Source organism: Methylobacterium sp. Leaf88 (assembly GCF_001422795.1).
Lineage (GTDB): Bacteria > Pseudomonadota > Alphaproteobacteria > Rhizobiales > Beijerinckiaceae > Methylobacterium.
In genome coordinates this window covers 1,081-57,613 of the sequence record NZ_LMMK01000012.1, presented here as the reverse complement: position 1 = coordinate 57,613, position 56,533 = coordinate 1,081, and the positions used below count along the sequence as shown (strand labels likewise).

General features: G+C 69.0%; 49 protein-coding genes and 3 pseudogenes (1 of these 52 cut by a window edge). 26 read left to right on the top strand and 26 right to left on the bottom strand.

The features are described 5' to 3' along the window. The 3 genes from ASF20_RS06610 to ASF20_RS06600 all read left to right on the top strand — a co-directional run. Window positions 1–95, top strand: the final stretch of a protein-coding gene (locus ASF20_RS06610; protein ID WP_056272280.1) for an alpha-hydroxy acid oxidase. It extends 1,201 nt beyond the left edge of the window; 95 of the gene's 1,296 nt are visible here — the last part of the coding sequence; its start codon lies beyond the left edge, outside the window; it ends in the stop codon at window positions 93–95. A gap of 441 nt (window positions 96–536) precedes the next feature. Then, window positions 537–1,721: a hypothetical protein gene (locus ASF20_RS06605; protein ID WP_056272277.1), complete on the top strand. Its 1,185-nt coding sequence runs from the start codon at window positions 537–539 to the stop codon at window positions 1,719–1,721. Between the two features lie 37 nt (window positions 1,722–1,758). Beyond that, window positions 1,759–2,298, top strand: a complete 540-nt coding sequence (locus ASF20_RS06600) for a hypothetical protein (RefSeq protein WP_056272274.1) — start codon at window positions 1,759–1,761, stop codon at window positions 2,296–2,298. Between the two features lie 4 nt (window positions 2,299–2,302). Here ASF20_RS06600 and ASF20_RS06595 read toward each other — a convergent pair whose 3' ends face one another. The 3 genes from ASF20_RS06595 to ASF20_RS06585 all read right to left on the bottom strand — a co-directional run bounded on the left by ASF20_RS06595 (window position 2,303) and on the right by ASF20_RS06585 (window position 5,975). Then, entirely contained in the window at window positions 2,303–2,725 is a 423-nt protein-coding gene (locus tag ASF20_RS06595; RefSeq protein WP_056272271.1) for a DUF779 domain-containing protein, read from the bottom strand. Between the two features lie 113 nt (window positions 2,726–2,838). Continuing rightward, window positions 2,839–4,359: an aldehyde dehydrogenase gene (gene adh / locus ASF20_RS06590; RefSeq protein ID WP_056212788.1), complete on the bottom strand. Its 1,521-nt coding sequence runs from the start codon at window positions 4,357–4,359 to the stop codon at window positions 2,839–2,841. 185 nt (window positions 4,360–4,544) lie between these two features. After that, complete coding sequence (locus ASF20_RS06585) at window positions 4,545–5,975, bottom strand: serine hydrolase (RefSeq protein ID WP_082501266.1); 1,431 nt, start codon at window positions 5,973–5,975, stop codon at window positions 4,545–4,547. A gap of 352 nt (window positions 5,976–6,327) precedes the next feature. Between ASF20_RS06585 and ASF20_RS06580 the strand changes: the two genes are divergently transcribed. Further along, window positions 6,328–7,497, top strand: coding sequence for a multidrug effflux MFS transporter (locus tag ASF20_RS06580; RefSeq protein WP_082501265.1), 1,170 nt, complete (start codon window positions 6,328–6,330; stop codon window positions 7,495–7,497). A 79-nt stretch (window positions 7,498–7,576) separates the two neighbouring features. Then, complete coding sequence (locus ASF20_RS06575; protein WP_056272267.1) at window positions 7,577–8,110, top strand: DoxX family protein; 534 nt, start codon at window positions 7,577–7,579, stop codon at window positions 8,108–8,110. 36 nt (window positions 8,111–8,146) lie between these two features. Here ASF20_RS06575 and ASF20_RS06570 read toward each other — a convergent pair whose 3' ends face one another. Further along, on the bottom strand, window positions 8,147–9,562 hold the full coding sequence (locus ASF20_RS06570; protein ID WP_056272263.1) for an MFS transporter: 1,416 nt from the start codon (window positions 9,560–9,562) through the stop codon (window positions 8,147–8,149). 306 nt (window positions 9,563–9,868) lie between these two features. Here ASF20_RS06570 and ASF20_RS06565 point away from each other — a divergent pair, with 306 nt between their 5' ends. From ASF20_RS06565 to panE, 4 genes are all read left to right on the top strand, one after another. Further along, a complete protein-coding gene (locus ASF20_RS06565) occupies window positions 9,869–10,771 on the top strand; it encodes a DUF3313 domain-containing protein (RefSeq protein ID WP_056212782.1) in 903 nt (300 codons plus the stop codon). A 164-nt stretch (window positions 10,772–10,935) separates the two neighbouring features. Continuing rightward, on the top strand, window positions 10,936–12,429 hold the full coding sequence (gene guaB / locus ASF20_RS06560; RefSeq protein WP_056272260.1) for an IMP dehydrogenase: 1,494 nt from the start codon (window positions 10,936–10,938) through the stop codon (window positions 12,427–12,429). A gap of 61 nt (window positions 12,430–12,490) precedes the next feature. Continuing rightward, complete coding sequence (locus tag ASF20_RS06555; protein WP_056212774.1) at window positions 12,491–12,922, top strand: MAPEG family protein; 432 nt, start codon at window positions 12,491–12,493, stop codon at window positions 12,920–12,922. Window positions 12,923–12,999: 77 nt separating this feature from the next. Beyond that, window positions 13,000–13,956, top strand: coding sequence for a 2-dehydropantoate 2-reductase (panE, locus tag ASF20_RS06550; protein ID WP_056273609.1), 957 nt, complete (start codon window positions 13,000–13,002; stop codon window positions 13,954–13,956). Here panE and ASF20_RS24565 read toward each other — a convergent pair. After that, window positions 13,950–14,123: a hypothetical protein gene (locus tag ASF20_RS24565; protein WP_200927196.1), complete on the bottom strand. Its 174-nt coding sequence runs from the start codon at window positions 14,121–14,123 to the stop codon at window positions 13,950–13,952. The two genes, panE and ASF20_RS24565, sit on opposite strands and share 7 nt — an antisense overlap. 164 nt (window positions 14,124–14,287) lie before the next feature. On the opposite strand from ASF20_RS24565, the gene ASF20_RS06545 reads away from it, so the two are divergent. Beyond that, the gene (locus ASF20_RS06545; protein ID WP_056273607.1) at window positions 14,288–15,589 is read left to right on the top strand and encodes an RsmB/NOP family class I SAM-dependent RNA methyltransferase; all 1,302 of its coding nucleotides are present in this window, start codon (window positions 14,288–14,290) and stop codon (window positions 15,587–15,589) included. 61 nt (window positions 15,590–15,650) lie between these two features. Here ASF20_RS06545 and ASF20_RS06540 read toward each other — a convergent pair whose 3' ends face one another. Continuing rightward, window positions 15,651–15,878 (bottom strand): hypothetical protein, encoded by a 228-nt coding sequence (locus tag ASF20_RS06540; protein ID WP_056212771.1) that lies wholly within the window; start codon window positions 15,876–15,878, stop codon window positions 15,651–15,653. A gap of 165 nt (window positions 15,879–16,043) precedes the next feature. Between ASF20_RS06540 and guaA the strand changes: the two genes are divergently transcribed. From guaA to ASF20_RS06525, 3 genes are all read left to right on the top strand, one after another. Next, window positions 16,044–17,600, top strand: coding sequence for a glutamine-hydrolyzing GMP synthase (gene guaA / locus ASF20_RS06535; RefSeq protein ID WP_056272257.1), 1,557 nt, complete (start codon window positions 16,044–16,046; stop codon window positions 17,598–17,600). Between the two features lie 350 nt (window positions 17,601–17,950). Next, window positions 17,951–19,288, top strand: a complete 1,338-nt coding sequence (locus ASF20_RS06530) for an efflux RND transporter periplasmic adaptor subunit (RefSeq protein WP_244476346.1) — start codon at window positions 17,951–17,953, stop codon at window positions 19,286–19,288. A 32-nt stretch (window positions 19,289–19,320) separates the two neighbouring features. Beyond that, complete coding sequence (locus ASF20_RS06525) at window positions 19,321–22,497, top strand: CusA/CzcA family heavy metal efflux RND transporter (protein ID WP_056272254.1); 3,177 nt, start codon at window positions 19,321–19,323, stop codon at window positions 22,495–22,497. 249 nt (window positions 22,498–22,746) lie between these two features. On the opposite strand, the gene ASF20_RS06520 is transcribed toward ASF20_RS06525, so the two are convergent. Both ASF20_RS06520 and ASF20_RS06515 read right to left on the bottom strand, forming a co-directional pair. Next, complete coding sequence (locus tag ASF20_RS06520) at window positions 22,747–23,079, bottom strand: hypothetical protein (protein WP_056272251.1); 333 nt, start codon at window positions 23,077–23,079, stop codon at window positions 22,747–22,749. 276 nt (window positions 23,080–23,355) lie between these two features. Then, window positions 23,356–24,978, bottom strand: coding sequence for an ABC-F family ATP-binding cassette domain-containing protein (locus ASF20_RS06515; RefSeq protein WP_056272246.1), 1,623 nt, complete (start codon window positions 24,976–24,978; stop codon window positions 23,356–23,358). Between the two features lie 171 nt (window positions 24,979–25,149). Here ASF20_RS06515 and ASF20_RS06510 point away from each other — a divergent pair. The 3 genes and pseudogenes from ASF20_RS06510 to ASF20_RS06500 form a co-directional block, all read left to right on the top strand. Continuing rightward, window positions 25,150–27,039 (top strand): annotated as a pseudogene (locus ASF20_RS06510) (MHYT domain-containing protein); the annotation flags it as partial. A gap of 34 nt (window positions 27,040–27,073) precedes the next feature. Continuing rightward, window positions 27,074–27,487 carry a response regulator gene (locus ASF20_RS06505; RefSeq protein ID WP_056212883.1) on the top strand — a complete coding sequence of 138 codons (414 nt, stop codon included), beginning with the start codon at window positions 27,074–27,076 and terminating at the stop codon, window positions 27,485–27,487. A 13-nt stretch (window positions 27,488–27,500) separates the two neighbouring features. Then, window positions 27,501–28,550, top strand: a complete 1,050-nt coding sequence (locus ASF20_RS06500) for a response regulator (protein WP_056272240.1) — start codon at window positions 27,501–27,503, stop codon at window positions 28,548–28,550. Window positions 28,551–28,557: 7 nt separating this feature from the next. On the opposite strand, the gene ASF20_RS06495 is transcribed toward ASF20_RS06500, so the two are convergent. Next, window positions 28,558–29,982 carry an FAD-binding oxidoreductase gene (locus ASF20_RS06495; protein ID WP_056272236.1) on the bottom strand — a complete coding sequence of 475 codons (1,425 nt, stop codon included), beginning with the start codon at window positions 29,980–29,982 and terminating at the stop codon, window positions 28,558–28,560. 134 nt (window positions 29,983–30,116) lie between these two features. Then, on the bottom strand, window positions 30,117–31,127 hold the full coding sequence (locus ASF20_RS06490) for a 1-aminocyclopropane-1-carboxylate deaminase (RefSeq protein WP_056212762.1): 1,011 nt from the start codon (window positions 31,125–31,127) through the stop codon (window positions 30,117–30,119). A 154-nt stretch (window positions 31,128–31,281) separates the two neighbouring features. Here ASF20_RS06490 and ASF20_RS06485 point away from each other — a divergent pair, with 154 nt between their 5' ends. After that, window positions 31,282–31,746, top strand: coding sequence for an Lrp/AsnC family transcriptional regulator (locus ASF20_RS06485; protein ID WP_056272225.1), 465 nt, complete (start codon window positions 31,282–31,284; stop codon window positions 31,744–31,746). A gap of 240 nt (window positions 31,747–31,986) precedes the next feature. Beyond that, window positions 31,987–33,249 carry a D-serine ammonia-lyase gene (locus tag ASF20_RS06480; RefSeq protein WP_056272222.1) on the top strand — a complete coding sequence of 421 codons (1,263 nt, stop codon included), beginning with the start codon at window positions 31,987–31,989 and terminating at the stop codon, window positions 33,247–33,249. A gap of 203 nt (window positions 33,250–33,452) precedes the next feature. Here the strand turns inward: ASF20_RS06480 and ASF20_RS06475 are convergent, their stop codons facing one another. After that, window positions 33,453–33,818, bottom strand: a complete 366-nt coding sequence (locus tag ASF20_RS06475; protein WP_056272218.1) for a helix-turn-helix domain-containing protein — start codon at window positions 33,816–33,818, stop codon at window positions 33,453–33,455. Window positions 33,819–33,925: 107 nt separating this feature from the next. Here ASF20_RS06475 and ASF20_RS06470 point away from each other — a divergent pair, with 107 nt between their 5' ends. Then, a complete protein-coding gene (locus tag ASF20_RS06470) occupies window positions 33,926–34,672 on the top strand; it encodes a glucose 1-dehydrogenase (protein ID WP_056272214.1) in 747 nt (248 codons plus the stop codon). 48 nt (window positions 34,673–34,720) lie between these two features. On the opposite strand, the gene ASF20_RS06465 is transcribed toward ASF20_RS06470, so the two are convergent. The 4 genes from ASF20_RS06465 to ASF20_RS06450 are packed head-to-tail and all read right to left on the bottom strand — an operon-like array spanning window position 34,721 to window position 38,318. After that, window positions 34,721–35,689, bottom strand: a complete 969-nt coding sequence (locus ASF20_RS06465; protein WP_056272211.1) for an aliphatic sulfonate ABC transporter substrate-binding protein — start codon at window positions 35,687–35,689, stop codon at window positions 34,721–34,723. A gap of 15 nt (window positions 35,690–35,704) precedes the next feature. Continuing rightward, window positions 35,705–36,244 (bottom strand): cupin domain-containing protein, encoded by a 540-nt coding sequence (locus ASF20_RS06460; RefSeq protein ID WP_056272209.1) that lies wholly within the window; start codon window positions 36,242–36,244, stop codon window positions 35,705–35,707. 29 nt (window positions 36,245–36,273) lie between these two features. Next, window positions 36,274–37,215 (bottom strand): ABC transporter substrate-binding protein, encoded by a 942-nt coding sequence (locus tag ASF20_RS06455; RefSeq protein ID WP_056272205.1) that lies wholly within the window; start codon window positions 37,213–37,215, stop codon window positions 36,274–36,276. After that, entirely contained in the window at window positions 37,215–38,318 is a 1,104-nt protein-coding gene (locus ASF20_RS06450) for an LLM class flavin-dependent oxidoreductase (RefSeq protein WP_056272202.1), read from the bottom strand. Before ASF20_RS06450 ends, ASF20_RS06455 begins: the two co-directional genes overlap by 1 nt. A gap of 312 nt (window positions 38,319–38,630) precedes the next feature. Here ASF20_RS06450 and ASF20_RS06445 point away from each other — a divergent pair, with 312 nt between their 5' ends. Both ASF20_RS06445 and ASF20_RS06440 read left to right on the top strand, forming a co-directional pair. Continuing rightward, on the top strand, window positions 38,631–40,016 hold the full coding sequence (locus ASF20_RS06445; protein WP_056272197.1) for an FAD/NAD(P)-binding protein: 1,386 nt from the start codon (window positions 38,631–38,633) through the stop codon (window positions 40,014–40,016). 249 nt (window positions 40,017–40,265) lie between these two features. Then, window positions 40,266–40,535, top strand: coding sequence for a hypothetical protein (locus ASF20_RS06440; protein WP_056273604.1), 270 nt, complete (start codon window positions 40,266–40,268; stop codon window positions 40,533–40,535). A gap of 34 nt (window positions 40,536–40,569) precedes the next feature. Here the strand turns inward: ASF20_RS06440 and ASF20_RS06435 are convergent, their stop codons facing one another. Beyond that, the gene (locus tag ASF20_RS06435; protein ID WP_056272193.1) at window positions 40,570–43,227 is read right to left on the bottom strand and encodes a glucosidase; all 2,658 of its coding nucleotides are present in this window, start codon (window positions 43,225–43,227) and stop codon (window positions 40,570–40,572) included. Between the two features lie 242 nt (window positions 43,228–43,469). Next, window positions 43,470–44,090 carry a pyridoxamine 5'-phosphate oxidase family protein gene (locus ASF20_RS06430; RefSeq protein ID WP_056272190.1) on the bottom strand — a complete coding sequence of 207 codons (621 nt, stop codon included), beginning with the start codon at window positions 44,088–44,090 and terminating at the stop codon, window positions 43,470–43,472. 183 nt (window positions 44,091–44,273) lie between these two features. On the opposite strand from ASF20_RS06430, the gene ASF20_RS06425 reads away from it, so the two are divergent. Beyond that, window positions 44,274–44,684 (top strand): DUF1236 domain-containing protein, encoded by a 411-nt coding sequence (locus tag ASF20_RS06425; protein WP_056272187.1) that lies wholly within the window; start codon window positions 44,274–44,276, stop codon window positions 44,682–44,684. A 72-nt stretch (window positions 44,685–44,756) separates the two neighbouring features. Here ASF20_RS06425 and ASF20_RS24560 read toward each other — a convergent pair whose 3' ends face one another. The 6 genes from ASF20_RS24560 to ASF20_RS06405 all read right to left on the bottom strand — a co-directional run bounded on the left by ASF20_RS24560 (window position 44,757) and on the right by ASF20_RS06405 (window position 47,243). Continuing rightward, window positions 44,757–44,915, bottom strand: a complete 159-nt coding sequence (locus tag ASF20_RS24560; RefSeq protein WP_200927195.1) for a hypothetical protein — start codon at window positions 44,913–44,915, stop codon at window positions 44,757–44,759. 18 nt (window positions 44,916–44,933) lie between these two features. Further along, the gene (locus ASF20_RS24555) at window positions 44,934–45,122 is read right to left on the bottom strand and encodes a hypothetical protein (RefSeq protein WP_200927194.1); all 189 of its coding nucleotides are present in this window, start codon (window positions 45,120–45,122) and stop codon (window positions 44,934–44,936) included. Window positions 45,123–45,140: 18 nt separating this feature from the next. Continuing rightward, a complete protein-coding gene (locus ASF20_RS06420; protein WP_056272184.1) occupies window positions 45,141–45,515 on the bottom strand; it encodes a hypothetical protein in 375 nt (124 codons plus the stop codon). A gap of 15 nt (window positions 45,516–45,530) precedes the next feature. After that, the gene (locus ASF20_RS06415) at window positions 45,531–45,899 is read right to left on the bottom strand and encodes a hypothetical protein (protein ID WP_244476345.1); all 369 of its coding nucleotides are present in this window, start codon (window positions 45,897–45,899) and stop codon (window positions 45,531–45,533) included. Between the two features lie 125 nt (window positions 45,900–46,024). Then, the gene (locus ASF20_RS06410) at window positions 46,025–46,546 is read right to left on the bottom strand and encodes an Hsp20/alpha crystallin family protein (RefSeq protein WP_056272181.1); all 522 of its coding nucleotides are present in this window, start codon (window positions 46,544–46,546) and stop codon (window positions 46,025–46,027) included. A 133-nt stretch (window positions 46,547–46,679) separates the two neighbouring features. Beyond that, entirely contained in the window at window positions 46,680–47,243 is a 564-nt protein-coding gene (locus tag ASF20_RS06405; protein ID WP_056272176.1) for an Hsp20 family protein, read from the bottom strand. A 466-nt stretch (window positions 47,244–47,709) separates the two neighbouring features. On the opposite strand from ASF20_RS06405, the gene ASF20_RS06400 reads away from it, so the two are divergent. Beyond that, complete coding sequence (locus ASF20_RS06400; protein WP_056272173.1) at window positions 47,710–48,615, top strand: ketopantoate reductase family protein; 906 nt, start codon at window positions 47,710–47,712, stop codon at window positions 48,613–48,615. Between the two features lie 53 nt (window positions 48,616–48,668). On the opposite strand, the gene ASF20_RS24410 is transcribed toward ASF20_RS06400, so the two are convergent. Then, window positions 48,669–48,821, bottom strand: a complete 153-nt coding sequence (locus tag ASF20_RS24410; RefSeq protein ID WP_162242614.1) for a hypothetical protein — start codon at window positions 48,819–48,821, stop codon at window positions 48,669–48,671. 105 nt (window positions 48,822–48,926) lie between these two features. Further along, window positions 48,927–49,249 (bottom strand): annotated as a pseudogene (locus ASF20_RS23170) (transposase); the annotation flags it as partial. 333 nt (window positions 49,250–49,582) lie between these two features. Between ASF20_RS23170 and ASF20_RS06395 the strand changes: the two are divergent. From ASF20_RS06395 to gmd, 3 genes are all read left to right on the top strand, one after another. Continuing rightward, window positions 49,583–53,200, top strand: a complete 3,618-nt coding sequence (locus ASF20_RS06395; protein WP_082501213.1) for a rhamnan synthesis F family protein — start codon at window positions 49,583–49,585, stop codon at window positions 53,198–53,200. Between the two features lie 190 nt (window positions 53,201–53,390). Then, entirely contained in the window at window positions 53,391–54,338 is a 948-nt protein-coding gene (locus ASF20_RS06390; protein ID WP_056272165.1) for a GDP-L-fucose synthase, read from the top strand. Window positions 54,339–54,430: 92 nt separating this feature from the next. Continuing rightward, window positions 54,431–55,489, top strand: coding sequence for a GDP-mannose 4,6-dehydratase (gmd, locus tag ASF20_RS06385; RefSeq protein WP_056272162.1), 1,059 nt, complete (start codon window positions 54,431–54,433; stop codon window positions 55,487–55,489). 492 nt (window positions 55,490–55,981) lie between these two features. On the opposite strand, the pseudogene ASF20_RS06380 reads toward gmd, so the two are convergent. Beyond that, window positions 55,982–56,435: pseudogene (locus tag ASF20_RS06380) on the bottom strand (transposase); the annotation flags it as partial. Window positions 56,436–56,533: the final 98 nt, after the last annotated feature.

The following is a 56,533-nucleotide window of genomic DNA, read 5'->3' as shown; positions in this document are numbered from 1 at the left end:
TGGCGATCATGCAGCGCGAGTTCGAGACGATCATGCGCCAGGTCGGCGCGACGAAGCTCGCCGAGATCACGCCTGCCAGCGTCAGCCGCGCCTGAGATCATCGACACGGCGGCGAAACCCGTGCGCCGCCCCCTCCGGATCGCTTCTCGGGCAGAACCGCCCGGGGAGCGATCCGCGTTCCAGGGCTCGGTTGGCGAACCGGCGGGATAGGTCGGGTAAGACTACGGCATCCATCGCGGTGCCCCGTTCGGCTCGCAGCATTGCGCCGAACGCTCAGGACGCCTTCGATCTTCAATCCCGGCCGACGCGGCGCTTCGTGAATCGAAGGATCGATGCGCAGCGCTCTCGCGCGGTTTCTTTGCGGAGCAGCAATTTTCCGATCTGCAGGGCCGGATCATTACGTTTTCATTAGCCCTGATCGCCACGATCACTCAGCGATGTCGCGGACTTCAACACATCCTCCATGTTCCGCAGTCCAGATTGCCGAACGCGATCCGGGCGCCTGCCCCGGACGGGCAGGCGGTGTGGAGTTGTCGATGGTCTTCCGGTGTCTGGTCTCCCTGTTCGCGGCCGGGATCGGCTTCGCCGCGACGGCGGCGACGGCCAAGGACGTCCCCTTCGCGAAGGTGGCGGATTGGGACATCAGCCGCAGCGGCGACGGCGCCAAGGCCAAGTGCATGATGGTGCGCGGCTACCAGGATGCGGACGACGAGAACGCCAGCGCGGTAGCGATCGGGACCTATCCGGGATTCCTGATCATCTCCCTGGGCTATCAGGGCTGGTCGCACGACAAGGGCGACCGCACCGTCGTTCTCCTGGCTGGCGGCAAGGTCGTCCTTCCGCGCTCCAAGTGGAAGGCCGACGATACCCAGTTGACCGGGGAGTTCCCGGACACACTTCTGCCGCACCTCCTGGGCGCCGACGCCATCGTCCTGCGCTTCAAGGATGGCGACGCCGACTTCAAGATCCCGGCCTTCGCCGAAGCCTTCGAGGCCCTGAAGCGCTGCAGCGGACCGCCGGACGAAGTCGCGACGGAGCTTCCGTCGCAGGGCCGTATCGCCAACTACGCGAGCGGGCTCTTCTTCCAGAAGGCGCTGAAGGATTGCGACGTCGCGAGCACGGGCAAGCAGCGCGCCGACCTCGAGGCCAAACTGGCGGCGATGCGTCCGGAGATGAGCCCGATCCAGGCGCTGATCGACATCGAACTCGGCAAGCGCTTCACGGACCCGAAGGCGCCGTTCTGCCCCAAGCCGGACGATGCGGCGGCTTTCGGCACAGCCCTGGGCCAGTACCTCGTCATGACTCCGGAAGCCTTCGCGGCCGAGACGGAGCGGCGCCAGAGTGAGAAGAAGGCGGCGGCGCGGCCGCCGGAGACCCGGATCAAGGTCTACGGGATGGGCCTGATCTTCCAGAAGGTCCTCGCGAGTTGCGAGATTCCCACCACGGCGCGGCAGCGGGCCGACTTCGATGCCAAGCTCGCGGCCCTGGCGCCCGAGATGGCCCCGGTCATGGAGGAGATCCAGGCAAAGCTGCAGCCGACCTTCGCGAAGCCGGCGACGGAGCTCTGCGCGGCGTTCCGCGACCTGTCGGACGACCCCCAGCCCATCGTCGCCTTCTCGACCCAGACGCCCGAGGACTTCGCCACCTTCATGGATGCCCGAGGGGCCGCCAAGGCGCCCCCCAATCCGGCGGAGACGCCGGTGCCCGGCGCCAAGCTCTGAGCCGCGACCGTCCACATTCCCACCGGAGAATCCCGTCATGAAGCGCCCGTCGCCCGCTCGGTCCTGCCTGTTCGGCCTCGTCGCCGGTCTGGTTTCCCTCGCGCCTGCGGAGGCCCAGGAAAGCCCTGTCCCGGAGCGCCCCCTGTTCGAGAGCCTGAACGGCTGGCAGGTCGAGCGTGCCACCAGCGTCACGGGCAGTCCGTCCTGCGTGATCGTGCGATCCTATGTCGACGAGGACGATGACGACGCCGACAATTCCATCACCTTCGCGCTGGAGAACAAGGCCCTCGTCGTGGTGCTGACCTACGGCAAGTGGCAGCACGACCGGGACGAAAAGATCACGGCCGCCACCGAACTCGGCGGCAAGACCGTGAACGCCAAATCGACCTGGACCGGCAACGGCACCCGGCTCGTCGGCACCCTGCCGGGCAACCTTGCCGAGAAGGCCGCGGAGTCCGAAGAGATCCTGATCAAGGGCAAGGGCTGGAAGGCGGCCTTCGACCTGACCGGCGCCGCCGACGCCTTCGCGGCGATGAAGCGCTGCAATGCCGGCGGGGCGCCGAAGCCGCGCTCCTGACGCCTCAGAGCCGGCAGGCGCCCTCCAGCGCCGTGTTCTCGGCCTCGGTGAAGACCCGGGACCGGATGAGGAAGCGCTTGTCGCGCCCGTTCTCCAGGGAGAACATGCCGCCGCGGCCGCGCACCACGTCGAGGATGAGGTGCGTGTGCTTCCAGACCGCAAATTGCGGCCGGCTGATCCAGAAATCGGCGCCCGCCACGGTACCGAGATGGACGTCGCTGTCGCCGGTGAGGAAGTCGCCCACCGGATAGCACATCGGCGACGAGCCGTCGCAGCAGCCGCCGGACTGATGGAACATCACCGGACCGTGCTCGGCCCGCAGTTCCGCGATGAGGTCGATGGCGGCGGGGGTCGCGGTGACGCGCAGGGGCGTCCCGTCGGCGCCGGCCTGGTCGGCGGTGGTCGGGTCGAGGGCGGTCTCGCTCATGGGGCGGTCTCCGGGAAAGGCCTTTCGGGAGAAATAGGGCGGAAAACGAAAAAGCCCCGGCCGTCATCCGGCCGGGGCAAGTCTCACGCGGGTCTGCGTGGCCTGAACGGGTCCTAGAAGAAGCCGAGCTTCTTGGCCGAGTAGCTCACCAGCATGTTCTTCGTCTGCTGGTAGTGGTCGAGCATCATCTTGTGGTTCTCACGGCCGATGCCGGACTGCTTGTAACCGCCGAAGGCCGCGTGGGCCGGGTAGGCGTGGTAGCAGTTGGTCCAGACGCGGCCGGCCTGGATGGCGCGGCCGAAGCGGTAGGCGCGGGTCCCGTCGCGAGTCCAGACGCCGGCACCGAGGCCGTAGAGGGTGTCGTTGGCGATGCTGAGAGCATCGGCATCGTCCTTGAAGGTCGTGACCGAGAGGACGGGGCCGAAGATCTCCTCCTGGAAGATGCGCATCTTGTTGTGGCCGCGGAACACGGTCGGCTTCATGTAATAGCCTTCCGCGAACTCGCCCTCCTTCACGTTGCGCTCGCCGCCGGTGAGGCACTGGGCGCCTTCCTGCTTGCCGATGTCGACGTAGCTGAGGATCTTCTCCAGCTGCTCCGAGGAGGCCTGGGCGCCGATCATCGTGGCGGGATCGAGGGGCGAGCCCTGGGTGATCGCCTCGACGCGCTTGATCGCCCGCTCCATGAAGCGGTCGTAGATCGACTCGTGCACCAGGGCGCGGCTCGGACAGGTGCAGACCTCGCCCTGGTTGAGGGCGAACATCGTGAACCCCTCCAGCGCCTTGTCGAAGAAGTCGTCATCCTCGTTGGCGACGTCGGAGAAGAAGATGTTCGGCGACTTGCCGCCGAGCTCCAGCGTCACCGGGATCAGGTTCTGCGAAGCGTACTGCATGATCAGCCGGCCCGTCGTCGTCTCACCCGTGAAGGCGATCTTGGCGATGCGGGGCGAGGAGGCGAGCGGCTTGCCGCATTCGAGGCCGAAGCCGTTGACGATGTTGAGCACGCCCGCCGGCAGCAGGTCGGCGATGAGCTCGGCCACCACGAGGATCGAGGCCGGGGTCTGCTCGGCGGGCTTGAGCACGACGCAGTTGCCGGCCGCCAGCGCCGGGGCGAGCTTCCACACCGCCATCAGGATGGGGAAGTTCCACGGGATGATCTGGCCGACGACGCCCAGCGGCTCGTGGAAGTGGTAGGCCACGGTGTCGTGGTCGATCTCGGAGATCGAGCCTTCCTGCGCGCGGACGCAGCCGGCGAAGTAGCGGAAATGGTCGATGGCGAGCGGGATGTCGGCGTGGGTCGTCTCGCGGATCGGCTTGCCGTTGTCCCAGGTCTCGGCCAGCGCGATCAGGTCGAGGTTCTCCTCCATCCGGTCGGCGATCTTGTTCAGGATGCGGGCGCGCTCGCCCGGCGCGGTGCGGCCCCAGGCCTCCTTCGCGGCGTGGGCGGCGTCGAGCGCCTTGTCGACGTCGGCGGCGTCCGAGCGGGCGACTTCGCAGATCACCCGGCCGGTGATCGGGGACGTGTTCTCGAAGTAGCGGCCGGCCACGGGCGCGACCCACTGGCCGCCGATGAAGTTGTCGTAGCGCGCCGAGAACGGCGCCTTCGTACCCTGGTCGAGAAATTCCGGCTTGTTCATCGCGTATCCTCCTGATTGTTCTTATGGGCAGCAGCCAAAGCCAGACGCAGCGTCAAATCAAGATGGACTTTTGGCCAACAGTCGGTCGCGCGAGCGCGCGGCTCGGATGATCGGCGCGCCCGATGGCGTCGTGGCGCGGGGGCGATGTTAGACCCGTTCGGGCGGGTTGGCGACCCGGGCGGCGCTCAGCGCGGCCCGAGGCGCGCCAGACGGCGGCTGCCGATCCGCCGGGCCGTCTGCGCGTCGATCCGGGGACCCGCGCGCGCGCCGCCGGGCAGGTCGAGGAGGAGGCCCGTCGCCCGGCCGTCCGGCTCGATGTCGAGGGCGAGGCGGGTGCCGTCCTCGGCCACGAAGACGCGGTCGCTCTCCGGTGTCAGGGCAAGGCGCGCGGGACCGGCCCCGCGAGCGACGAGGCGGTCGCCCTCCCGGGCGAGGGCGACCACGGCGCGCGGCCCCGTCCGGTAGAACCCGACATAGCGGTCGAGCACGGCGGCCGGCACCGCGATCTCGTTGACCTCCGGCTGCCCGAGGGCGAGGGCGCCGAGGCGGCGGGACAAGGTCTGGGCCGGCGTGGTCTCGGTGTTGCCGAGGACCACGACCGTCAGGCCGAGATCCGGGTAGCTGTCCTTGATCGCCGAGAACCCGGCGAGGAAGCCCCCATGGGACAGGAGCCGCTCGCCGTAGGCGCGGCCGACATAGAGGCCGAGCCCGTAGCCGTGGCCGCCGTCGCGGACCATCTCGGCCAGGGAGGCCGGTCGCAGGACCCGGCCGGAGAACAGCGCGGCGTCCCAGGCCACGAGGTCGTCGAGCGTCGAGACGAGGCCGCCGGCCCCGAGGACGGCCGCCGGAACCTCGGGGGGCGCGTTGTGCCACTGCCCGGCGACCCGGTGGTAGCCGGCGGCCCGCTGCGGGATCACCGCCGCCGGATCGGCGTCCCCGGTCTCGGCGAGGCCGGCGGGGGCGAGGACCAAGCGGTGCAGCGCGGCCGCGAAGGGCGCGCCGGTGATCCCCTCCACGATCGCCGCCAGGAGGATGTAGCCGGTGTTGCTGTATTCCTGCGCCGAGCCCGCCGGGAACAGCAGCGCCTCGCGATAGAGTCGGCCCACCACGTCCATGGGCGTCCGGGCGGTCCGGGCGAGGAGGGTCGGGTAATCGGGCAGGGCCGTCACGTTGGGCAGGCCCGCGGTGTGGTCGAGGAGCATCCGCAGGGTGATCGGCGCCCAGGTCGCCGGCAGGCCGGGCATGTACCGCGCGGCCGGGTCGTCGAGCCGGAGCCGCCCGGCCTCCTGCAGCTTCAGGATCGCGGCGGCGGTGAACTGCTTCGTCAGGGAGGCGATCCGGAAGCGGGTCTCGTGCGTGTTGGGCACCGACCATTCGCGCTGGGCAACGCCGTAGGCCTGACAGAACAGCACCGCGCCGTCGCGGGCCACGATGACGGCGCCGGAGAAGATCCCGGCCCGGGCGTAGGGCCGCACCAGGGCGTCGGCCCGGGCGGCGAAGTCGGGCGGGGTGATCTCGGGCGAGGCGATCGAATCGGCGCCGGCCCGGGCCGGACGGCCCGGCAGGAGGGCCCCGAGGAGCCCGAACTGAACGATGCGGCGACGCGTCTCCTGCATGCTGCCGCCGTTCCGCTCCCCGACCCGCCGCGATCCCGGCATCCGGTCACGGTTCTCCGAAATTGTGGCGCGAGCGCGCCGAGGACCCCGCGCGGCTGCCATGCAGCGCCCCCGATGGCCCCGCCGCGCCGAAGGCACCAAGAGCCGGACGAAACGTTCTGGCTCGACTGATGATCCGCCGCGCCGCCCCAGCCCCCGAGGACCGTCCCAGGTGAGCACCACCCCGGCCAAAATCGCGCAGGCCCCCGCCGCGCACGCCCCGGCCGCCCCCATCCCCGTCACCGTCTCCGAACCGGCCGCCCGGCCGTGGACAGGCCCGGGCTTCGGCGAGTTCGTCGGCATCGTCGCGCTGATGATGGCCGTCACGGCGATCTCGATCGACAACCTGCTGCCTGCGTTTCCGGCGATCCAGGCCCGCTTCGGCGTGGTCGATCCGAACAGCCTGCAGCTCCTCATCTACGTCTACATGATCGGCTTCGGCACGGCGCAGATCGTCTACGGGCCGCTCTCGGACACCTACGGGCGGCGCTCGGTGCTGCTGGCGGGCCTGGCGATCTACGTCGTCGGCACCGGCCTCGCCATGGTGGCCCCGTCCTTCGGCTGGCTCCTGGCGGCGCGCATCATCCAGGGCATCGGCGCCGCCAGCGGGCGCGTCCTCTCGACGGCGATCGTGCGCGACCGCTTCGCGGGGCGCGAGATGGCGAGCGTGATGTCGCTCATCATGATGGTGTTCCTGATCGTGCCGATGATCGCGCCGGCCATCGGCGGCGCGATGCTGCTGTTCGGCTCCTGGGTCTACGTCTTCGTCTCCATGCTGGTGCTCGCCGGCATCCTGGTGATCTGGTTCGCCTGGCGGATGCCCGAGACGCTGCATCCGGAATACCGGCGCCCCTTCTCCCTCGCGGCGGTGGCCCAGGCGGTGGCCATCACCTTCCGCAACCGCGTGGCGGTGGGGTACGCCACGGCGCTCGGCCTGCTCACCGGCTGCATCATGGGCTATGTCGGCTCGGCCCAGCAGGTCTTCGACACGGGGCTCTACCATCTCGGGGGCCTGTTCCCCCTGGCCTTCGGCCTCGTCGCCGGCGCCATGGGAGCCGCCACCCTGGTGAACGCCCGCCTCGTCCGGCGCCTCGGCATGCGCCCGCTGTCCCATGCGGGTCTGAGCCTGTTCGTCGTCGTGGCGGTGGGGCAGGTGGTGGCGGGGCTCGCCTATCACGGCCACCCGCCCCTGGGGCTGTTTCTCGCGATCCTGGCCGCCAACCAGTTCCTGATCAGCTTCGCCATGCCGAACTTCAACGCCCTGGCGCTGCAGCCCCTGGGCGAGATCGCCGGCACGGCCTCGTCCTTCCTTGGCTTCTACACCACGATCCTGGGCGCGTTTTGCGGCTTCCTGATCGGGCATGCCTTCGACGGCTCGGTGCTGCCCATCGGCATCGGCTACGCCCTCCTCGGGGGCCTGGCCCTCGCGGTGGTGGCCTGGACGGAGCGGGGCCGCCTCTTCCGCGGCGGCGTCTCCGGTTGAGGACACCGCAGCCTTAACGCCGTCTTCAGGCGGTCGCGACAAAGCTCGGTCTCCCAGGATCCCTGACGGAGCCCCAGACGTGACCGGCCGTGCCCAAGACGGACTGCTCTTCCTCGCCCGGCTGCTGCTCGCCGCCGCGCTGCTGCCCACGGGGGTCGCCCGGGCCCTGAACGTCTCCGGCTTCGCCGTCACCCTCGCGGCCACAGGCCTGCCGTCCCCGAACGCCCTCGCCACCGCGGCCGTGATCGTCCAGGTGTTCGGCCCCGTCGCGCTGATCCTCGGCGTGCTGCCGCGCCTCAGCGGCTTGGCGCTCGCCGTCTTCGTCGGCGTGATGGCCGTGCTCCTGCACCCGTTCTGGCAGTTCTCCGGGCCGAGCGCGGTGGCCGAGCGCACCCTAATGCTGGCCGATTTCGGCCTCGCCGGCGGCTTCCTCATCTACGCGATGACCGGCCCCGGCCGCTGGAGCTGGCAGGGCTGGCGCCAGGGCGCACGCGCGTCGGCGGGCGCGGGCAAGGCATCGGCCAAGGCACCGGCCACTTCCTCGGCCGCCGCGCGGGGCGGATCGAAGCCCAAGCGCGCCCCCGGGCGGAATCCGGCCCGGGCCGCCGCCTGAGGTCCCGGACGCCCCCGCGTTCGACGGCATCGCGTCCTACGGCATCGCGTTGCGCGGGGCGGCGGCGGCGAGCCGGTGCCCCGAGACCTCGGCGCCGGCCTCCGGGTTGAGCCGCCGGAAGGAGAAGAAGGACATCACCGAGATCAGCGCCACCGCCAGGAAGGCCGGGGCGAAATCCTGCGCCACGATCTCGGTGCGGCCGTGGAACGCCGCGGCGCCCTCCAGGGCCAGCGCCCCGAAAGACACTCCGAGGCTGAGCGAAAGCTGCTGGGCCACGCTCGCGAGGCTCGTGGCCGCGCTCATCTCCCGGGTCTCCAACTCGGCATACGCGATGGCGTTGACGCAGGTGAATTGCAGGGAGCGCACGCAGCCGCCGATCAGCAGGACGCAGATGATGATCGCGTGCGGGGTCTCGGCGGTGAACAGGCCGTTCACCGCGAGGAAGGCCGAGGCGACCAGGGCGTTGACGAGCATCACCCGCCGGAAGCCGTAGGCGCGCAGGATGCGGGGGCCGACGAGCTTGATCAGGAGCGCGCCCGCCGCCGCCGCGAAGGTGATGAGGCCCGAGCGCAGGGGATCGAGGCCGAAGCCGATCTGGAGCATCAGCGGCAGCAGGAAGGGGATCGCCCCGGTGCCGATCCGGAACAGGCTGCCGCCGGTCACCGCCGCGCGGAAGGTCGGGTAGCGCAGCAGGTCGAGGCGGATCACCGGGTTGGCCAAGCCGCGCGAATGCCGGAAATACAGCCCCAGGAGGATCGCTCCGGCGGCGAGGCAGCCCCAGGAGACGCCCTCCGGGAGGAGGGGGCGGCCGGTGGATGCGAGGCCGAGCATCAGCGTGGCGAGCCCCAGCCCGGAGAGCAGGAAGCCGAGGACGTCGAGGGGTGGGCGCTCGGATTCGCGGATGTTCTCGAAGTAGAGCGTCGACAGCACGATGCCGGCGATCCCGATCGGGATGTTGATGAAGAAGATCCAGCGCCAGTCGAGATAGGTCGTGATGAAGCCGCCCAGCGGCGGACCGAAGATCGGCCCGATCAGGGCGGGAATGGTCAGGTAGGCCAGGGCGCTGACGAGTTCGCTCTTGGGCACGCTGCGTAGGATCACGAGGCGCCCCACCGGCACCATCATGGCGCCGCCGAGCCCCTGGAAGAACCGTGCGGCAACGAAGCCCGCCAGGGAATTCGAGGCGGCGCAGGCCAGCGAACCGGCCATGAACACCCCGAGGGCGACCCGGAACACCGTGCGGGCCCCGAACCGGTCCGCCATCCAGCCGCTGATCGGAATGAAGATCGCCAGGCTGACGAGGTAGGCGGTGAGGGCGAGCTTGAGGGCGATCGGGTCCTCATTCAGGCTCTGGGCGATGGCCGGGAGCGCGGTGGCGATCACGGTGGAATCGGTGTTCTCCATGAACAGCGCGGTGGCGACGACGAGGGGGACGATCTGGGACGTGCGCATCGGCGAGACATCGGTCCGGTCGGGCGTTTCGGATGCCTCATACCGACAAAAAGCGATGCCGCGGCAAGCGCGTATGCAATGACGAATGTCTCGGGATGAAAGGGACATGCCGCACGTGCAGGGCCCGGGCCTTCCGACGGCGTGGCCCTGCGGCCACATCGGCCCAGCATCGAACCGGCAGCGGCCTCGCTCACCTTTCCACAATGTTGCTGGAGCCGCTAAGCTCGACGGCATGATCGGGTGCCGCTCGACTCCGCTTCGGAGCCGTGCCGGGCGCTCCCCACCATGTCCCCAAGAAAGTCACCGATGCTTCCGAGGTTCGAACATCGACGCAGGCTGGCGGGCTTCGTCTCCTGCCTCGCCCTGGCGGCTGCCGTCGCCGGCTGCGGGACCGTGGTGCTCACGGAATCCGGCGCCCTGACCCGGTACGACCGCCTCGCCGGCAGCGACGAGACGGCCAGCTCTTCGCGGATCTTCGTCGATCCGGCGGCGCTGGCGGCCACCCGGACCGTGCGGATCGTCCCCACCGCCTTCTCGGAGGTCGTGGCCCCGGGCCTGACGCCGGCCGAGCGAAAGCTCGTGGCCAATGCGGCCGACCGGGCGCTCTGCTACGAACTCTCCCTGCGCTACGACGTGGTCTCAGGCCGGAAGGCGGACCTCACGGTGCGCTCGGCCGTGACCCGGATCGATCTCACCAACGTGCCGGCGGCCGGCGCCACGGTGGCGACCTCGGCGGGCATCACCATCGCGTCCCAGCTCGGCGCCGGCTTCGCGACGGCCGTCGGCCGCGTCCCGATCCCCCGCATCCCGATCGGTCTCGGCAGCCTGACCGTCGAGGCCGAGGCTCTCGACAGCCGCAACGTGCAGCGCGCCGCCATGGTCTGGGGCGGGGCCAGCAACGCCTTCACCAACCAGGCCCGGTTCTCCCCGGCCAGCGACGCCTACGACCTCGCCGGCGAGTTCGGCCAGGATTTCGGCTTCTACCTCGCCACCGGCCAGGACCCGTTCAAGGCGCCGCTCACGCTGCCGACCTATGACCGCGTCCGCATCACGACCCTCGGCGAAGCGCCCCTCGACCCCGATTGCGAGGCGTTCGGCCGTGCCCCGGGCCTCGACGGCATCCTCGGCGATTACGTCGGCGCGCCGCCGGAATGGACCGACAGGGGGCCGGCCGAGGGCCTGCCGGGCGCGCCCCGAGGCGTGCGCTAGGCGCAACCCCCACCGGAGAACGGCGTCCCGGGCGCATTTTCCTGTCGGACGCGCGCACCGGCGGCTTTGCGCCGGTTCCCCGTGCATGATACTGGCCCGTGCCAACCCAGTGACGTCGGAACGCCCGCGAGCGCCCGACGCAGCACCCGTTCCGGAGTTGGTTCATGGCCCGCATCACCGCTGATTCCATCATCGAGGGCCTGACCTTCGACGACGTCCTGCTGCGCCCCGCGGCCTCCTCGGTGATGCCCAGCGACGTCAAGATCGCGAGCCGGCTCACCCGCTCGATCCACCTGAACCTGCCGATCCTGGCTTCGGCCATGGACACCGTCACCGAGGCCCCGATGGCCATCGCCATGGCGCAGAACGGCGGCATGGGCGTCATCCACCGCAACCTCGAGCCGGCCGAGCAGGCCGAGCAGGTCCGCCTCGTCAAGAAGTACGAGTCGGGCATGGTGCTGAACCCCATCACCATCCACCCGGACGAGACCCTGGCGGATGCGTTCTCGTTGATGAAGCAGAACCGCATCTCCGGCATCCCGGTGGTGGAGCGAGGCCCCAACGGCTCCCGCGGCAAGCTCGTCGGCATCCTCACCAACCGCGACGTCCGGTTCGCCACCAACTCGTCCGAGACCGTCGCCGACCTGATGACCCGCGATCGGCTCATCACCGTGCGCGAGGGCGTGAGCCAGGACGAGGCCAAGCGCCTGTTGCACCAGTTCCGCATCGAGAAGCTGCTCGTCGTCGACGACCACTATCGCTGCATCGGCCTCATCACGGTCAAGGACATCGAGAAGCAGGTCGCCTATCCGGGGGCGGTCAAGGACGAGCAGGGCCGCCTGCGGGTCGCGGCCGCCACCACCACGGGCGACAGCGGCTTCGAGCGGGCCGAGCGCCTCATCGATGCCGGCTGCGACGTCATCGTGGTCGACACGGCCCACGGCCACTCGATCAAGGTGCTCGACGCCGTGCGCCGCGTGAAGCAGCTCTCGAACACCGTGCAGATCGTCGCCGGCAACGTCGCGACCCGCGACGGCGCCCAGGCGCTGATCGATGCCGGCGCGGACGCGATCAAGGTCGGCATCGGCCCGGGCTCCATCTGCACCACCCGCATCGTCGCCGGCGTCGGCGTGCCGCAGCTCACCGCCCTGATGGAGGCCGTCGAGGCGGCACAGAGCGCCGACGTGCCGGTCATCGCCGACGGCGGCATCAAGTACTCGGGCGACCTCGCCAAGGCGATCGCGGCCGGCGCCTCCGTGGCCATGCTCGGCTCGCTCCTCGCCGGCACCGACGAGGCCCCCGGAGAGGTGTTCCTGCACCAGGGCCGCTCCTACAAGAGCTACCGGGGCATGGGCTCGGTGGGCGCCATGGCCCGCGGCTCCGCCGACCGCTACTTCCAGGCCGAGGTCAGCGACACCCACAAGCTCGTGCCCGAGGGCATCGAGGGGCAGGTGCCCTACAAGGGCCCGGTGGCGGCGGTGCTCCACCAGCTCGCCGGCGGCCTGCGGGCCGCCATGGGCTATGTCGGCGCCCCGACGATCCCCGAGTTCCAGGAGAAGGCGCAGTTCATCCGCATCACCAATGCGGGCCTGCGCGAGAGCCACGTCCACGACGTGACCATCACCCGCGAGAGCCCGAACTACCCCGGCCGCGCCTGACCCGCGCTGCGCGCGCCCGTGTCGGACGTCCGGCACGGGTCGCCGCCCGATAGGAATCGCCGTGACCGTCCAAGCCATCCTGGCGCCCGTCTTCGCCCAGGTCCTCCTCACCTTCGCGCTGCTGTTCTGGACCGGGCGGATGCGCCTCTCGGCGGTGCGCGGCGGCGCCGTGAAGGACCGCGCGTTGACACTGGGCCAGCGCGACTGGCCGGCCCCGGCCCAGCAGGCCGCCAACACCTTCTCGAACCAGTTCGAGATCCCGGTGCTGTTCTACGTCCTCGTCGGGTTCGCCCTGGCCACCCGCAAGGCCGACCTCCTGTTCGTGATCCTGGCCTGGGTCTTCGTGGCCACGCGCGTCGTCCATGCCGGCGTCTATCTCACCACGAACCACATCCCGCACCGCTTCCGCGCCTATGCCGTCGGCACGCTGGTGCTGCTGGTGATGTGGATCCTCTTCGCGTTCCGGATCTTCCTGGCGCCGATCGGCGTCTGACCCGGGACGATGACGCGGCCTGACGGATGGGTGGCCGCATCGGGCCGCGATCCGCGAACGACGAAAGGGATCAGACCATGCGCGTGCTCGTTGTCGGCGCCGGAGCCACCGGCGGATACTTTGGCGCACGCCTCGCCGAGGCCGGCCGCGACGTCACCTTCCTGGTCCGTCCGGCCCGCGCGGCAAAGCTCGCCGCGGCCGGGCTGAGGGTCGAGAGTCCCGCCGGCAACCTGCACATTCCGGCGCCACAGACCGTCACCGCCGCCGACCTCGCCGCCGGCAAGGGCGGCGCCTTCGACCTCGTGCTGTTCTCGTGCAAGGCCTACGATCTCGACAGCGCCATCGCCGACGTCGCGCCGGCCGTCGGACCCGACACCGCGATCCTGCCCCTGCTCAACGGGATGCGCCACCTCGACGCGTTCGACGTGGTATACGGTGCGGACCGTGTGCTCGGCGGCTCCTGCGCCATCGTGGCGACTCTCGGCCCCGCGGGCGAGATCCGCCAGATGAACCCGCTCCACACCCTGACCTACGGGGAGCGCGCCGGCGGCCGCTCCGCCCGCGTCGAGGCCATCGAGGCCCTGATGCAGGGCGTGAATTTCCAGCCCCGCCTCAGCGAGAATATGCTACTGGAAATGTGGGAGAAATGGAGTTTCCTGGCGACCCTGGCCGGGGCCACCTGCCTGATGCGCGCCACCATCGGCGACATCATGGCCGCTCCGGGCGGGCTCGCCTTCATCACGGCGCTGATGGAGGAGTGCCGCGCCATCGCCGAAGCCGCTGGCTACCCACCGCGGTCGACCGTGATGGACAACACGCGCAGGACGCTCACCGCCGAGGGCTCGGCCTTCACCGCCTCTATGCTGCGCGACATCGAGGGCGGTGCCCGGATCGAGGCCGACCACATCATCGGCGACCTGATCGCGCGGGCCCCCGATGCGGCCGGGCATCCGATGCTCGACCGGGTCTACACGCACCTGAAGGCCTACGAGAACCGCCGCGCCCGCGAGTCGGCGGCTGCGAACCCTCAGTAGCGCGGGCCGGGCGGCGGGGGCGGGGGCGCGCCGTATTCGAGCTGGGTCTTGGCATCGAGCCGGCGCGGGGGCGGCGCCGACAGGTCGGGGGCGTCCGGCGCCGTGGAACAGGCGGCGACCGCCAGCATGACGAGGCCGGCGAGGCTGAGATGGATGACGGGAGACATGGGGTTCTCTAAAGCTCCAGGCGTCCGCTCCGCGCGGCACCGTGGCGCAAGCTGAGCCGTAAACGCGCCGGAAGCTCGACTGTATTGTGTCCGGCCGCAGTCCGAAGCGTGGCCGTATCGCGGCGCCCGCCGAAAGCGACTGCCCGGAACCCGAGGATCTTGCCCTGACGCCCCCCGCCCGCCTCTCCGCCGCCATCGAGGTTCTCGCCGATATCGCCGCGCGCCGCCGCCCCGCCGCCGATGCCCTGAAGGATTGGGGCCTCGCCCATCGCTTCGCCGGATCGGGCGACCGGGCCGCCATCGCCAGCCTCGTCTACGACACCCTGCGCCGGCGCGCCTCCGCCGCCTGGATCATGGCCGACGAGAGCCCGCGCAGCCTCGTCATCGGCATGCTGCGGCTCCAATACGGTCTCGCTGCCCCGACCATCGCGGAGATGTTCAGCGGCGAACGCTTCGCCCCGGAGCCACTGACCGCAGACGAACGGACGCGCTTGACGGACGGCACCCTGGTCGACGCCCCGCTCCATGTCGCCGGCGATGTTCCCGAATGGGTGCTCCCCTCCCTCGAGGCGACCTTCGGATCCGCTATCCTCGACGAACTACGGGCCCTCGGCCGACGCGCGCCCCTCGACATCCGTGTCAACACCCTCAAGCGCAGCCGCGCAGAGGCCCTGGCGGGCCTCGCCCACCTCACACCGGAACCGACCTCGCACGCGCCCAATGGCCTGCGCATCCCCATCGGCGACGACGGACGCGGCCCGGCCCTCCATGTCGAGCCGGAGTTCATCGACGGCTGGTACGAGATTCAGGACGAGGGCTCGCAGCTCGCAAGCCTTCTCAGCGGCGCACGGCCCGGCGAAACCGTCATCGATCTCTGCGCCGGCGGCGGGGGAAAGACCCTGAGCCTGGCCGCGATGATGGAGAACTCCGGCCGTTTGATCGCCAGTGACGACGATCCGCGCCGGCTCGCCCCGATGCACGAGCGCCTACGGCGCGCCGGCGCCGTCGCGGAGATCCGCACGCCCCGTGCCGGTAAGGCCCGCACCGACGTCCTCGCAGACCTCGATGGCCGCGCGGACCGCGTTCTCGTCGATGCCCCCTGCACCGGCTCCGGCACGTGGCGGCGTAATCCCGATGCCAAGTGGCGGATGCGCCCGAATGCCCTGAGCACACGCGTCGCCGACCAGGCCACGGTACTCGACCGGGCCGCAAGGCTGGTGCGCCCCGGCGGTCGCATCACCTACATCACCTGCTCGCTGCTCCCCGAGGAGAACGACGCGGCCGTCGCCGACCTCCTCGCGCGTCGGTCGGACGACTTTGCGGTGGTCTCAGCCTCCGAGATTCTCGCCGAGCACGCCCCCTATCTCGGCTCTGTCGTCCGCTTGACCCGGCACGGCCTCCAGATGAGTCCCGCCCGGACCGGCACCGATGGCTTCTACGTCGCCACTCTGGAGCGGCTGGCCTGAAACGAGGAATGGCCCCACATGGGGGCCATTCCAGACATCTGCTCAGGAGGAGCGGCGCAATTTAGAAGCAGCGGCGCTTCCGCACCACGACCATCCGGCCCATCGGCCCACGGCGCTTGGTGACGACGGTCTTGCAACGGGGGCCGCGGATCACCGTGCGCTCGACGACGCGGACCTGCTGGATCCCGCTGGTGGGTGCGATGCCGGCCGGAACGGGCAAGGCGGAGGCCGAGGTGGCTCCGAAGCCGGCGAGGGCGAGGGTGGCGATCCCGAAGATGGTGGCTCTCATGGCTGAGGCTCCTGTTCGTTGCTGGGGGCGCACGGTGTCGACGCCCGGCGGTGAACACCGGGTTAACGGTCCTTTGCGCCGCATCCCCAGCCCGATGCCGGCCGCGGGGCGGCTCTGCGGGGTGATCCGTTGCACCGGACCGAGGCCTCGTCTAACTCCGGTTCCATGACTACAGAGCACGATAAGATCCTCATCGTCGATTTCGGCAGCCAGGTGACGCAGCTCATCGCGCGCCGCGTTCGCGAGGAGGGCGTCTACTGTGAGATCGTCCCCTTCACCAAGGCGGCCGAAGCCTTCGCCGAAACCAAGCCCAAGGGCGTGATCCTCTCGGGCGGTCCCGAATCGGTGACGACCGACGCCTCGCCCCGGACCCCGCAGATCGTGTTCGATTCCGGCGTGCCGGTCTTCGGCATCTGCTACGGTCAGCAGACCATGGCGGCCCAGCTCGGCGGCGAGGTCGAGGGCGGGCACCACGCGGAGTTCGGTCGGGCCGAGATCGAGATCCTGTCGGATTGCCCCCTGTTCAAGGGCGTCTGGCACGTGGGCGAGCACTACCCCGTCTGGATGAGCCACGGCGACCGCGTCACGAAGCTGCCGGACGGTTTCACGACCGTCGCCATGTCGAAGAACGCCCCCTTCGCGGCGGTCGCGGACGAAGCGCGCAAGTACTACGCGGTGCAGTTCCATCCGGAGGTGGCGCACACGCCGCATGGCGCCCTCCTGATCCGCAACTTCGTGCGCGACATCGCCGGCTGTTCCGGCGACTGGACCATGGGCGCCTACCGCGAGGAGGCGATCGAGAAGATCCGAGCGCAGGTCGGCAAGGAGCGGGTGATCTGCGGCCTGTCCGGCGGCGTCGACTCAGCGGTGGCGGCGGTGCTGATCCACGAGGCGATCGGCGAGCAGCTCACCTGCGTCTTCGTCGACCACGGCCTCCTGCGCATGGGTGAGGCCGAGGAGGTCGTGCGCCTGTTCCGCGACCACTACAACATCCCCCTCGTCCATGTGGAGGCGCAGGACCTGTTCCTCGGCGAGCTGACCGGCGTCAGCGACCCGGAGCAGAAGCGCAAGACCATCGGGCGCCTGTTCATCGACGTGTTCGAGGCCGAGTCGAGGAAGATCGGCGGCGCCGCCTTCCTGGCCCAGGGCACCCTCTACCCGGACGTGATCGAGAGCGTCTCGTTCACCGGTGGTCCCTCGGTCACGATCAAGTCCCACCACAATGTCGGCGGCCTGCCCGAGCGCATGAACATGCAGCTCGTCGAGCCCCTGCGCGAGCTGTTCAAGGACGAGGTCCGTGTGCTCGGCAAGGAGCTCGGGCTGCCGGAGGCCTTCGTCGGACGCCACCCCTTCCCGGGTCCGGGCCTTGCCATCCGCTGCCCCGGCACGATCACCCCCGAGAAGCTCGAAGCTCTGCGCAAGGCCGATGCGATCTACCTGGAGGAGATCCGCAACGCGGGCCTCTACGACACGATCTGGCAGGCCTTCGCGGTGATCCTTCCCGTGAAAACTGTCGGGGTGATGGGCGATGGACGCACCTACGACCACGTCTGCGCCCTGCGCGCCGTGACCTCGGTCGACGGCATGACTGCCGATTTCTATCCGTTCGACATGACGTTCCTCGGTCGGGTGGCAACGCGGATCATCAACGAGGTCAAGGGGATCAACCGCGTGACCTACGATATCACCTCGAAGCCGCCCGGAACGATCGAGTGGGAATGAAGGGCAGGGGGGACCGATGAAAAAGATTTCTCTGCGCCCCGCAGTGTCGCTGGCAGGATAAATCGTCATGGCGCACGATACCCCTTGCTGCGCCCTAATTGGCATGTAGTATACCAAAGGTCCCTCCCAGGGATTCATGTGACGCAACTTTAACCCCGCAGGCCTTAGGGTCCGCGGGGTTTTCTCGTCCGAACTTTCAGCTCCCACACGGGCCGAACGACGGGCGCCAGCCCAATATTGGAAAGCCGCGCGATCTGTCGGAGCGACCCGTTTCTCTGGGTTGGGAAGTCACACCGATCACGCGATGGACGACGCGACCAAATCGTGAATGGGCCACGCTTGTATCTCAGGTGACGGCCTTCTACAGACCGACGCACCATCCGGCTGGACCGGATGAGTGCACAAATGCGAAGACATGCGAGATTGATTCGATGATTGAGCCTCAGGGTTCGTTCGCTCCACTCGTCGGGTTGAAGCATCGCACTCAGGTTTCCATTCTCTTAGTCGCCTCAAGTCTTTGCGTTGCTGGCTTCTTGTGGCTGCCCAGTACGCTCGCGGGTGCTGCAACGACGCCGACGCCGGCAGCCGTCACGGTCACACCACCGAGCAACGGCGATTTCGTCCTCAGCCCGGACCAGCTGGCCGCCATCGACACTGAGACGGTGGAGCAGCGCCTCTTCTACGAGGAGATCACCACCGAGGGTAAGATCGGCGTCGACGAGTATCAGGCCACCCCGGTGTTCTCCCCCTATCCGGGTCGGGTCATCGCCATCTTCGCGCGCACCGGCGAGCAGGTGCAGAAAGGTGAGCGCCTCTTCTCGATCCAGGCCAACGAGATGGTCCAGGCCCAGAACGATTATCTTGCGGCCTTGAACGTCCTGGCCAAGGCACGGTCGCAACTCGGCTACGCCCAGGCCGCCGAGAAGCGCCTGCACGATCTCTATGATTCACGGGTCACCACGCTGCGCGAGCTCCAATCCGCGCAGAACGATCTGAACACGGCCACCAACGATGCCCGGACGGCCGAGGTCGGTCTGGAGGCCGTGCGCAACCGGCTGCGCATCCTGGGCCTGCGCGACGACGAGGTCGCCAATCTACAGAAGGGCTCGATCAACCCCGAAACGGCGATCAACGCGCCCCTCAAGGGAACGATCATCCAGCGCAAGATCGGACCGGGTCAGTATGTCGGCACCGGGGGCAGCGACCCCTCGTACATCATCGGCGACCTGTCCAAGGTCTGGCTCATCGCGCAGCTGCGTGAGCCGGACGCGGCGAAGGTCGATCTCGGCGATCGGCTCAAGTTCCGCGTACTCGCCTATCCCGACAAGGTCTTCGAGGGGCGGATCAACTTCATCGGATCGTCCGTCGACCCGACGACCCGTCGCATCACGGTTCGGGCCGATATCGACAACACACAGAATCTGCTGAAGCCCGAGATGTACGCCACCGTGCGCATCATCAACGAGCGCGAAACCCTATCGCAATCGGTTCCCCGTGCAGCGGTCGTGCTGGAGGGCAGCAAGGCGAGCGTCTGGGTGTTGAAGGCCGACAACACGGTCGAGAGCCGCCGGGTCAAACCCGGCATCATCGACGGAAGCAAGATCGAGATCCTCGAAGGTCTGGCGACCGGCGAGCGTGTGATCTCGCGCGGCTCCCTATTCATCGACCGGATGGTGACCCGGGGCTGATCCGTCGGCTCCCGTCAGCAGGAACCCAACGCATGACCGGCCTCGTCCATCTCGCGCTGCGCCAGCGTGCCCTGGTGGTTCTCGCGTTCGTTCTGCTGCTGGCCTGCGGGCTGGTCGCCTTCCGAACCCTGAACATCGAGGCCTATCCGGACCCGACCCCGCCGATGATCGACGTGATCACGCAAGCGAATGGTCTGTCGGGCGAGGAGATCGAGCGCTACGTCACCGTGCCGATCGAGGTGATCACCTCCGGCTTGCCGAACCTGAAGCAGGTCCGCTCGGTCTCCCTCTACGGGCTGTCGGATGTGAAGCTGCAGTTCGGCTTCGAGTTCAGCTACCGCGAGGCCGAGCAGCAGGTGCTGAACCGGCTGGCCCAGCTCGACGCCCTTCCCAACGGCGCCAAGCCGACCATCTCGCCGGTGAGCCCCATCGGTGAGATCTTTCGCTACAAACTGACGGCGCCGGCGGGCTACAGCGTCCTTGACCTAAAATCCCTGCAGGACTGGGTGCTGCGTCGGCGCTTCCGCGCCGTGCCGGGCGTCATCGACGTCATCGGCTGGGGCGGCAAGACCAAGACCTTCGACATCGCCGTCGACCTCGACCGGCTCACCGCCTACGGGTTGACACTGTCGGGCGTCGTGAAAACCCTGAACGACAGCAACCTGAACGTCGGCGGCAACCGGATCAATCTCGGCACCCAGTCGGCTGTGGTGCGCGGTGTCGGCTTGATTCGCTCCACCGACGACATCGGCGAGACGGTGCTGACACAGTCGGGCGGCGCACCGGTGCTGGTCAAGGACGTCGCCACCGTCACGATCGGGCACCAGCCACGCCTCGGCATCGCCGGCATGAACGACGACGATGACATCGTCCAGGGCATCGTGCTGATGCGGCGGGGCGAGGAGAGCACGCCGACCATCGCTGCCGTGCAGGCGGAGGTGGGGCGCATCGAGGCCATGGGCCTGCTGCCGCCGGGCGTCCGGATCGAGCGGATCTACGACAGGGCCGACCTCATCGCGGTCACCACGCACACCGTGCTGCACAACATGCTGGTCGGCATCGTGCTGATCCTCATCGTGCAGTGGCTCTTTCTCGGCAATCTGCGCAGCGCCCTCATCGTGGTGGCGACCATCCCCTTCGCGCTGTTCTTCGCCGTCATCATTCTGGTGGTGCGCGGCGAGTCGGCGAACCTGCTCTCCGTCGGCGCCCTGGATTTCGGACTGATCGTCGATGGCACGGTGATCATGGTGGAGGCGATCTTCCGGCGGCTCTCCGGTCACGGTGCACCGACAGGGGAGGTGGTCCGGCCGGGCCTCGCAGGCAAGCTCCTGCGGATCTGCCAAGCCTCCGGGGACGTCAGTCGCTCGATCGTCTTCGCGGCGATCATCATCGTCACGGGCTTCCTGCCGCTCTTCACCCTGACGGGGGTGGAAGGCCACATCTTCGGGCCGATGGCGCAGACCTACGCCTACGCGCTGCTCGGCGGGCTCATCGCCACCTTCACGGTGACGCCAGTCCTCTCCGCCTACCTCCTTCCAGCCCATGTCGAAGAGGTCGAGACGATCCTCGTGCGGACCCTGGACCGGCTCTACCGGCCCGCCATCCGCGCCGCCCTGGGCAATCGCATCCTAACCCTCGGCCTCGCGCTGCTGCTCACCGCCGGCGTCGGCGTGGCGGGGCGCCAGCTCGGCCTGGAATTCCTGCCCAAACTCGAGGAGGGCAATCTCTGGCTGCGTGCCACCATGCCGGCGACGATCTCGCTGGAGGAGGGCAACCTCTACGTCAACCGGATCCGCCGCATCATCGCAGCGGTGCCGGAGGTCGAGAGCGTGGTCTCGCAGCACGGCCGCCCGGATGACGGCACCGATGCCGCCGGCTTCTTCAACGGCGAGTTCTTCGCGCCGCTCAAGCCGGCCGAGAAGTGGCGGCCGGGCATGACCAAGGACCGGATGGTCGGCGATCTCCTCGACCGGCTGCGCACCGATTTCCCCGGCGTGGAGTTCAACGTCTCGCAGTACCTGCAGGACAACGTCGCCGAGGCGGTCTCCGGCATCAAGGGCGAGAACTCGTTCAAGGTGTTCGGATCCGACCTCGAAACCTTGACGGCGGTCGCCAATCGGGTCGAGGCCGTGCTCCGCAAGGTGCCCGGCGTCACCGATCTCGGCGTGTTCACGTCGCTCGGTCAGCCCACGGTGCAGATCGACGTCGACCGGGTCCGTGCCGCACGCTACGGCCTCACCCCCGGCGACATCAATGCCACGGTCCGCACCGCCATCGGCGGCGACAGCGCCGGCGACCTCTACGACAGCGGCTCGGATCGTCACTATCCGATCGTCATCCGCCTCGCCGAGCAGTTCCGCCAGAGCGTGGCCTCCATCCGCAACCTGCGCATCTCCGGGCAGGGGCCGAACGGCACGCTGATGCAGGTGCCCTTGAGCGAGGTCGCCCAGGTCGCCCTCGTCTCAGGGCCGGCCTACATCTACCGGGAGGGCCAGGAGCGCTACCTTCCGGTGAAGTTTAGCGTCCGCGACCGCGACCTCGGCAGCGCGATCCTGGAGGCACGAGAGCGCGTGAACGCCGAGGTGGCCCTGCCGCGGGGCTACCGCCTCGAACTCGTGGGCGAATTCAACAACATGCAGGGTGCCCTGGCGCGCCTGTCGGTGACAGTCCCGATCGCCATCGGCCTCATCGCGATCCTGCTGTTCATGAACTTCGGCTCCGCGATCGACATGCTGCTGGCGCTCAGCGTCATCCCGATGGCAGCGGCCGGCGGCGTGCTCGCCCTGGTGATCACCGACACACCGTTCAGCGTCTCGGCGGCGATCGGATTCATCGCGCTCCTCGGCATCGCCGTGATGGACGGCATCATCGTGCTGTCGCACTTCAACGGTCTGATCAACGAGGGAGAGGAGCGAGTGCGGGCGATGCTGCGGACCTGTCACACGCAGCTCCGGCCGGTGGTGATGACCTGCGTGGTCGCCGGCGTCGGCCTCCTGCCGGCCGCCTTCTCGAATGGTGTCGGATCGCAGGTTCAGAAGCCCCTGGCGCTGGTCGTGGTTGGCGGCATGAGCCTGGCGCCGCTTCTCATCCTGCTGATCCTGCCGGTGCTCATCCTCACGCTTTCGCAGCGAAAGCCCGGACTGGCCGAGGAGGAGGATGGTGACCCGCGATCGACCGCGGCTTCGCAGCCGGCTTCGGTCACCGCTTGACCCGGCCTAACCGCGCGCCGACACCCGGCCGTTGACTGGGCTCAGAACGCGATCAGGGAACCTTAGGGGGGGTGGTTGAAAGGTGCCGATCGTCCCGCACATCAAGGGATGACGCGGCTGGCGAACAACGATCTCACGATGTTGAGGTCGTTCCGAAGGAGGGGTCGATCCCGCCGCCGCGACGAATAAGCGGGCGGCTTCACGACCCGCTCGGGAGCGGGTCGGTCATGCGACTGACACGAAAAGCGCTCAGTTGTTGATGGTCAGCGTGGCCTTCGTCACCGGCATGTCCGGCGGCGTCGCGTCCGCGATCTGATTTGTGGTCGGATGCGGGGTTCGAGCGTTCATCCAATCCGCACCGATCTGCACCGACAGGAGAAGCAGAAGCACCGCCATCAGGGCGTTCGCAGCCCGCTGGAAGGGACGAACGGACAGCCGCACAGTCGCTTCCAGTCGATCGGCATCCGTCGTCGCGGCGTCCAATCGGTCCGAGATCGGGAGAAGCCACGGCTCACTCGGAAGGGCCTGAAGCCCTCCCATTTCATGAGCGCCCGGCAGGTTCTGGAACAGTCCGCAGGACATATCCGTACTCCTGGTTGGTGAGTGGCAGCCGAGTGTGGAAGGCTGTTCGTTCATATTCAGTTAATCTGACTTTTTGTTCATTTCAAGTTCAGGGATGGAGAGCGCCTCCCTTCCAACGGTCGTCCTGTGTCCGATGGCAGCCTCAAGGGGCTGTTCGTACGACAGTTCCTCCTCCACGAACTGCCTGCAGGCTCGTGATGCGAGCCGCGGTCGACCTGTCCGCTGCGAGCCAGCATCGGATCAGCCAGAATGCCGGCAGCCCCATCGCGTCGACCATCAGCTCCGCAGTCCCGGCGCCTCCTGACCCGTGCGTGCGACGTACTCGGTGTAGCCGCCGCCATACTGATGGATTCCGTCCGGCGTAAGTTCGAGGACGCGGTTCGACAGGGCGGCGAGGAAGTGGCGGTCGTGGCTCACGAACAGCATCGTCCCCTCGTAGTTCGCCAGGGCGGCGATCAGCATCTCCTTGGTGCCCATGTCGAGGTGGTTGGTAGGCTCGTCGAGGACGAGGAAGTTCGGCGGGTCGTAGAGCATTCGCGCCATCACGAGGCGGGCCTTCTCGCCACCTGAGAGCACGCGGCAGCGCTTCTCCACGTCGTCTCCCGAGAAGCCGAAGCAGCCGGCCAGCGCCCGGAGAGAGCCCTGGCCCGCTTGCGGGAAGGAATCCTCCAGGAACCCGAACACCGTGCGGTCGCCGTCCAGCACGTCCATGGCGTGTTGCGCGAAGTAGCCGAGCTTGACGCTGCCACCAACCGCGACGTTGCCGTCGTCGGGCTTGGCGGTTCCGGTCACGAGCTTGAGGAGCGTCGACTTGCCGGCCCCGTTGATGCCCATCACGCACCAGCGCTCGCGCCGCCGGATCGAGAAGTCGAGGCCCTCGTAGATGGTGCGGCTGCCGTAGCGCTTGTGCACGTTCTTGAGCATCACGACGTCGTCGCCGGAGCGGGGGGCGGGCAGAAATTCGAAGGCGACGCTCTGGCGGCGCTTGGGCGGCTCCACCCGCTCGATCTTGTCGAGCTTCTTCACCCGGCTCTGCACCTGGGCAGCGTGGGAGGCCCGCGCCTTGAAACGCTCGATGAACTTGATCTCCTTGGCGAGCATCGCCTGCTGGCGCTCGAATTGGGCCTGTTGCTGCGTCTCGTTGAGCGTGCGCTGCTGCTCGTAGAAGGCGTAGTCGCCCGAGTAGGTGGTGAGCTGTCCGCCGTCGATCTCGACGATCTTCGTGACGATGCGATTCATAAACTCGCGGTCGTGCGAAGTCATCAACAGGGCGCCCTCATAGCCCTTGAGAAAGGCTTCGAGCCAGATCAGGCTCTCCAGGTCGAGATGGTTGCTCGGCTCGTCGAGGAGCATGACTTCGGGGTTCATCAGGAGGATGCGGGCGAGCGCCACGCGCATCTTCCAGCCGCCCGAGAGCTTGCCGACGTCGCCGTCCATCATCTCCTGGGAGAAGCTCAAGCCCGCCAGCACCTCGTAGGCACGCCCCTCCAGGGCATAGCCGTCGAGTTCCTCGAAGCGGGCCTGGACCTCGCCGTAGCGCTCGATCAGCGCCTCCATCTCGTCGGCCCGGTCGGGGTCGGCCAGGGCCTGCTCGACCTCCTTCAGCTCGGCGCCGATCTCGCTGACAGGGCCGGCGCCGTTCATCACCTCGGAGACGACGGTACGGCCGGACATCTCGCCGACGTCCTGGCTGAAATACCCGATGGTGATGCCGCGATCCGCGGCGACCTGGCCCTCGTCGGGCTGCTCCTCGCCGGTAATCATCCGGAACAGAGTGGTCTTGCCGGCACCGTTGGGGCCGACCAGACCGACCTTCTCGCCCCGCTGGAGGGCGGCGGAGGCCTCGATGAAGACGATCTGGCGGCCGTTCTGCTTGCCGATTTTTTCGAGGCGGATCATGGGATGCGGATCACGGGCTCATGTGGGTTCGGGCGGGTGCTGCGGCCTTACGGCATGTGTGCCCCGAGGGGTAGTGCAGCCCGGCACCGGGCCGGCGCGTCCTCCGCGTTCGGCGCCGATGGTCCTCGAGGCGAAGACCCGCTAGGCTGACGCTTTCACGGTCAAAACGGTCTCTCCGCGCCCCCGATGGTCCACACCGGCTACAATCCGGCGCTCGTCGCCCTGTCCGTCACGATCGCGATCTTCGCCTCCTACACCGCGCTGGATCTCGGTGGCCGCGGCCGGGGCTCGGCGGGCAGGCGCCGCTGGGCCTGGATCGCTGCCGCCGCCTGCGCGATGGGCGGCGGGATCTGGTCGATGCACTTCGTCGGCATGCTGGCCTTCGAGATGGGAATGCCGGTCGCCTACGACCTCGGCACCACGGCCCTGTCCCTCGCGCTGGCCATCGCCTGCACCGGTGCCGCCTTCGCGTGGATCAGCCGGCCGGGCGCGACGCGACGCGACCTGTTCGTCGCCGGCCCTGTCATGGGCCTGGGGGTGGCCGCGATGCACTACACCGGCATGGCAGCGATGCAGATGCCGGGCCATCTCACCTATGCCTGGCCGCTGGTGGCGCTGTCAGTCGTCATCGCGGTCACGGCAGCGACGGCGGCCCTCTGGCTCACCCTGCGCCAGAACAGCGTATGGCAGACGCTCATCGCCGCCACCGTGATGGGCCTCGCGGTGGCGGGCATGCACTACACCGGCATGGCCGCGGCGACCTTCTCGCCCGAAGGCGCCGGTGCGCATCCGACCGGTCTCGGCGCCGTACAGCAGAACCTGGCGCTGGCGGTGGCCGGCGCGACCTTCCTGATCCTATTCCTGGCAATGCTCGCCTCCTCCTTCGACCAGCAGCGGGTCCAGGGCGACCTCCAGGCCAGCGAGGGGCGCTTCCGCGCCGCGGTACAGGCCGTGCGTGGCGTGCTCTGGACCAACGATGCGGAGGGCCGGATGCTCGGCGAGCAGCCGGGCTGGAGCGCCATCACGGGGCAGAGCCGAGCCGAGTACGAAGGCTACGGCTGGGCCAAGGCCGTCCACCCCGACGATCAGCAGACCAGCATCGAGGCGTGGAACGAGACCGTGCGGGCGCGGCGGACCTTCGTTCACGAGCACCGGGTGCGCTCCGCCGATGGCGCCTGGCGCCACTACGCCATCCGCGCCGTGCCGGTCTTTCACGATGACGGATCGATCCGGGAATGGGTGGGCGTCCACACCGACATCACCGAGCAGCGCCAAGCCGAAGCCGAACTGCGCGAGTCCAACGAGGAGATCCAGCGCTACGCCTACATCGTGAGCCACGACCTGCGCGCGCCCCTCGTGAATGTCATGGGGTTCACGAGCGAGCTGGAAACGACCCGCGAAGACGTGCGCGCCGCCCTGCAGGGGCACCCGCAGGCGGAGCGGATCGACGCGGATCTCGGCGAGGCTCTCGGCTTCATCAAGGCCGCGGTGACGCGCATGGAGCGCCTGATCGCTGCCATCCTGAAGCTGTCGCGGGAAGGGCGGCGCAGCTTCACGCCGGAACGCCTCGACATGACGAGCCTGCTGTGCCGCCTCGCCGACGCACAGCACCACCAGACCGAGCAGGTGGGCGCCCGCGTCGTCATCGCGCCGGACCTACCGCGTCTCGTCGCCGACCGGCTGGCGATCGAGCAGATCTTCGGCAATCTCATCGACAACGCGGTCAAGTATCTCGACCCGGCACGGCCGGGGCGGATCGAGATCAAGGCACAAGTGCTGGGGGGCGGCCGCGTCCGCTACAGCGTCGCAGACAATGGCCGGGGCATCGCCGAGCGGGACCATGCACGGGTGTTCGAACTGTTCCGACGCTCCGGAGCGCAGGATCGGCCGGGGGAGGGCATCGGGCTTGCCCACGTCAAGGCGTTGGTCCGGTCCCTCGGCGGCCGGATCGAGGTCGCGTCGGAACTGGGGGTGGGCACAACCTTCAGCGTGACGCTGCCGCGCGAGACCGCTACAGGTCAGGGACAGGACGGGCCGCCGATGCGGCTCGCCGCCGAATAGGTGCGGAGGAAGCGTGAACGCCGTCGAAATCGTCATGATCGAGGACGATGAGGGCCATGCGCGCCTGATCGAGCGCAACATCCGCCGCGCCGGTGTGAACAACACCATCCTGCCCTTCCGGGACGGGACGTCGGCGCTCGAATATCTCCTCGGCGCCGACGGCACCGGCGAGGCGAGCGCCAAGCGCCACCTGCTGATCCTTCTCGACCTGAATCTGCCGGACATGACCGGCATCGACATCCTCGAGAAGGTGAAGGCGAACACCCACACCAAGCGCTCGCCCGTCGTCGTCCTCACCACGACGGACGACCAGCGCGAGATCCAGCGCTGCTACGACCTCGGCGCGAACGTCTACATCACCAAGCCCGTCAACTACGAGGGCTTCGCCAACGCCATCCGGCAGCTCGGGCTGTTCTTCTCCGTGATGCAGGTGCCGGAAAACCCATGACATCGGACCGCACATGACCGAGTCCGCGCCTCCAGGCCGCGGTCGCGTCCTCTACATCGACGACGACCCCGGCCTGGGGCGGCTCGTGCAGCGCGCCCTCACGGCGCGGGGCTACGCCGTGGAGCTTGCCCTCGACGGCGATGCCGGACTGGCGCGTCTCGGGCAGGGCGACATCGACGTCGTCGCCCTCGATCATCACATGCCTGGGCAGACCGGCCTCGACATCCTGCCGGCCATCCGCGCCCTGCCGGAGGCGCCGCCGGTGGTCTACGTCACCGGCTCGGAGGACAGCCGCGTCGCGGTGGCGGCCCTGAAGGCGGGGGCCGTCGACTACGTCTGGAAGGACCTGCAGGGCCAGTTCCGCGAGCTCCTCGGCGAGGCCATCGATACCGCTCTGCGGCAGGAGGCTCTGCGGCGGGACAAGGAGCGGGCCGAGCAGGCGGTGCGGGAGGCGCGCGACCGGGCCGAGATCATGCTGCGGGAGGTGAACCACCGCGTCGCCAACTCGCTGGCGCTGGTGGCGGCCCTGACCCACATGCAGACCAACGCGGTGACGGACCCGGCGGCGAAGGCCGCACTCCAGGAGATGCAGGCCCGGATCTCGGCGATCGCGGGCATCCACCGCCGGCTCTACACCTCCGACGACGTGGAGGCGGTGGACCTCGACGCCTACCTGGCGAGCCTCGTGGAGGAGCTCCAGGCAGCCATGAAGGCGGCCGGGCGCGACCACGCCATCCGCCTCGACGCGGCGCCGGTGCGGCTCGCCACCGACAAGGCCGTCTCGGTCGGCGTCGTGGTTACCGAGCTCGTGACCAACGCCTACAAATACGCCTATCCCCCTGAGGCGTCAGGGGAAATCCGGGTCTCCATCGCTCGGCAGGGCAGCGATGGCCTGACCCTGACCGTGGAGGATGACGGCATCGGCTGGACCGGCGAGGGCCAGCCGCGGGGCACCGGCCTCGGCTCCCGGATCATCCGGGCGATGGCGACGAACCTGCGCTCGGCCCTGGTCTATGGCGGCGGTCCGATCGGCACCCGGGCGACGCTCTCCTTCCAGCACTGAGGCGTCCCTAGACCAGCGCGCCCGCGTTCATGATTCCGTCCGGGTCGAGGCCGTGCTTGACCGCTGCGATCAGGCGCAGGCGGGCGGGATCCGAGTAGCGTTCCAGCAGGTCGCGCTTGAAGCGACCGATGCCATATTCCGCGCTGTATCCGCCGCCGTATTCCAGCGCGATCGTGTAGAGGTCGTGGGCAAAACCCGCCTCGATCTCGCGCGTGAACGCGACCCGGTCGCGGCCCGCCGGCACGACGAGGTTGTAGTGCAGGTTGCCGTCGCCGACATGGCCGTAGACCGAGAGCCGGACGTCCGGCAGGCGCTCGGCGAGCAGGGCGGCCCCGCGGGCGAGAAAATCGGTCAGGCGGGAGATCGGCACGGCGATATCGTGCTTGACCGATCCGCCGGCATGCTTCTCCCCCTCGGGAATCGTCTCGCGCACCGCCCAGAAGGCCCGGCGCTGGGTCTCGGACTGGGCCAGCACCGCGTCGACCACCCAGCCCCGCTCCATCAGGGCCTCCAGGCATCCCATCAGCACGTCGTCGAGGGGGATGCGCTCCGAGGAAGCGGTGAGCTCGAGAAGCACCGCCCCCCCGGGTCCGGCCTTCAGGCCGGTCTCGGCGCCGCGCATCTCCGTAACGAGGCCGAGGGAGGAGGCGGAGATCAGCTCGAAGGTCGAGGCGAGGTCGGAGGTTTCCCGGCGCACCAGGGCGGCCATCTCGGGGATCGGCGCCCCTGCGGCGAGTTCGAGCCAGGCGGTGGCTCGCTGGCCCTGGGCCGGCCAGAGCTTGAGGACGACCCCGGTGATGATGCCCAGCGTCCCCTCGGCACCGATGAAGAGCTGCTTCAGGTCGTAGCCGATGTTGTTCTTGCGCAGGGTCCGCATGTCGGAGAAGAGCGTTCCGTCCGGCAGCACCACCTCCAGGCCGAGGACGAGGTCGCGGGCCATGCCGTAGCGCAGGACCTGGAGACCCCCCGCATTGGTGCCGAGGTTGCCGCCGAGGCGGCAGCTGCCTTCGGAGCCGAGGCTCAGCGGCAGGAACAGCCCGTCGGCCTCGGCGGCTTTCTGGGCGTCCGCCAGGATGGTGCCGGCGTCGCACGAAAGGGTGAAGTTCAGGGGGTCGACGGCGCGGATGCGGGTCATCCGCTCCAGGGTGACCACGAGCTGGCGCCGGCCGGGCTCCGGCGTCGCCCCGCCGACATAGCCGGTGTTGCCGCCCTGGGGCACGAGGCCGAAGCCCTGGGCCCGGGCGAGCCCGACGAGCGCCTGGACCTCCTCCACGCTGCGCGGGCGCAGCACGGCGGGGGTCTCGCCCTGCATCAGGTCGCGCTGGTCGCGGGTGTAGCGCCCGGTCAGGGCGGGGTCGGTGAGGACCCCGCCGGAGCCCAGCAGGGCCTCGAAGGGGGCGAGGGCGTCGCGGTCCGGCAGGGATTCCGGCATGGGGGAGACTTTTCCTGGCTGAGGTCGCGCGGGTTCGATCGTCGGGGACGGACCATGTCGTGCGGCCGCCCCGAAAGGAAGCACCCGGCTTTCAACGGGGGCGGAGGTGTCAGCCCCATGACGAACCGGGCAACTCAGCCGTTCCGGAAGGTATAGCTGTAGCCGTTGAGCGCCGGGGCGCCGCCCAGATGGGCGTAGAGCACCTTCGAACCCTTGGGGAAGAAGCCCTTCTGCACGAGGTCGATCATGCCCTGCATCGACTTCCCCTCGTAGACGGGGTCGGTGATCATGCCTTCCAGGCGCGCCGAGAGGCGGATGGCCGCGACCGTCTCCTTCGAGGGCACGCCGTAGACCGGGTAGGCGTAGTCCGCGTTGAGCACGATGTCATCGGCCGTGATCGCCGGGGCGCCGATGAGCTCGGCGGTGTTGCGGGCGATCTCCAGCACCTGCGCCTTGGTCTGGGCCGGGGTGCAGGAGGCGTCGATTCCGATGACGTTGCGGGCGCGCCCATCGGCGGCGAAGCCCACCACCATGCCGGCATGGGTGGAGCCGGTCACGGTGCAGACCACGACGTAGTCGAAGCGGAGACCCATCGCGGCCTCCTGGGCCCGGACCTCCTCGGCGAAGCCGACGAAGCCGAGGCCGCCGAACTTGTGCACCGAGGCGCCGGCCGGGATCGCGTAGGGCTTGCCGCCCTTGGCCTTCACGTCTTCGATGGCCTTCGTCCAGCTCTCGCGGATGCCGATGTCGAAGCCGTCCTCCACGAGCTGGGTCTCCGCGCCCATGATGCGCGACAGCATGATGTTGCCGACGCGGTCGTAGACGGCGTCCTCGTGGGGCACCCAAGCCTCCTGGATCAGCCGGCACTTCATGCCGATCTTGGCGGCCACCGCCGCCACCATGCGAGTGTGGTTGGACTGGACGCCGCCGATGGTCACCAGGGTGTCGGCCCCGCTCGCGATGGCGTCGGGCACGATGTATTCGAGCTTGCGCAGCTTGTTGCCGCCATAGGCCAGGCCGGAATTGCAGTCCTCGCGCTTGGCGTAGATCAGCACGTCGCCGCCGAGATGGGCGGTCAGGCGGGGCAGGTGCTCGATCGGGGTCGGGCCGAAGGTGAGGGGATAGCGCTCGAATTGCGACAGCATGGGCGGGGTCCTTCGTGGTCAGCCCACAAACGCTAGCAAAGAGGCTGCGAAAGGTGCTCTCGAAATCGGGGTTCGGATTTTGCAATGTTCGGCTTGCAGCCCCTCGCGACGGACATCGCTTTCGTCGATAGTGCCCCTGGCGAAAGGATCTTCCATGGACGCAGGGCTGGACCGCATGGACCTGAAGATCCTGCGCCTGCTCCAGGCCGACGGGCGCATGGGCAATGCCGAGATCGCCAAGCGGGTGAACACCAGCGCGGCCACCTGCCACCGGCGCATCCAGCGCCTGTTCGACGAGGGCTACGTCCGGGGCGTGCGGGCGCAGATCGCGCCGGAGAAGGTCGGGCGCGGCTCCCTGGTGATGGTGGGCGTGGTACTGGACCGGTCCACACCGGAGAGCTTCGCCGCCTTCGAGGCCGCGGCCCGGGCCATGCCGATGGTGCTCGACTGCCACCTCGTGGCCGGCGATTTCGACTACTTCCTCAAGATCCGCGTCTCCGACATGGCGGATTTCAACCGCCTCCACAGCGCGACCCTGATCGCCCTGCCGGGGGTCCGCCAGACCCGGACCTTCTTCGTCATGAAGGAGGTGGTCGACAATGCGCCGCTAAATATTTGAGACTGGTTGCGACCGGGTCGCGTGGCTTGTTGAGAAGGCTGCCGGCTTCGCCCGACGCACGGCCCGGACGCAGGGCGCGTTCCCCTCCCCCTTGTGGGGAGGGGTCAGGGGGGGGGGTGGCTAAACTGGCGTCCGAAGATCGCTGGTCGCCCAACCACCCTTACCTTCAGCTCCTCCCCACAAGGGGGAGGAGGGCTGCGTCGCGCTCACGCTTTTAACCACCGATAAAGGTCCACCCCCATGTCCGACCAACCGCAGGGAATTCCGGAGGCCGTGCGCGCAGGGCGTCCGACGGTCTGGTGCAACCCGCAGGTCCGGTCGGCGGCCGAGGTCCTGCCCGGGCTCACCTTCGGCCTCGCCGAGGTGCGCGACGCGGAGGCGCGCTGGCGCCGGTGCGACCCGCTGCTGAAGGCGCTGTTCCCCGAGCTGGAGACCGGGCGGATCGATTCGCCCCTGCTGCCGCTGGCCCCGGAGGTCGCCGCCCATCTCTGCGGCAGCGAGGCACCGGCCGTCTGGGTGAAGGCCGACCACGACCTGCCGGTGACGGGCTGCATCAAGGCGCGCGGCGGCGTCTACGAGGTGCTGGTCACGGCCGAGCGGCTGGCCCTGTCGCGGGGCTGGCTGCGCGCGGGCGAGTCCTACGCGCGCCTGGCCGAGCCCGAGATCCACGCAGCCTTCGGGGCCTTCACCGTGGCGGTGGGCAGCACCGGCAATCTCGGCTTCAGCGTCGGCGTCATGGCCCGCGCGCTCGGCTTCCAGGTCGAGGTCCACATGTCCCACGACGCCAAGGCCTGGAAGAAGCAGCGCCTGCGCGACATCGGCGCCCGGGTGGTGGAGCATGCGGGCGATTACGGCAGCGCGGTCGCGGCGGCGCGGGAGGCCTTCGGGGACCGGGCGGACGCGCATTTCGTCGACGACGAGAGCTCGGTCGACCTGTTCCTCGGCTATGCCGCGGCGGCCTTCGATCTGCAGCGCCAGCTTGCAGCGGCCGGCATCGCGGTCGATGCCGCCCATCCCCTGGTGGTCTACCTGCCCTGCGGGGTCGGGGGGGCGCCGGGGGGCGTCACCCTGGGGCTGAAGCTCCTGTTCGGCGACGCGGTGCACTGCGTCTTCGTCGAGCCCGTCGCCGCCCCCTGCATGCTGGTGCAGCTCGCCGCCGGGCTCGACCGGCCGGTCAGCGTCTACGACATCGGCCTCGACAACCGCACCGCCGCCGACGGCCTCGCGGTGTCGAGCGCCTCGCTCCTCGTCGCCGGCACCGTCGGCCCGCTCATCGCGGGAATCGTCACGGTGACGGATTCCGCGCTCTTCGCCGGGGTTCGCGACCTCTGGCAGCGAGCGGCCCTGCGCCTCGAACCCTCGGCCGCCGCCGCCTTCGCGGCGGTCCGCACGACGCTCGCGACCCGGCCGGACTGGCGCGACGCCACCCAGGTGGTGTGGACCACCGGCGGGGCGCTCCTGCCCGAGGCGGAGTTCCAGAAGGCGCTGGCGGCCGCAGGGTGAGGGGGTCGGCCGAGGGGCAGCTCCATCACCCCCCGTGCCCTCCACCTTAAGCACCCCGTCATCCCGGGGCCGCGCAGCGGAACCCGGGATCCAGAAACACATGTGGTGCAATGACCTGCACTGTCGGCGGCTCTGGATTCCGGGCTCGCCTTCGGCGCCCCGGAATGACGGCGCGGATTTGTCGGCGATCGGAACGCCCGCAGCTAGTCGGGATCGGAGGCAGGCAGGGGCGGCTCCCCCCGTGGCCCTTCGCCCGCATAGGCGTTCAGGATCGATCGCAGCAGGCCCGGGAAGCGGGCTTCCACCTCGTCCCAGCGGGCGTGGTTGCGCATCTCGACGCCGTGGCGCTCGCTGCGGATCAGCCCGGCCTCGCGCAGCACCTTGAAGTGGTTGGAGAGCGAGGATTTCGGGATCACCCGGTCGCCCACCGTCGCGAGCGACGCGCAGGCCTCGACGCAGCCGGCCCGCATGATGTTGGCGAAAATCGCGGCCCGGTTCGGGTCGGCCAGCGCGTGCAGGATCGCACTTGCTTGCAGGTCCTCGGGCGCGGGGTGGAACAGCGGTCTCATGATTTCGACATCTAGGGTCTTGATCTCCGCTTCGGAAGTTCCGAACTTCCGAACTATGGGACGCAAGGCGCCATGGCGGCGCCGGCCCAGGGTCGAAGGATGCTGAGATGTCGAAGCTTCAGGGCAAGGTGGCCGTCGTGACCGGCGCGTCGAAGGGCATCGGCGCGGGAATTGCCACGGCGCTGGCACGGGACGGCGCGGCGGTGGTGGTCAATTACGCCTCGAGCCAGGCGGGCGCGGAGGCGGTGGTGGCGGAGATCACCGCCGCGGGCGGGCGGGCGATCGCGGTGCGGGCGGACGTCTCGAAGCCCGCGGAGGCGCAGGCCCTGATCGCGGCGGCGGTGGCGCAGTTCGGCCGGCTCGACGTGCTGGTCAACAATTCCGGCGTCTACGAATTCGCCGCGATCGAGGAGGTCACGGAGGCGCATTACCGCCGGCTCTTCGACGTCAACGTGCTCGGCGTCCTGCTCGCCTCCGGGGCGGCGGCCAAGCACCTCGGGGAGGGCGGGAGCATCGTCAACATCTCCTCGGCCATCACCCACGTGAGCACCCCGGCCGCCGCGGTCTACAGCGGGACCAAGGGCGCCGTGAACGCGATCTCGGGCGTCCTCGCCAACGAGCTCGCCCCGCGCCGCATCCGGGTCAACACGGTCAGCCCGGGCTACGTGGTCACCGAGGGCACGCACAGCGCCGGCATCACCGGTTCGGAGATGGAGGCCGGCTTCGTCGCCCAGACGCCGCTGGGCCGTGCCGGCCACCCGGGCGACATCGCCGACGTCGTCGCCTTCCTGGCCTCGGACGAGGCCCGCTGGCTCACCGGCGAGAACATCACCGCCAGCGGCGGCATCCGCTGAACAGTCCGGCCTCGGGCGCCCCGTAGGGGCATTGCGAGGCCGGCCCGATCAGAGACCCGGCGGCGCCCAGATCGGCAGGGAAGCGGCGTCGACGGCGCGGGGGAGCAGGCCCTCGGCGCGGAAGGCGTCCGCGATGGTCTGCTGCTCGGCGAGGGCGGCGTGGGTGACGGGCTCGACCTGGTAGCTGCGCCGGGCATTCGCCTGCCGGACGATGGCCGGGTCGAGCTTCCACAGGGCGCCGAGGCGGGCGGCGGCGGCGTCCGGGTTGGCCTTCACCCAGGTCCCGGTCTCGCGCAGCTTGCCGAAGAGCAGCGCGAGCACGTCCGCGCGCTGCGTCGCGTAGTCGGCCCCGGCCAGGTAGTAGCGCTTGTACTGGGACAGGCCAGTGCCGTCGCGCAGGACGCGGGCGCCGGTTTGCTGCTCGGCCGCCGACAGGAACGGGTCCCAGGCGACCCAGGCCTCGACGCTGCCGCTGGCCAAGGCCGCGCGCCCGTCCGACGGCGTCAGGTAGGCCGGGCTGATCGCCTTGAAGGGCAGTTTTTCGGCCGCGAGGGCGGCCAGAAGCAGGTAGTGGCTGCCGGCCCCCTTGGTCACCGCGACCTTGCGGCCCTTCAGGTCGGCCACCGTCCTGATCGGCGAATCGGCCGCGACCAGGATCGCCTGCGCGGTCGGCGAGGCCGCCTCCTGGGCGATGTAGGCGATCCGTGCCTGGGCGGCCTGGGCGAAGATCGGCACGGTGTCGGCCACATCCGCCGACACGTCGATCTGCCCGGCATTCAGGGCCTCCATGATCGGCAGGCCGCTGGTGAACTCGTGCCACGTGACGGTGACGTTCAGCGGCGCCAGGGCCTTCTCCAGGGCGGACTCCTCCTTCAGCAGGGCGATCAGCGTCGAGGATTTCTGGAAGCCGATGCGGAGCTTGCCCGCCTCGGCGGCCCGGGCGTTTCCGGGGACCAGGGTCAGGGCGAACAGGCTGAGCGCGGCGGCGGCCCGCAACGCGTGGCGGCGATGGATCATGGGGGTCTCGTCTCGTCAGGGATGCTTGTGGATGGGGTCGACCCAGTGGACCGTCTCGGGCCGCTCGACGGGCTCGACCTCGGTGATGTTGACCACCACGGCCTCGTTGTCGGAGCGCACGAGGACGCAGTTCAGGGGCTGGTCCGGATCGGCGTTGATCTCCTGGTGCGGCACGTAGGGCGGCACGAAGATGAAGTCGCCAGGACCGGCCTCGGCCACGTATTCGAGCCGGTCGCCCCAGCGCATCCGGGCGCGGCCCGAGACCACGTAGATCACGCTCTCCAGGGCGCCGTGGTGGTGGACGCCGGTCTTGGCGTCGGGGGCGATCGCCACGGTGCCGGCCCAGATCTTCTGGGCGCCGACCCGGGCCTGGTTGATCGCCGCCTGCCGGAACATGCCGGGGGTCTGGGCCGTGTTGGCGTCGAGCTTGTCGCCCGGGATCACCCGCACGCCGTCGTGCTTCCAGCGCTCGGCCGGGGCCTCGTGGTCGTGCGGGTGATCGTCGTGACTGTGGTCGTGGTTGTCGTCGTGGTCGTGGTCGTGGTCGCCGTGCATGGCTCGCCTCTCGCGCTGGACTTCGCGGCCTATCGTACCGCAGCGGCGCCCGGTTCGAAGCTGCGATCGAGGATCGCCGCGGCCTTCGGCGCGCGGGCCTGCGGGATCAGCCCGGAGCGGACGTAGAGGTCGATGTTGCGCTGCTCGTCGGCGATGACGGCCTCGTCGATCGGCACGGCCCGGTACTGCGCCCGGGCGAACCAGCGCAGGGGCACCGCCTCGGGCAGGCCGATGAGCTTCGACCAGATTGCGGCGTAGGGGGCGGGATCCTTCAGGGCCCAGTCCCGGGCCGCCACGAGACGCCGGCCGAAATCGGCGAGCTGCGCCCGCTTGGTCGTCAGGGCGGCGTCGCTCGCCACCGCGAAGCTCAGGCCCGGGGTGATGCCGTTGCCGTCCCGGACCACCCGGGCGAGGCCGGCGAGCTCGGCGGTGGAGGTGTACGGCTCCCAGGTCGCCCAGGCGTCGACGCTGCCGCTGGCGAGCGCGATCTTGGCGTCCGCCGGCGGCAGGAAGCGCAGGGTCACGGCGCTGGCCGGCAGGCCCGCCTCCTCGAGGGCCGCGAGCACGACCTGATGGCCGATGGAGCCGCGATTGGTGGCGATGCTCTTCCCCTTCAGGTCCGCGACCGTCCGGATCAGCGAATCCTTCGCCACCAGGATGGCGAGGCCGTCCTGCCGGTTGCGGAAGGCGAGGAAGGCCTTCACCGGCACCCCGGCGGCGGCCGCGAAGGTGAAGGGCGCGTCGCCCACCCCGCCGGCATCGATCGCCCCGGCATTCAGCGCCTCCAGCAGCGGGGCCGCGGCGGGAAACTCGCTCCAGTCGAGGCGGTAGGGCAGGTCGGCCAGTACGCCGGCCGCCTCCATCAGCGCCCGGGCGTTGCCGCGCTGGTCGCCGACGCGCAGCACCGCCTCGTCGGCGCGGGCGAGACCGGCGAGGGCCAGAAGCGCGAGGACCGCGAGGGGAAGCCGCATCACGCCGCCTCCGCCCGGGTCGCGCGTTGAGCCAGCAGCCGGCGGACCGCCGGGATCAGGGTGCGGCCATACGCGAGGGTGTCCTCCAGGGGGTCGAAGCCCCGGATCAGGAAGGTGCGCACCCCGAGGTCGTGATAGGCCAGCAGCGCCTCGGCGACCTGCTCGGGCGTGCCCACCAGGGCGGTGGAATTGCCCGACGCCCCCGTCTCCCGGGCGATGGCGGTGTAGAGCCGCGTGTCGAGGCGGTTCCCCTGCGCCGCTGCGGCCAGGAGGCGACGCGAACCCTCGTTCTCCGGGGTCGCCGCCGGGCCGAGCCCCTGCGCGGCCTGGGTGGCGCGGGTCCGGGCCAGGATGTCCTCCGCCCGGGCCCAGGCGGCCTCCTCGGTGTCGGCCAGGATCGGCCGGAACGACAGGCTGAAGCGCGGGGACCGCCCGTGGGGCGCCGCCGCGGCGCGGACCGTCCGAATCGCCTCGCAGACTTGGTCCAGGCTCTCGCCCCAGAGGGCGTAGGTGTCGGCGTGCCGGCCCGCCACCGCGATGGCGGCCGGCGAGGCGCCGCCGAAATAGACCGGGATGCCACGCGGATCGACCGGCTTCACCTCGGAGAAACCGCCCGCGACCCGGTAATGCGCGCCGGCGAAATCGAAGGGGGTGGCGGCCGTCCAGGCCTGCCGGGCGATGGCCAGGAACTCGTCGGTGCGCGCGTAGCGCTGGTCCTTGGTCAGGTGGTCGCCGTCCCGGGCCAGCTCGCGGTCGTCGCCGCCGCTGATCGCGTGGAGCGCGACGCGCCCGCCCGTGAGCTGGTCGAGGGTAGCGAACTGGCGCGCCGCCACGGTGGGGGCGGTGAAGCCCGTGCGGTGGGCGATCATCAGGCCGATGCGCTCCGTCACCGCCGCGACCTGCGCCGCGAGCAGGAGCGCGTCGGGCGCCGTGGCGTAGAAGGCCACCAGGATGCGGTCGAACCCGCCCCATTCATGGGCCTGGGCCAGCAGGCGCAGGTAGTCCCGGTCGATGGCCGGGCCCGTAGGCGCGTGGATCTCGGACTGTTCGCGGGGGGCGGCGAAGCCGATGAACTCGACGGCGTCCGGTTCGAGGAAGCTCATGACGTCCCTCTCAAGGGTATGTGTCGGCGACGGGCGGCCGGGCTCGGCCAGGGCTCGCCGAGCCGCCTGCATCGTCCCGTTCACTGCCCCGCGAGTCAACGAGAACGTTCTTTTTAAAGAACCTACCAACGGAGGAGACCATCCCACGCCGCATCGGCATCCTGGAATATCCTGCGTCTATGCTCCCGCAGGCTCCGTTTCGGCGGAATTAGCCGCATACCTTCCGACCGCGTCGTCGCCGGAATACGCGCTTGTTCTCTAAAACGAACGTCCGTAAGAGCCCGGTGGAGTACCACCCGGGAGCCCATCGCCATGATCTCCACCCACCGGCCGCTTCCCATCGCGATCATCGGCGGCGGCTTCAGCGGCTTGATGGCGGCGGAGCAGCTGCTTCGCGCGCTGCCGGTGGACCGCCCCGTGCTCCTCTGCGAAGGCAGCCGCCCCTTCGGCCTCGGGCTCGCCTACGCCACCCCCAACCCGGACCATCTCCTGAACCTTCGGGCGAGCCAGATGAGCGCCGACCCGGAGCGGCCCGAGGACTTCGCGGACTGGCTGGCATGCACGCCCCTGGGTGCGGCGGAGCGGCAGGGAATTCGCGAGACCGAGGCCGGCACCTTCGCGGCGCGCGGGCTCTACGGTCGCTACCTCGCCGAGCGCTGGGACCACGTGGCGGCTGGGGCCGGCGACCGGCTGATCCCCCTGCGCGCGGCGATCCGCGACGTGGAGCCGGTGCCGGAGGGCTTCCGGCTGCACGGCGCGGGCGTGCCGCCCCGGCTCGTGGCGGGCCTGGTCCTGGCGATGGGCAACCTTCCGGGCCCGGCGCTCGCGCCGGGCCGGCACCGGCTCGATCCGTGGCACCCGGAGGCGTTCGGCACCCTCGACCCGGCGCGCGACGTGCTGGTGATCGGCACGGGCCTGACCATGATGGATTCGGTGGCGGCCCTGCGCCGCGAAGGGTTCGCCGGCCGCATCGTCGCCGTGTCCCGCCGGGGGCTGCTGCCGAAGCCCCACGCCGCCGTCCCGGCAGGCCGCTCCCCCGACCTGACGCCTCAGATCCGCAGCTCCGCCCGCGCACTCGTCGCCGCCATCCGGCGCGAGATCGCGGTGGCCCAGGCCGCCGACGCCGACTGGCGCGGGGTCATCGACGCCCTGCGCCCGATCACCGACGCCCTCTGGGCCGGGCTGCCGCGGGCCGAGCAGGCGCGAATCCTGCGCCATGTCCGCCCCTACTGGGACGTGCATCGCCACCGCACGGCGCCCCCGGCGGCGGAGGCGATCGCGGCCGAGATCCGCAGCGGCGGCCTCGTGGTCCGGGCCGGGCGCATCCTCGCCATCGACGAGGCGCCGGACGGGGCGGTGGTGACGCTGCGCCCGCGCGGCACCGACGGACGCGAGCGGATCGCGGTCCAGGGCATCCTCGACGCCACCGGCTTCAGCCGGCTCGCCGAGACCGACGACCCGCTGATCCGCAACCTGCTGGCGCGCGGCCTCGTCCGGCCCGGCCCGTTCGGCCTCGGGATCGCGGCGAGCCCCGGGGGCCGGGTCGCTGGCGCGTCGCACGACGCCCCGATCTGGGCCTTCGGGCCGATGCTGCGCGGCGTGGTCTGGGAATGCATCGCGGTGCCGGACATCCGCGACGCGGCCCGCCCCCTGGCCCGGGCGGTGGCGGAAAAGCTCGGCGACCGCCTGGCCGCCTGAGCCTTTCGCCGAAACGGTCCTCGGTGCGACGCCCCTCTCCGCCGCGCCGGATCTTTAGGAGCACATTCCCGGGCGATGCGGCTATCGTCTCTTCCATCGGCCGCACGGATACGCCGACGATCGGAGCCGACGCCATGAGCCAGCCGTCCCAGCATCACCGCCACCTCGCCTTCCGCCCCGCCCCCTGTCGCCGCTGCGTAGGACGCGACGCGACGCAGACAGGACAACAGTTCGGCGGGAATGACGACCATGAGCTTTCACACCACAGCCTTTGAGCCGACCGGGGCCGCGAACCCCGCGATCCTGGCCGGACCGCACAACGTCCGGCGAAGCTACGGCCGGGCGGCCGCCGCCGCGGCGATCGAGAACGGGCTCCTGCCGCAGGAACTCGCGGAGGTCCTGGCCGGCCGCAGTGTGGTCGAGGCCTTCCCGGTCGCCTGGCGCGAGAGCGTGTCGGACTACGCCGACCGCGCCGTCGCCGAGATGATGGTGGCCTATCTGAGCCAGCCCATCGCCTGAGGAGCGGGCGCCTCGACGGCCGCCCGGCGCATCCCTATCCGGCCGTCCTCCGGGCGCGGGTGTGCAGCAGGTTGAGGATCAGCGCGGTCCAGCCCGTCTGGTGCGAGGCGCCGAGGCCGCGGCCGGTGTCGCCGTCGAAGAACTCGTGGAACAGCAGGGCCTCTTCGGCGCCGGGGGCGGGCGGGATCGGCGGCCGGTCGCCGAAGGCCGGGCGGCGGCCCTCCGCATCCTTGGTGAACAGGGCGATCAGCCGGTCCTCCAGGGCGTCCGCGATGGCGGCCAGGGTCCGGTGGTCGCCGGAGCCGGTGGGGTATTCCACCAGGAAGTCGTCGCCGTAATAGGTGTGGAAGCGGCGCAGGGCCTCGATGATGAGGTAGTTCATCGGCATCCAGACCGGCCCGCGCCAGTTCGAGTTGCCTCCGAACATGTTCGAGGTGGAATCCGCCGGGTCGTAGCGCACCGTGAAGGAGGCGCCGAATTCGTTCAGCGCGTAGGGCTGGTCGCGGTGGGCCTTCGACAGGGAGCGGATGCCGTGGGCCGAGAGGAACTCGGCCTCGTCGAGCATCCGGCGCAGGAGCGCCTTCATCCGGTGGCCGCGCAGGAGCGACAGCAGCTTGCGGTCCTGCACGCCGCCCTCGTCCCAGCGGGAGACGAGGCAGGCGAGGTGCGGGCGGTGCTCCAGGAGCCAGTTCAGGCGCCGCGCGAAATCGGGCAGGCGCTGCAGCACCCAGGGCTCGATCACCTCGACGGCAAAGAGCGGCACCAGGCCGACCACCGAGCGGACCCGCAGGGGCAGCATGCCGCCGCCGGGGATGTCGACCTCGTCGTAGTAGAACGCGTCCTCCTCGTCCCAGAGGCCGAAGCCCTCGCCGCCCATGTCGGTCATCGCCTCGGCGATGAGCAGGAAGTGCTCGAAGAACTTCGAGGCGGTGCTCTCGTAGACGTCGTTGTGGAGCGCCAGCTCGAGGGCGATGCGCATCATGTTGAGGGCGTACATCGCCATCCAGGCGGTGCCGTCCGCCTGGTGGATGCGGCCGAAGCCCGGCGGCGGGCGCGAGCGGTCGAACACCCCGACATTGTCGAGGCCGAGGAAGCCGCCCTGGAAGACGTTGCGGCCGTCCGCGTCCTTGCGGTTCACCCACCAGGTGAAGTTGATGAGGAGCTTGTGGAACACGCCCTCCAGGAAGGCGAGGTCGCCGCGCCCGCCGCGCCGGTCCCGGTCGATCTCGAAGACCCGGTAGGTGGCCCAGGCATGGACCGGCGGGTTGGCGTCGCCGAACTCCCACTCGTAGGCCGGCAGCTGGCCGTTCGGGTGCATGTACCATTCGCGGGTGAGGAGCAGGAGCTGCTTCTTGGCGAAGTCCGGATCGAGCAGCGCCAACGGCAGGCAGTGGAAGGCGAGGTCCCAGGCGGCGAACCAGGGGTATTCCCACTTGTCCGGCATCGAGAGCACGTCCGCTCCGGCGAAGTGGCGCCAATGCGCGTTGCGGCCGTTGTCGCGCTCCTTGGGCGGCACCGGCTGCAGCGGGTCGCCCTTGAGCCAAAGCCGGACGTCGTAGGCATAGAGCTGCTTCGACCAGATCAGGCCGGCGGCGGCCTGCCGGTAGATGGCGCGGGAATCGGCATCCCCGATGCCGTCCTGCAGCGCCTCGTAGAAGGCGTCCGCCTCGGCGATCCGGCGATGGACGATGGTGCCCTCGCGGTCCACGGGGCGCAGGCGCGGGCCGGCCGCGAGGCGAAGGGTCACCCGGGTGGTCTCGCCCGGTTCCAACTGGCGGAAGTAGTGCAGCCCGAGCTTGGTGCCGGCATCGCGCCGCACGGCCCCGTCGTCGCCGTCCACGATCGCCGCGTGCAGGCCGTCCTTGAACGGGCCCGGAGCGTCGGGCTCCCAGCCGTGCAGGCGCAGGTTGGTGTCGTTCTCGCAGAACAGCGGGTCGGGATAGCCGTCGAAACTGAGGCGGTAGAGCCCGAGGCGGGGGTGCTCGCAGGCGATGCCGCCGTCGGGGCGCAGGGTGAGGGCCGGGCGCCGGTACGCCGCCGTCTCGCACCAGGACCAGGTGTTGCGGAACCAGAGCTGCGGGATGATGTGCAGGTCCGCCGTCTCGGGGCCGCGGTTCACCGCCGTGATCACCACGTGGATGTCCTCGACGTCCTCCTTGGCGTATTCCACCGTGACGTCGAAGAAGCGGTTCTCGGCGAACAGACCGGTGTCCTCGATCTCGTATTCCGGCTGGTCACGGCCGCGCTGCAGCCCCTCGCGCACGAGGTCGTCGTAGGGGTAGGGCCCCTGCGGGTAGCGGTAGAGGAACTTCAGGTAGGCGTGGCTCGGGACCGCATCGAGGTAGTGGTAGACCTCCTTGACGTCCTCGCCGTGGTTGCCCTCCTCGTTGGCGAGGCCGAACAGGCGCTCCTTCAGGATGTGGTCGCGCCCGTTCCAGAGGGCGAGGGCGAGGCACATCTGCCCGCGCTCGTCGCAGAGGCCGGCGAGCCCGTCCTCACCCCAGCGATAGGCCCGCGAGCGCGCCTCGTCGTGCGGCAGCGAGCGCCAGGCATTGCCGTCGCGGCTGTAATCCTCCCGCACGGTGCCCCATTGGCGCTCGCTGAGATACGGGCCCCACAGGGACCAGGGCCGCTCGCCGCGCCCCTGCTCGGCGATGCGGCGGCGCTCGGCCCAGCCGTCGAGCTCGCTCATGCCAGCCTCCCGGCGCCGGGCGCCCGGCGCGCCGCCGTCCCGGTCCGGGGCGGGGCAGGGCGGGCGGAGGGGTCGGCGGTGGGGCGGGGCGGGAGGAGGGCGATCATCAGGTCCGGGGAACTTCGGGGCAGGGGACTTCGGGGCGGGGAATTTCGGAACGGGAGGCGGCTCAGATGCATCATCAGCGCCAAGCCGGCCAGACGCCGTGCCGTATTCGCATCCGCGGACCCGGGCCCCGGAGGTCACCACATCGTCTGGCGCGCCCGCTCGGCCCAAGCCGCGTCGTAGGCCTCGCCGCCGACGCGCCCCCCGCTCAACCCGGCCAGGATCTCGCCGGGGCTCGGCAGGGTCTTCGGATCGACGTGGCTGTCCGGGCGCCACAGGCCCGAGCGGATCAACGCGCGGGCGCATTGGAAGTAGACCTCGCCCACGGTGATCACGAGGGCGGTGCGCGGCGCCTTGCCGTCCACCGCGAAGCTCGCGAGCAGGGCCGGATCGTCATCCACCACGGCCCGGCCGTTGACCCGCAGGGCGTTGCCGATGCCCGGGATGAGGAACATCAGCCCCACCCGCGGGTCGCGCACGACGTTGCGCAGGCTGTCGATCCGGTTGTTGCCGCGCCGGTCCGGCAGGATCAGGGTCCGGGGTCCGGCGACGCGCACGAAGCCCGGAACATCGCCGCGCGGCGAGCAGTCCAGCCCCTCCGGGCCGACGGTCGCCAGGGCGACGAAGGGCGCGACCGCGATGAAGCGCCCGTAATCCGGGGTGATGTGGTCGGCGACCTTGGTCGTCGAGGCCTCCCCGACGGCCCCGGGGGCTCCGTAGATGCGCTCCAGCTTTTCGATCGTCTCGACGGCCGCCATCGGTTTCCTGTCCCATCCTGGTGATCTGTACGCGCGAAACCTGGCCCCTCATGGAGACGCCTCGTGACGCCGCTGTGTCCGGCGCGACACGGGTCGGCTTTGTCGGTACGACCACCGGCACCGGACGGGCCGGGCCGCGTTGCCCGCTCGCAGCCGCATCCATCCGCACCGGAGACCCGCCCCATGACCCTCAAGATCCTCGCCGCCTCGGCCCTCGTCCTGGCGAGCCTCGGCCCGGTCCAGGCGCAAGGTCTCGTCCAGGGCGCGCAGGAAGGGGCCGCGCGGGGCGAGCTGGCGGCCGGCCCCCTCGGCGCGGTGGTGGGCGGCGCGATCGGCGCCGCCGTCGGCACGGCCAACGGTATCCTCGGCGTCGACCGGCGCGAGCGCTTCCGGATCTACGCCAGCGCCGAGCGGCGGCCGTCCTACGCCTATCCGGGCACCGTCCGGGTCGGCGCCGTGCTGCCCGAGGACGGGGTGGTCTACTACGACGTGCCGTCCGAATTCGCGCTGAAGGGCTACAACTACACCATCGTCAACGACCACCCGGTGCTGGTCGAGCCGGGCACCCGCCGCGTGGTCGAAGTCATCGACTGACCCGCGCCGGAGCGCGTCGGCCGGAGAGGCCCGAGCGGCACCTGCGGGGAGGGGCCCGCCACGACGGGAGAATCAAGCGGCGAGGCGGTCCTCCGCCTCCCGCAGGGGCGGCATGGCCGCCGCGGGGGCGGAGGGCTTCGGCCGCCACGCCGCGTCGAGGCTGAGGAGGGCGGCCCGGACTTCGTCCAGGCACGAGGGCTCCCCCTCCGCCATGCCCTCGGAGGCCGCCACCTCCTTGAGGTGTTCGTCCTAGGCCCAGCGCCTCAGGATCTCCCGCTTGACGCCGCGCATCAGGCGCGGGTGATCGAGGACGGCCTGGATGGTGCCGAACACTGCGGCCGGGTTGACGAGCGCACGCTCCCAGTCCGGGTCGCGGCGTCCAGGGTCCGGCGCTACGGATGGCGACCTGTGTCCGACGGCGAGGATGGTGTCACGCATGGGGGTCTCGCGCTCCAGTCAGGCACCGAGCGGCGCCGCGGCCTGCACCGCGACGCTGGCGGCGAGGATTACCAGGGCCACATCCCAGGCGGTCACATGCCAGGCGGTGACGTCCCAGGACCTCCCGCGCCGGGTATCGCCGGGTGCGTCGTCCCCGGTGATCGCCACGGCGAGCCAGACATAGCCGGCGCCCGTGAGGAGCCCTGCCAGGATCGCGCCCGCCAGGGCCGGCCCGGCCAGCCACGCCCGCAGGAGCACGGCGAGCCCGACGCAGAGGCCTGTTGTGACGACCCCGTCGACAAGGCGCGTCACGTCGGCGCCGTGCCACGGCATCCCGGCCCGGCGGTGCCCGTCCGGCCGATGGGGCGGGCTTTTCAGCGGAAAGGTCGGCATGCCGCACCTCCGCCCTCAGTTCAGGCCGTCCGCCGCAGCGGCCTCGCCCGCCTGGCCGTCGCGGGCGCAGATCCCCGCCACCGGTACCGCGTCCAGCGCCTGGAGCGCGGCCAGCACCGCGTCGAGGGGCACCGGCTCGGCCCGGCAGCCCTCGAGGCAGCGCAGGGCCGGGCAGGACTCGACGGTGCGCGAATCCGAGGCCCAGGAGGCCAGGACGGCGCGCTTCTCGGCGAGCGACAGGCCCGGATAGGTCAGCACCTCGCGCGGGTGCCGGAAGACGTCGCCCGGCGCGACGAAGGCCTCGAACGGATCGACGGCCGTCGCCCGGAGGGTCGCCGAGGCCAGCGGCCCCAGGCGCTCGATGGTCACGTCCGACAACTGCATGACATCCTCCTCTTCGTGAGCAAGAGTCTCTGGGTGAACGGGGATCTCCTCGGGAGCGCGGGATCGGCGGGCGCGACCCGAGGGTCCGCGCCCGCCGCGTCAGGCCGCCCGGGCTCGGGCGCCGGTCAATGGGCCGTCCCGGTCTGCACGCCGCCGGTGATCGCGATGCGGCGCGCCGAGGCCGGAACCTGGGCCGAGCGGGGCAGGGTCACGCTGAGCACGCCGTTCGAAAAGGTAGCCTCCGCCTTGTCCTCCTCGACCGCGAACGGCAGCGCGATCGTCCGCTCGAAGCGGCCGTAGGCGCGCTCCGTGTAGCCGCGGGCCGCGTCGCTCGTCTCTGAGCGCTTCTCGCCGCGCAGGGTGAGGACACCGTCCTCGATCAGCACCTCGACATCCTTCTCGTCGAGGCCCGGCAGCTCGGCCGAGACCCGCAGGCCCTGGTCCGTCTCGACGAGTTCGACGCTGGGCCAGCCGGCGGCGCCCCGGCCGAGGGCGGAGGCGCCGTTCAGGCCGCTGAAGACGTCGTCGAACAGGCGGTTCATCTCGCGGTGGAGGGTCAGGACGGGGCTCAGCGGCTCGGACCGCATCGGCCCGAGCACGGCGGCCCCCGCGTTGCGCGTCCAGGGAAGAAGATCTCTCACACTCATGTGCACTCCATCAGCAGGGTTGACGTCCAAAGGTTTTTCGCGGGCCCGGAGGTCTTCACGGCACCACGGGTCCGCGAGGGATCGGATGTCCGAACGGGGCCGGATTCGGATCGCCCGGCGACCGGGCGGGGCATCAGGCGGCCTCGGGCTGTCCCTGGCCGTGGGTGCTCTCGCCTGTCCTTTGGCTTTCGACGCTCCGAGCGCCGGGCTCTTGCGTTTCCCTCGGCTCGGGTTTCCCGATCCGGGCCGGCGCGTTATCCTGTCCGACGGCGCCCGGGGCCCCGCCGATGGCGATGCGGCGCGGCTTCAGAGCCTCGGGAACCGCGCGCTTGAGGTCGACGGTGAGGAGCCCGTTCTCCAGGGACGCCCCGAGCACGGTGACGTGTTCGGCGAGGTTGAAGGTCTGGCGAAACGACCGAGACGCGATTCCCCGGTGGAGATACTGCCGCTCGCCCTCCGGGCCCGTCTTCTGGCCGGAGACCAGCAGGGTGGTGTCGTGCTGGACGAGGTCGATCTCGTCCGGCGTGAAGCCGGCCACCGCCATGGTGATGCGATAGCTGTCCTCGGCGGCCTTCTCGATGTTGTAGGGCGGCCAGGCCGTCGAGGCCTCGACCCGCTCGGCCTGGGTCAGCAGATCGAACAGCCGGTCGAAGCCGACCGAGGACCGGAACAGGGGTGACACATCGTAAGTCCTCATGACCACATCCTCCGTTGAGCAACGTGATGACGAGGGACGCCGGACGCGTGCGCCGGCGCCCTGATCGCGGGCCATCGAGCCCCGCACGCGCGAAACGTCGTCGTTTGCGTGCGGTTCCGGGCCGCGATCGATTTTTTTCGGGGTTCCGTTGCCTCGGCACGGCATCCGGGGGCGCCGCCTGCACGGCGATCACGCCGATGGGCGTCCGGGCGGCGGTGACCGGTGGTCTCGGGCGGCCCCTGCTCGGCCGTTCCTTGGTGGAGGCGGGCCTGCGGATTCTGCAGGCCCCCGAGCGCGGGCCGGCCCTGCCGAGAACGGAGGTCCCGGTGATCGGCGCGGACCGCGCGGGCGAACTCCGACGCCCCGCATCATGGTCCCGACCGGGAGCCTCGCGGGGGCGACGCTGGCCCTGCGCGTCGCCCTGCCGTAAGCCACCCGCCTGGATCGCATAGAGGGAGAGCCTGCGATGAAGGTGGCCGTGATGGGGGCGGGGTCGGTGGGGTGCTATTACGGCGCCATGCTGGCGCGCGCCGGGGCCACCGTCACCCTGGTCGGACGGGCGGTCCACGTGGACGCGATCCAGGCGCGCGGCCTCCTCCTGGAGACCGCGGCCGGGCAGGAGGCGGTGCGCCTGCAGGCCACGACCGAAGCGGCGGGGGTGGCCGGCGCCGACGTGGTGCTGGTCTGCGTCAAGTCCGGCGACACCGAGACGGTCGGCCGGACGATCGCCCCGTTCCTGACGCCCGACGCAGCGGTGCTGAGCTTTCAGAACGGCGTCGACAACCCCGAGCGGCTCCAGGCGGTTCTCGGCCGGCCGGTGGTGCCGGTGGCGGTCTACGTCGCGACCGGGATGCCCGGCCCCGGCCATGTCCGGCATTACGGCCGGGGCGACGTGGTGATGGGTCCGTTCCCCCGCTGCGCCGAGGTGGCCGCGCTCTTCGCCGCCGCCGGCATCCCGACGGAGGTCTCCGACCGCGCCCTCGACGCCCTCTGGGGCAAGCTGATCGTCAACTGCGCCTACAACGCCCTCTCGGCGATCACGCGGCTGCCCTACGGCCGGCTTCTCGGAGTACCGGGCATCGACGCCGTGATGACGGACCTCGTGGCCGAATGCGTCGCCGTCGCGCAAGCCTCGAGCATCGCGGTGGCGCCCGACATCCTGATCCAGGTCCTCGCCCTCGCGGCGACCATGCCGGACCAGATCTCCTCCACCGCCCAGGATCTGGCACGAGGCAGGCCCAGCGAGATCGCCCATCTCAACGGGTTCATCCTGCACAAAGGCCAGGCGGCCGGGATCGCCACGCCGGTCAATCAGACGCTGACGGCGCTGGTTCGGGCGCTGGAGGGACGGGATGGGCCAGGTTTGTCCTGAGCCAAGCTCAGAGGACCGTTCGCCGAGCCCGGCCGAGGACAGGCCGGAACGGTTCAGGCAGCCGGTGCGTGCTCGCCCATCACGCGGGCAGACAAGCCCGCATCAAAGTGTAGGGCCTGGCTCCGGAACTGCGACGCGAGGCTCGGGTCCAGCGCGGCGACCAAGCGGCTCGCGGCGGCATAGGCGATGGGGGAGACCTGCCGCACCCGCGTGGCGTCTCTGCGATCAACGAGGGCCTGGATTTCCTCGAGGCTCGCGCCGGTTGTCGGTCAACCCCCGCCGAGAACATCTCGCGCCGGTCAAAGCTCGGCGCGAGCTTCTCGGTCCGTGGTGCTTTCGTGGGTCTCGTTCGAGCGCGTTTGCCCCCATGAAGTCGACCTCGACTTTGCGCCTGCCGGCGGACGGCGGCGGCGGATCTTTCCCTTAATCGGTGCCGCCATGATCCTTAGGCCTGAAACGCTTGATCGAGGCCTATGCCTCGATCAAGCGTCCCATCGACGCTGGAATGGTCGCTGGATAGAAGCCGGTCGCGGTTCTGGGTGACGCGCGAATGATCCCAGGCCTGATCGTCGATGCCCAGCCCAAAGAACCAAAGGAACAGCAGGTCGAACTCCCGCCGCTCAGTCAGCTGCCGCGAAATTAGCGCACTTTGTCACGGGTCGGGATCCTAGAGACGTGCGATGATCGCCACGACGGAAGCAACCGAGACAACAACCGCTTGGGGTGGCCGCCGGAAAGGAACCGGGCACCAGCTGCAAATCGTGTTTAGCAGCATGGCACGCAGTCTACGATGCATTGCAGTCGGCGAAGGCTGAGTGCTATCAGGGCCACGCTCGGCCAAGGAGCCTGCGCAATAAGCTAGCCCTCGTTCGGTTCGGCGCATGCCGGGGACATCTCTGGGCGTTTTTTGAAGAGACGACGTCCCGAGCCTCGGCGTCTCGCCTCCCATGGCATGGTTTGAATTGGCATGAAGTTTCTGCGGAAGAGGAAAGCTTTTCAGCGACATATCGGCCTGATTCGCAAGACGGTCCTGTTTAGCGAAAGATTTTATAAGAAAAACTACGGCCTTAGCCGCTACGTTAGCGCGGAACGGCACTTCTACACCATCGGCTGGAAGATGGGCTTCAACCCTTCACCGTTTTTCGACACGTCATTTTACCTCAGTGCCTACCGCGACGTTCAAGAATTCGGCATCAATCCGCTGATCCATTATCTACTGGACGGCGGCCCCGAATTGCGCCGTCCATCGGACGACTTCGACGTTCAGGCTTTCATCGCCGCGCATCCGACCCTCCACGTTACGAAGAAAACGCCTGCGGAGCACTGCGTCGAGCTTTACGGGAACTACCACTGGCGCGATCGATCCGCGCCACGGCTGACGACGTCCAATGCGGCCTTGGCGACCTTCCGGTCGGTCTTCAATGCCGACTTCTACGTGTCCCACAATCCAGACGTTGCTGCAGCAAACATCGATCCGCTGCAACACTTCATCCATAATGGTCAGTTCGAGCACCGCGACCCGGCCTCCGGCTTCGATTCCGACTTCTATTACCGGACGGTCGTACGGCAGGGGGGGCACGCGAAAAGCCTCGTCGACACCTATCACGAGCAGGTACAGCACACCGTCCCGCAGACGGCGAACGCCGAGTCGCTCTCTATCGACCTGAGCCGCCGCCCCGCCGAGGCGCCCGCGCTGCGCCTCTGCGTCCATGCGCATTGCTTTTACCCGGAATTGATCAAGGAACTGATTCCGGGCTTCCGCAACCTGCCGGCAAACGCCACTCTCGTCCTCACCGCCGTCTCGTCGGCCGATGCGCAGTTCATCGCTCGCGCCTTGGCCCGACATTCAGTGACGCAACCCACCGAGATCCGAGTCGTGCCGAACCGGGGCCGCGACATCGCCCCCTTCCTGGTGGGATGCCAGGACCTCTGGCGCGCCTTCGACATCGTCCTGCATCTGCACACCAAGGTCAGCACCCACGTTTCCTGGGGCGAGGAGTGGCGCCACTACCTCTTCGACCAGACCTTGGGATCGAAGGCGCTCGTCGACTGGGTCCTGGAAAGCTTCGCGACGGACCAGATGCTCGGCTGCCTGTATCCGCGCAACTTCTATCGGATCCGCGAATATGTGAATGCCGAGCAGAATAGCCGCGCAATCGGCGACTTCCTCGCTACCCTCGGACTTCCGGCCGATGCCGGCGTCCAGCCGGACTACCCGGCGGGGTCGATGGCCTGGTACCGGACCGCAAGCCTGGCGCAGATTGCCAACGCACTCACGACCCTCGATCGATTCGAGGAGGAGGCGGATCAGGTAGACCTGACGCTCGCGCACGCCTTGGAGCGGATCATGACGCTGGTCGTGCGCGCCTCGGGCTACGCGGTGCGCAACTACATGACCGAGCGACGGGAGCGCCTGATTCCGGTCTTAGGGCTGCCTGATCGCGAGAGCAGCACAGCGACAGCCGCCACGCTCTGGCCGCGGGATACGCCGCGGATCGCCCGCTGCCCGCCGCTCCCGGTGGCGCCCGTCAACCGGCTCTACAACCCAAAAGCTCTTGACGTGCATTGGGTTCTGCCGGCTTTCGCACAGGGTGGCGCTGGTGGCCACATGACGATCTTCCGACTCGTCGAGTGCCTCGAACGCTTTGGACATCACCAGACCCTCTGGCTGCAGAATGCCGGGCACTTCGCCGATCAGGCGCTAGCCAAGCGCCTGATCCAGCGATGGTATCGGCCGATCGGCTCGCGGGTCCATGTACGTTTCCTGCCGGACGACGTACGGCAAATCTCGGCCGACGTGCTCATCGCCACGGATTGCTGGACTGCCTATCCGGTCGCGCAAGTGCAGAACGTCAAGGACCGCTTCTACCTGATCCAGGACTTCGAGCCCTCCTTCCACGCAGCCGGAGACCTGAACCTGATCGCCGAGGCCACCTACGATTTCGGGTTGGCGAATCTCTGTGCCGGGAATTGGCTCCTCGAACTTATGCAGGCGCGCGGCGGCTGGGCGCGGGCCTGGGAGCTTTGTGCCGACCACGACGTCTATTTTCCGGGCAAGACGCTGCCCGCGGCCGTCAACCGGCCGCTCCGCATTGCCTTCTATGCACGCCGCTACACGCCGCGCCGGGCCGTCACGCTTGGCTTCGCAGCCTTCGCCCTGTTGCAAGAGCGCGGATTTCTATTCCGGGCCGAGTTGTTCGGCGAAGCGGACCTGAAGTTCGACGAAGCGTTCCCGCATGTCCAGCACGGCATCCTGACTCCGAAGGAGCTCGGCGAACTGTACCGTGCCTGCGACCTCGGTGTGGTCTTCTCGACGACGAACTACTCGCTCATTCCACTGGAGATGATGGCCTGCGGCCTGCCGGTCATCGAGATCGACACCGAGAGCACTCGGGCGATCTTCAAGAACGACGAAGTCACCTTCACGGGTCCGATGCCATACGTTATCGCCGACGCGATCGAGAGCCTCGCCGCCAATTCGGATCGCCAGGCCCTGCAACGGGCGCGGGGCTTCGCCTTCACGCAGGCGACCTCCTGGGAACGCAGCGCTCGCGTATTGGAGGGCGCCCTCCTGGAGCGGCTCGGCGAGACCGGCTTCACACCGGTCTCCCTCGAGACGTTTCCCGCGCCCGCCTCGCTGAAAGGCGCCCATGCCACGGTCTTCATCCCGACCTACAATGCCGGCCCGGATTTCACCCGTGTCCTCGACGCGCTGTCCCGCCAGAATTGCGATTTCCCCTACGATGTGCTCGTCATCGACAGCGGCTCGACGGACGGCACCGCCGAGCGCGTGCGGGCGCGCGGCGGCAAGTTCCGGGTCGAGACGATCGACAAGGCCGCGTTCCAGCACGGTCGGACGCGCAATCTCGGAATCGCCCGATCGGAGGGCGATTACGTCGCGCTGCTGACCCAGGATGCCTGTCCGAAGGACGCGCGGTGGCTGTCGGCCCTGGTCGGCGGCTTCGCGCGAGGCCCGCGCGTCGCGGGCGTGATCGGCCGGCACGAGGCCTATCCGGACCACGATCCCTTCACCCGGCGCGATCTGCAGGAGATGTTCGACCGCCTCGCCCTCCTGCCCGATGTGATCGATCGCGAAACCGGCCTGCCGAGCTTCTTCTACCCGGGTGGCCAGAGCTGGGCGATGACCCTGCAGTTCTACTCGGACAACAATTCGGCGATGTCCCGGGAAGCCTGGAAGATCCTGCCTTATCCGGACGTCGAGTGGGGCGAGGACCAGATCTGGGCGGCGGAGGCCCTGAGGCTTGGCTTTCAGAAGGCCTATGTCGACGAGGCAGTGGTCTACCACTCCCACGCCTTCGACGCGACGCAGCAACACACTGTCTCGGCCACGGAGGGCCAGTTCTGGGCCGAACGTTTCGGGATCGAGCTGCACCCGGATGCAGAGGCGGCGGTCATGGGGATGAATGAGCGTGACCGAGCGTTCGCTCTAGAGACGGGGATTTCCGACAAGGTCCTCTCAAAGAGGTACTTACACAATCAGGCGACCGTGAAAGGACGTTGCGCTGGTTTTGACATGGCTTACGGGGTAGACATATCGCCTCGGTTTTCTGCAAAGCGGGCATGACTGAGCAGTTTCAACGCATCAAGATTTCGGTCAGTCGCCCGAGCTTGCATCGTGTTAATGTCGCGTCGCGGTGGCCGCGTTGCGCAACGCGCGGCAGTCATGGCTCCACTGACGCTGCTCGATCGAACGGTTTTTGTGGCTGAGACTATGTTTTGATAATCAGCGTATCTTCTGAGGATCTAGCCGTCCGATGAATTTGACCTATGATTTGTCGGGAAAGCGTGTCCTTGTCGCCGGCCATCGCGGCATGGCTGGATCGGCTCTCGTGCGACGGCTCGCCGCAGAAACCTGCACGATTCTGACCCTCGGGCGAGATACGGTCGACCTGCGGCGTCAGGCCGAGGTCGAACGCTGGATGGCGGCGGAACGGCCGCAAGCGGTGTTCCTTGCCGCCGCCAAGGTCGGCGGGATCGTCGCCAACGACAGCGCCCCGGCCGATTTCCTCTACGACAACCTCATGATTGAGGCGAACCTCATACAGAGTGCGCATGCGGTCGGCGTCGAGAAGCTGCTGTTTCTCGGGTCTTCCTGCATCTATCCGAAGATGGCGCTCCAGCCGATTTCGGAGGACGCCCTCCTGAGCGGACCGCTCGAACCGACCAACGAGTGGTACGCGGTCGCCAAGATCGCCGGCCTCAAGCTCTGCCAAGCCTATCGCAGGCAATACGGATGCGATTTCATTTCGGCCATGCCAACTAACCTCTACGGGCCGGGAGACAATTACGATCTTCGGGGCAGCCATGTCCTGCCGGCCCTGCTGCGCAAGGTACATGAAGCTAAGCGCGAAAGCCGGGACACCATCACGCTTTGGGGGACGGGTACGCCATTCCGGGAATTCCTGCACGTGGATGATCTAGCCGATGCCTGCGTTCACTTAATGAAACTGTATTCCGGGGAAGGGCCGATCAATGTCGGCTCCGGCCAGGAGCTCACGATTCGCGCGCTGGCTGAGGTCATTGCCGAGGCGCTCGGCTGGCAGGGACAGTTGGTCTTCGACATCACCAAACCCGACGGCACACCGCGCAAGCGCCTCGACACCACTCAACTGGAGAGCCTCGGCTGGCGGCCGCGCATCAGCCTGCATGAGGGGATTGCCGACGCCTACGCCTGGTTCCGGAAACATCACCCGGAAGCCTGACATAGGACTTGTAAATCGGCTGCCGAGTTGAAGCCCGCTGTTCAGGCCCGCTCGCAACCCCTATTTTTCTCGTGGCCCCGAAGGAGCGAAGCATGTCGAAGACGCAGAAAACAGCTCTGATCACGGGCGTCACGGGACAGGATGGCGCCTATCTCGCGGCCTTGCTACTGGAGAAGGGCTACATCGTTCACGGCATCAAGCGCAGATCCTCATCTTTCAACACCGGACGAGTGGATCACCTTTACGAAGATCCACGCTTCGCGCCGACGGATTTCCACATGCATTACGGTGAGTTGACTGATGCTACCAACCTGATCCGGATCATGCAGGAGACCTTACCGGACGAGGTCTACAATCTTGGCGCCCAGAGCCACGTTCAGGTCAGCTTCGAGACCCCTGAATATACCGCCAATTCCGACGCCATCGGCACCCTGCGCCTCCTAGAGGCGATCCGAATCCTCGGTCTGAGCCAGAAGACGCGGTTCTATCAGGCCTCGACCTCAGAGCTTTACGGCAAGGTCCAGGAGGTGCCCCAGCGCGAGACCACGCCGTTCTATCCGCGCAGCCCTTACGCGGTGGCCAAGCTCTACGCCTACTGGATCACGGTGAACTACCGTGAAGCCTACGGCATGCATGCCTCGAACGGCATTCTGTTTAACCACGAAAGCCCGATGCGGGGCGAAACCTTCGTCACGCGCAAGATCACCCGCGCGGTGGCCGCGATCGAGGCTGGACTGCAGCCCATGCTCTATCTCGGCAATCTCGACGCCATGCGCGACTGGGGACATGCCAGCGACTATGTCGAGGGCATGTGGCGCATCCTCCAGCAGGACGTGCCCGACGACTACGTACTCGCCACCGGCGAGATGCACTCGGTGCGAGAATTTGTCGAGCGTTCATTCGCCGTCGTCGGTCGGACGATTGCGTGGCAGGGAGAAGGCGTCGCGGAGGAAGGCCTTGACGCGAAGACCGGCCAGGTTCTCATCAAGATCGACCCGGTTTATTTCCGGCCTACAGAGGTTGACCAACTCCTTGGCGATCCAACCAAGGCGCGCGAGAAGCTCGGATGGAACCACACGATCAAGTTTTCTCAAATCGTGGAAGAAATGGTCCGCGCCGACATTTCGGCCATATTGCCCCAATCAAAATAGGCTCCGCCTTATACAACCAGTAAACATTTAAGCAGACTACTTCGGCACCGTCTGGTCCATTATTTTTTAACTTTCTGCCGAGAGATTTCTAGTGCGCCTATCGTATCTGAGCGGATGGGTACGCTGCAGAGCGAACTCTGCTACGTCGGCGTACAACCGAACCGGAAAGCCGCCGACGGGACCGGGACGTATTGCCTCCCCCCGAACCACGGAAGACACGATCACGGTTATGAGGGTGCGCATCTGTTAAGATCAGAGATCGGTCCACTCTGGACGATCTTCACCAGACCCCGACGCTGCTCCCCGCTCGGTTTGGAGGATCTGCCCGGCACCTTCCCGTCGGCGAGCCCTGTCAGACCGCTTGCGCTGCCCTGCAGGACCCAGATGTGCGCGATCTGAAGCGCCATGTTGCCGATGCGGGTCGCCTGGTGCGCGAGCCACATTCGTAGAAAACCGATCCGACATCCTTGACCCGCAGGAACCATCCATACACGGATTGAAGTCGGGGCTGTACGGCGGAAAGCAGAGAATCCGTGCGCCGGCCGCCTTTATGGCGGCTTGCGCGGCCTGACCCTTCTAACTGCCGAGGTTGTTCATGACGACGATGTCACCGGGAACAAGTTCGGGCACCAAAAACCTGATCGACGTGAGCTTGGAAGACCTCGCGGTTGATCGGCCCGTCGAGCACGAACGGTGCGGCGATCCCGGACAGGCGTAGGCCCGCCACCAGGGTCGCGGTCTTCCAATGGCCATGCGGCAGGGGCGAGCGCAGCCGCTCGCCACGGGAAGACCGTCCGTACCGCCGGGCCATGTTGGTCGAGGTCCATGTCTCGTCGAGGAACACGAGGCGGGCCGGATCGAGATCGGGCTGGCCCTCGAACCAGGCCTCGCGGGCCGCCTTTACATCCGGGCGGCCCTGCTCTGTGGCATGGGCTGACTTTTTTTGTAGGTGATACCAACCCTCACTGATCAGAACGCATGGGCCCATCGGCGCAATCCGATGGACATGAGGCGCCAGGGTTGGGCGATGATCTTGTTCCAGGT

Coding starts and splice junctions, on each gene's coding strand:
- gmd (WP_056272162.1), top strand. CDS start 54,431: ATGTCGAAGACGCAGAAAACAGCTCTGATCACGGGCGTCACGGGACAG.
- ASF20_RS06565 (WP_056212782.1), top strand. CDS start 9,869: ATGCTTCCGAGGTTCGAACATCGACGCAGGCTGGCGGGCTTCGTCTCC.
- ASF20_RS06390 (WP_056272165.1), top strand. CDS start 53,391: ATGAATTTGACCTATGATTTGTCGGGAAAGCGTGTCCTTGTCGCCGGC.
- ASF20_RS06520 (WP_056272251.1), bottom strand. CDS start 23,079: ATGTCCTGCGGACTGTTCCAGAACCTGCCGGGCGCTCATGAAATGGGA.
- ASF20_RS24555 (WP_200927194.1), bottom strand. CDS start 45,122: ATGCGTGACACCATCCTCGCCGTCGGACACAGGTCGCCATCCGTAGCG.
- ASF20_RS06395 (WP_082501213.1), top strand. CDS start 49,583: ATGAAGTTTCTGCGGAAGAGGAAAGCTTTTCAGCGACATATCGGCCTG.
- ASF20_RS06495 (WP_056272236.1), bottom strand. CDS start 29,982: ATGCCGGAATCCCTGCCGGACCGCGACGCCCTCGCCCCCTTCGAGGCC.
- ASF20_RS06415 (WP_244476345.1), bottom strand. CDS start 45,899: ATGCAGTTGTCGGACGTGACCATCGAGCGCCTGGGGCCGCTGGCCTCG.
- ASF20_RS06600 (WP_056272274.1), top strand. CDS start 1,759: ATGAAGCGCCCGTCGCCCGCTCGGTCCTGCCTGTTCGGCCTCGTCGCC.
- ASF20_RS06445 (WP_056272197.1), top strand. CDS start 38,631: ATGATCTCCACCCACCGGCCGCTTCCCATCGCGATCATCGGCGGCGGC.
- ASF20_RS06505 (WP_056212883.1), top strand. CDS start 27,074: ATGATCGAGGACGATGAGGGCCATGCGCGCCTGATCGAGCGCAACATC.
- ASF20_RS06440 (WP_056273604.1), top strand. CDS start 40,266: ATGAGCTTTCACACCACAGCCTTTGAGCCGACCGGGGCCGCGAACCCC.
- panE (WP_056273609.1), top strand. CDS start 13,000: ATGCGCGTGCTCGTTGTCGGCGCCGGAGCCACCGGCGGATACTTTGGC.
- ASF20_RS06475 (WP_056272218.1), bottom strand. CDS start 33,818: ATGAGACCGCTGTTCCACCCCGCGCCCGAGGACCTGCAAGCAAGTGCG.
- adh (WP_056212788.1), bottom strand. CDS start 4,359: ATGAACAAGCCGGAATTTCTCGACCAGGGTACGAAGGCGCCGTTCTCG.
- ASF20_RS06540 (WP_056212771.1), bottom strand. CDS start 15,878: ATGAGAGCCACCATCTTCGGGATCGCCACCCTCGCCCTCGCCGGCTTC.
- ASF20_RS06465 (WP_056272211.1), bottom strand. CDS start 35,689: ATGATCCATCGCCGCCACGCGTTGCGGGCCGCCGCCGCGCTCAGCCTG.
- ASF20_RS06460 (WP_056272209.1), bottom strand. CDS start 36,244: ATGCACGGCGACCACGACCACGACCACGACGACAACCACGACCACAGT.
- ASF20_RS06515 (WP_056272246.1), bottom strand. CDS start 24,978: ATGATCCGCCTCGAAAAAATCGGCAAGCAGAACGGCCGCCAGATCGTC.
- ASF20_RS06470 (WP_056272214.1), top strand. CDS start 33,926: ATGTCGAAGCTTCAGGGCAAGGTGGCCGTCGTGACCGGCGCGTCGAAG.
- ASF20_RS06430 (WP_056272190.1), bottom strand. CDS start 44,090: ATGGCGGCCGTCGAGACGATCGAAAAGCTGGAGCGCATCTACGGAGCC.
- ASF20_RS06595 (WP_056272271.1), bottom strand. CDS start 2,725: ATGAGCGAGACCGCCCTCGACCCGACCACCGCCGACCAGGCCGGCGCC.
- ASF20_RS06420 (WP_056272184.1), bottom strand. CDS start 45,515: ATGCCGACCTTTCCGCTGAAAAGCCCGCCCCATCGGCCGGACGGGCAC.
- ASF20_RS06405 (WP_056272176.1), bottom strand. CDS start 47,243: ATGAGGACTTACGATGTGTCACCCCTGTTCCGGTCCTCGGTCGGCTTC.
- ASF20_RS06450 (WP_056272202.1), bottom strand. CDS start 38,318: ATGAGCTTCCTCGAACCGGACGCCGTCGAGTTCATCGGCTTCGCCGCC.
- ASF20_RS06580 (WP_082501265.1), top strand. CDS start 6,328: ATGATGGCCGTCACGGCGATCTCGATCGACAACCTGCTGCCTGCGTTT.
- ASF20_RS06490 (WP_056212762.1), bottom strand. CDS start 31,127: ATGCTGTCGCAATTCGAGCGCTATCCCCTCACCTTCGGCCCGACCCCG.
- ASF20_RS06425 (WP_056272187.1), top strand. CDS start 44,274: ATGACCCTCAAGATCCTCGCCGCCTCGGCCCTCGTCCTGGCGAGCCTC.
- ASF20_RS06455 (WP_056272205.1), bottom strand. CDS start 37,215: ATGCGGCTTCCCCTCGCGGTCCTCGCGCTTCTGGCCCTCGCCGGTCTC.
- ASF20_RS06500 (WP_056272240.1), top strand. CDS start 27,501: ATGACCGAGTCCGCGCCTCCAGGCCGCGGTCGCGTCCTCTACATCGAC.
- ASF20_RS06435 (WP_056272193.1), bottom strand. CDS start 43,227: ATGAGCGAGCTCGACGGCTGGGCCGAGCGCCGCCGCATCGCCGAGCAG.
- guaB (WP_056272260.1), top strand. CDS start 10,936: ATGGCCCGCATCACCGCTGATTCCATCATCGAGGGCCTGACCTTCGAC.
- ASF20_RS06400 (WP_056272173.1), top strand. CDS start 47,710: ATGAAGGTGGCCGTGATGGGGGCGGGGTCGGTGGGGTGCTATTACGGC.
- ASF20_RS06525 (WP_056272254.1), top strand. CDS start 19,321: ATGACCGGCCTCGTCCATCTCGCGCTGCGCCAGCGTGCCCTGGTGGTT.
- guaA (WP_056272257.1), top strand. CDS start 16,044: ATGACTACAGAGCACGATAAGATCCTCATCGTCGATTTCGGCAGCCAG.
- ASF20_RS06485 (WP_056272225.1), top strand. CDS start 31,282: ATGGACGCAGGGCTGGACCGCATGGACCTGAAGATCCTGCGCCTGCTC.
- ASF20_RS06410 (WP_056272181.1), bottom strand. CDS start 46,546: ATGAGTGTGAGAGATCTTCTTCCCTGGACGCGCAACGCGGGGGCCGCC.
- ASF20_RS24565 (WP_200927196.1), bottom strand. CDS start 14,123: ATGTCTCCCGTCATCCATCTCAGCCTCGCCGGCCTCGTCATGCTGGCG.
- ASF20_RS06605 (WP_056272277.1), top strand. CDS start 537: ATGGTCTTCCGGTGTCTGGTCTCCCTGTTCGCGGCCGGGATCGGCTTC.
- ASF20_RS06480 (WP_056272222.1), top strand. CDS start 31,987: ATGTCCGACCAACCGCAGGGAATTCCGGAGGCCGTGCGCGCAGGGCGT.
- ASF20_RS06570 (WP_056272263.1), bottom strand. CDS start 9,562: ATGCGCACGTCCCAGATCGTCCCCCTCGTCGTCGCCACCGCGCTGTTC.
- ASF20_RS06585 (WP_082501266.1), bottom strand. CDS start 5,975: ATGCAGGAGACGCGTCGCCGCATCGTTCAGTTCGGGCTCCTCGGGGCC.